We start from the raw sequence: 49441 nt of genomic DNA on the forward strand, positions 1-49441 counted from the left end.
CGGCGTCATCGCCGGCCTCGTCGCCGTACCACTCCTCCCCATCCTGACCTGACGCGCGGCGGCACCGGCGTCAGCGCCGGGTGGCCGCCACCCACTGGTCGAGTTTTGCAGCGGCCGCCCCGGAATCGATCGCCTGGGCGGCCGTCTGCATCGCCGCCGCGAAGCGTTCGACGATGCTGCGCAGCGCCTCCGACGGGTCACGGGCCAGGTCGAAGGCGACCAGGCCGGCGGCGGCGTTCAACAGCACGATGTCGCGAACAGGGCCCACGTCGCCCGCCAGCACCCGGCGCACGGTCTCGGCATTGGCGCGGGCATCCCCGCCCCGCAGGTCATCGATCGAGCTGCGCCTGATGCCGAGGTCGCGCGGGTCGAGGTCGTGCTCGGTCACCGCGCCGCGCGAGACCTCCCAGATGTGGCTATGCCCTGTTGTGGTCAGCTCGTCAAGCCCGTCGTCGCCGCGCAGCACCAGCGCGGTCGCGCCCCGGGTCTGGAACACGCCTACGAAGAGCGGTACGCGGTCGAGTTGCGCCACGCCGACGGCCGAGGCTTCGGGCCGCGCCGGATTGCACAGCGGGCCCAGGTAGTTGAACACCGTCGGAACACCGAGCTCCGACCGAACGGCACCCGCATGCCGGAAACCGGGGTGGAACTTCGCCGCGTAGGCGAAGGTGATTCCCGCCTCGGTGAGCACCGCCGCGACGCTCTCGCCGTCGAGGTCGAGGTCGAGCCCGAGGGCGGCCAGAACGTCAGACGAACCCGACAGCGAGCTCGCCGCCCGATTGCCGTGCTTCACAACGGGCACACCGGTTGCAGCCGCCACGATCGACGCCATCGTCGACACGTTCACGGTGCCGAACCGGTCACCGCCGGTGCCCACGATGTCGAGCGCGAAGGGGTCGACCGGCAGCTCGACGGCGTGATCGAGAATCGCGTCGCGAAAGCCCACGATCTCGTCGACCGTCTCGCCCTTCGACCGCAGAGCGACCAGAAAACCGGCGAGCCGGGCGTCGCTCGTGCGGCCCTCCATCACCTCGTTCATGGCCCACGTCGCCTCAGAGACAGAGAGGTCTTTCTTCTCCAGCAGAGACGAAATTATGTGAGGCCAACTCTGTTCGTAGGTCATAACAGCGATCCTAAATGGTGCGTGCCTGCGACCAGATCGAAATCGACTTCTACAGAGTGTGGCAAATGCCAAACGCCGGATAAGAAATCGGACATAATGGAACCGTGACGAGCCAATCGCTGACCCAATCCCCCACCGCACCCCTGGTGCAGCGGCCCAATGTCGTGGCCGTCGGTACGATCGTCTGGCTGGGCAGCGAAGTCATGTTCTTCGCCGGCCTGTTCGCGATCTACTTCACGCTCAGGTCGACATCGCCTGAACTGTGGAACACCGAAGCCGGTCACCTGAACGTACCGTTCGCGACCGTGAATACGCTGATCCTCGTATCGTCGTCGTTCACCTGCCAGTTCGGTGTGTTCGCGGCCGAGCGCCTGCAGGCCCGCGCCACCGGCTGGAAGCCGACGCAGTGGGGCATGGTCGAGTGGTTCTTCCTCACCTACATCCTCGGTGCGCTGTTCGTCTCCGGCCAGGTCTGGGAGTACTCCAACCTCGTTCAGGAGGGCATCACCATCAGCTCGTCGGCCTACGGGTCGGCCTTCTACCTCACGACCGGCTTCCACGCCCTCCACGTGACGGCAGGGCTGTTCACCTTCCTGCTGATGATCGGCCGGGCGTTCGCCGTGAAGAACTTCGGCCACCGCGAGGCCACCAGTGCCATCGTCGTCTCGTACTACTGGCACTTCGTCGACGTGGTGTGGATCGGCCTGTTCCTCGTCATCTACATCCTCAAATAGCGCGCCGCACCACCGTTTTTCGAACACCGTGTCACAAAAGAGAGTTGAGAGAATGGCCCGCAAACCTGCGAAAGCGAACAGACGACACCCCCTGGCCACTGTCGTTCTGATCGCCATCGGGCTTGCCTTCACCGGCGGCGGGTACGCGCTGTTCACGAGCACGGCGACGGCGAAGACCGACACGGCCTCGGCCACCGACAGCGCGTCGAGCGTCGCAGAGGGCTCGAAGCTCTTCGCCGCCAACTGCGCCACCTGCCACGGCATGAACCTCGAGGGCTCCACGGCCGGTCCGAGCCTGCTCGGCGTCGGTGCGGCATCCGTCGACTTCCAGGTCGGCACCGGCCGCATGCCGCTGGCGATGCAGGGCCCGCAGGCCATGGAGAAGCCGCCGCAGTTCACGGCCGAGCAGACCCAGGCCCTCGCCGACTACGTCGCGTCGCTGTCGCCAGGACCGGCCATTCCGACCGACGACCAGCTCACCACGACCGGCAACGCCACCAACGGCGGCGAGCTCTTCCGTATCAACTGCGCCATGTGCCACAACGTCGCAGGCGCCGGTGGCGCCCTCACCGAGGGCAAGTTCGCCCCCGCCCTGACCGACGTCGACGCCAAGTACATCTACGAGGCGATGCTGACCGGGCCGCAGAACATGCCCGTGTTCAACGACCACAACATCACGCCCGAAGACAAACGCGACATCATCACCTACCTGAAGTACCTGCAGAACAACCCCTCACCGGGCGGATTCGAGCTGGGCAACCTCGGGCCGGTCGCCGAAGGCCTCTTCATCTGGATCTTCGGTATCGGTGCCGTCGTGGCGCTGACGGTCTGGCTGACAGCAAAGTCGAACTAGCAGCTCCTGCGCACTGCACACACATTCTTGAGGCTCGAAAGGGAACACCATGGCACACGACGACAGCAGCGGTAAGGACCTAGCCGCTACCTCGTCTGGGTTGGGCACGGTAGCTGGCACCGCAGTCGAACACGCAGAGGCCGACGGTGGCCTCGCGGTCATCACCACCGACACGTTCGACAACCCCGGTCTGCCGCCGACCCGCCACCGTTCGACCGACATCGACCCGAAGAAGGCCAAGCACGCGCAGCGCGTGGTCTACACCCTCTTCTACCTGTCGATCGCGGGCAGCATCTTCGCCCTGGCGGCGTACATGGCCTTCCCGATCAACGACGATCTCACGTCGGTTCGCCTGAACACCGTCTTCCTCGGCCTCGGCATCACGCTCGCGCTGTTCGGCATCGGCCTCGGCGCGGTGCACTGGGCCAAGGCGCTCATGTCAGACGAAGAGGGCGAAGACATCCGCCACCCCGTGCGATCGGCCGCGGCCACCCGCACGGCTGCCGTGCAGATCTTCGACGAGGCGAACAAGGAGTCGGGCTTCGGCCGGCGCACCCTCATCCGCAACAGCCTCATCGGCGCCCTCGTCGCTTTCCCGCTGCCAGCGGTCATCCTGTTCCGTGGCCTCGCGCCCGAGTACAGCAACCCGGCTGCGCTGCTCGAAACCACCATGTGGAGCGCGGGCACCCGCCTCACGCTCGACCCGTCTGGCCTGCCCGTCAAGGCGGCCGACGTCACCATCGGGTCGGCGTTCCACATCATTCCGGAAGGGCTGAACGACCAGCCCGACCGCCTCGAGCAGAAGGCCAAAGCGGCCGTGCTGCTCATGCGCATCAACCCGGCCGACCTCAACGTCAGCCCGGGCCGTGAGACCTGGAACTACGACGGCATCGTCGCGTACTCCAAGATCTGCACGCACGTCGGATGCCCGGTAGCACTGTTCGAGCAGCAGACCCACCACCTGCTCTGCCCGTGCCACCAGTCCACGTTCGACGTGAACAACGAGTGCCAGGTCATCTTCGGCCCGGCCAAGCGTCCCCTGCCTCAGCTGCCGATCACGGTCGACTCCGAAGGCTACCTCGTCGCGCAGAGCGACTTCACCGAGCCCGTCGGCCCAAGCTTCTGGGAGCGATCATGAGCACCATCGAACGACCTACCACCCCTCCTGACGAGATCGCAGACCCCGCCTTCAGCGACACGCCGAAGCTCGCCGCGACGCCGTCGTCGCGCTTCACCGCCGCCGCCGCCAACTACATCGACGAGCGCACCAGCATCTCGGCCGTCGTCAAAGAGTTCGGCCGAAAGATCTTCCCCGACCACTGGTCGTTCATGCTCGGTGAGGTGGCGCTCTACAGCTTCGTCGTCATCCTGCTGACCGGCACCTTCCTGACGTTCTTCTTCCAGGCGTCGATGGCACCGGTCACCTATGCCGGCCCGTTCGTGCCCCTCAAGGGCGTCGAGATGTCGGCCGCCATGGATTCGGCGCTGAAGATCTCGTTCGAGGTTCGCGGTGGCCTGCTCATCCGGCAGATCCACCACTGGGCGGCGCTGTTGTTCATCGCTTCCATCGGCCTGCACATGCTGCGCATCTTCTTCACGGGAGCGTTCCGCAAGCCGCGCGAGCTGAACTGGACCATCGGCTTCCTGCTGTTCATCCTCGCCCTGGCCGAGGGCTTCACCGGGTACTCGCTGCCCGACGACCTGCTCTCGGGCAACGGCCTGCGCATCATCGACGGCATGGTGAAGGGTATCCCCTTCGTCGGCACCTGGATCTCGTACCTCATCTTCGGCGGCGAGTTCCCGGGCGAGCAGATCGTGGGCAGGCTCTACACCCTGCACATCCTGCTGCTGCCGGCCATCCTCGTGGCGATGATCGCGCTGCACCTCGTGTTCGTGGTCGTGCACAAGCACACCCAGTACGCCGGTGCCGGCAAGAGCAACGAGAACGTCATCGGCTACCCGGTGCTGCCGGTGTACGCGGCGAAAGCCGGCGGGTTCTTCTTCATCGTATTCGGTGTGATCGCGCTCATCGCGTCGTTCTTCACCATCAACCCGATCTGGAACTACGGCCCGTACGACCCGTCGCCGGTGTCGGCCGGCACCCAGCCCGACTGGTACATCGGCTTCGCCGACGGTGCCCTGCGACTGATTCCGCCGGGGCTCGAGTCGGTGATCTGGGGCCACACGTACTCGTGGAACATCCTGATTCCGATCGTGGTTCTGGGCCTGTTCATCTCGACGGTGGCGCTGTACCCGCTCGTCGAGGGCTGGGTGACGGGTGACAAGCGCGAGCACCACATTCTCGACCGCCCGCGCAACGCCCCGACCCGCACCGCCATCGGCGCTGCAGGCGTGACGTTCTACGCGGCTCTCTGGGCGGCGGCCAGCTCCGACCTCATCGCCACGCACTTCCAGCTGTCGATCGAAGCGGTCATCCACTCGATTCAGGCCGCCGTCATCCTCGGCCCGATCATCGCCTACTTCGTCGCCAAGCGCGTCTGCCTCGCGCTGCAGAAGAAAGACCGCGAGATCGCGCTGCACGGCTTCGAGTCGGGCCGCATCGTGCGCCTGCCCGGCGGCGAGTACATCGAGGTTCACCAGCCGGTCGACGAGTACGAGCGCTGGCGCCTGGTGACCTTCAACGAGTACAAGCCGCTGATGATCCGCCCGAACGCCAAGGGCAAGATCACCGCTCCTCAGCGGGTGCGCGCTCGCATGTCGCGCTGGTTCTTTGAAGACCGCATCGCACCGGTCACCAGGACCGAGCTCGAGCGCCAGTCGCACGACCACCACTAGGTCGCACCTGCGACACCGGATGCCCTCCCCCACTGTCGGGGAGGGCATCCGTCGTTAACGGGGCTTTAGCTGTTCTTCGCGGCAGGCACGCCACCGGCGGATGGGCCGGCGGTCTGCGGTCAACGGCGCAGCAGGCGCCTGATGGCCTGCTTCAGGCGGTGCGTCTGCGCGTCGGTGAAGTCGTTGGCCAGGTCGAACGCCTCGCGCGTCGGGTCGGCGCCTGCGGCGATCGCGCGCAGCGCCTCCTCCGCCTTCTGCTGCTGCAGTGCACTCCGCTCGTGCGGAGCGTTCTGCTGCTGCACGGGGCGCTGTTGCGGGGTCGGGTGCGGCGGCTCGTCGGTCACTCCCCCACGGTACAACGCCGAAAGGCCCTCCCCGACCGCGTAAGCAGATCAGGGAGGGCCTTCAGCGAGCCGTCAGGCGCGGTTCTACCGGGCGAAGAAGCCGCGGTAGTACTCGTACACCCAACCGACGATTGCAATCAGGATGAGGGCCACGCCGATGAAGCAGATCCAGGTGCCGACGGCGAGACCGGTGACGAAGATCGCCAATGCGCCACCGAGGATGATCGGCCACCAGCTCCACGGGCTGTAGAAGCCCATCTCGGGGTCACCATCGTCGATGTTCGACGTGAGCACGTCTTCGGGCAGCTCGCCGCCCTGGGCCGAATGAACACGGCTGAGGTAGAACGCGATGAACCCGGCCAGGATGGCGCCCAGGCCGATGCCGATGGTGCCCACCCACTCCACGTAGCCGTAGGAGATGAGCGACCAGAGAATGTAGATCGCGTCGGCCAGTAGGAAGAACCCGGAGAGAATCCAGAAGACGTTGATATTGGCGCGCACGCTTACTTCACCCTCTCGGTCTGGATGTCGTAGGTCGGGGCATCCGGAGCGTCTTTCGCCGGGCCCACACCCACCGGCACGCCGGCTTCGGGGTGGTTCAGGTCGAACGCCGGCGACTCGCTGCGGATGCGCGGGATCGAGGTGAAGTTGTGGCGCGGTGGCGGGCACGACGTCGCCCACTCGAGCGAGCGGCCGTAGCCCCACGGGTCGTTCACCGTGACGCGCGGCGCCTTGCGTGCCGTGATGTACACGTTCAGGAAGAACGGGATCATCGACGAGGCCAGCAGGAATGCGCCGACCGTAGAGATCTGGTTCATCCAGGTGAACCCGTCGTCGGGCGAGTACGTCGCGTAGCGGCGGGGCATGCCGACCACACCCAGCCAGTGCTGGATGAGGAACGTCGTGTGGAAGCCGATGAACAGCAGCCAGAAGTGCCACTGGCCGAGCTTCTCGTTGAGCATCTTGCCCGTCCACTTCGGCCACCAGAAGTAGAAGCCCGAGAACATGGCGAACACCACGGTGCCGAAGACCACGTAGTGGAAGTGGGCGACGACGAAGTACGAGTCGGAGACGTGGAAGTCGAGCGGCGGCGACGCCAGGATGACACCCGTGAGGCCACCGAAGGTGAAGGTGATGAGGAAGCCGATGGCCCACATCATGGGTGTCTCGAAGGTGACCGAGCCGCGCCACATCGTGCCGACCCAGTTGAAGATCTTCACGCCCGTGGGCACCGCGATGAGCATGGTCATCAGGGCGAAGAAGGGCAGCAGCACCGAGCCCGTGACGTACATGTGGTGGGCCCACACCGTCACCGAGAGGGCCGCGATCGAGATCGTCGCGTAGACGAGGGTCTTGTACCCGAAGATCGGCTTGCGGCTGAACACCGGCAGCACCTCGGAGATGATGCCGAAGAACGGCAGCGCGATGATGTACACCTCGGGGTGGCCGAAGAACCAGAACAGGTGCTGCCAGAGCAGCACGCCGCCGTTGGCCGCGTCATAGATGTGGCCCCCGAACACCCTGTCGACGCCGAGCGCCGAGAGCGCAGCGGCCAGAACCGGGAACGCCATGAGCACGAGGATGGAGGTGACGAGGATGTTCCAGGTGAAGATCGGCATGCGGAACATGGTCATGCCGGGGGCGCGCATCGTGATGATCGTGGTGATGAAGTTCACGGCGCCGAGAATGGTGCCGAACCCCGAGAGTACGAGCCCGAACACCCAGAGGTTGCCGCCGTCTCCCGGTGTGAACGTCGTACTCGACAACGGGGCGTAGGCGAACCAGCCGAACGAGGCCGCACCCTGCGGGGTGAGGAAGCCGCCGACAGCGATGGCCGAGCCGAAGGTGTAGAGCCAGAAGGCCAAGCCGTTCAGGCGCGGGAACGCGACATCCGGAGCACCGATCTGCAGGGGCATGAGCACGTTGGCGAAGCCCGCGAACAGCGGTGTCGCGAACATCAGGAGCATGATCGTGCCGTGCATGGTGAAGAGCTGGTTGTACTGGTCTTTCGTGGCCAGCAGCTGCTCACCCGGCTCGAACAGCTGCGCCCGGATGACGAGGGCCATCACGCCGCCGAGGCAGAAGTAGATGAACGACTCGATCAGGTACATGTACCCGATGGTCTTGTGGTCGGTGGAGGTGATCCACTTGACGAAAACGTTGCCCTTACGCTCGACCGGGGTCAGTTTGGGGGCGGTTAGTGTTGTCATCTTCGCGCCTTCTAGTTCGAGCTGCTCGTCGTGACGGATGCGGTGCTGCTGGAGTCGGCTGCCCCGTCGACGGTGTCGGCGACGGCAGCCGGCGTCTCGGCCGGAAGGGCGTCGGCGCCCTCGTTCAGCGGCGAGGTGGTGCCCGGCAGGTTCGTGTTGCGGTTGTAGTCGTCGCCCAGCTGGCCGACGTTGCCCTGGGCCTTCAGCGACGCGGTGTAGGCGTCGAAGTCGGCCTGCGAGACCACCTTGACGTTGAACAGCATGTCGGAGTGGTACTCGCCGCAGAGTTCGGCGCACTTGCCGGCATAGGTGCCGATGCGCTCAGGGGTGACGTACATGTAGTTCGTCTTGCCCGGGATCATGTCTTTCTTGTACAGGAAGTCGATGACCCAGAACGAGTGGATGACGTCGCGTGAGTGAAGCTCGATCGTGATCTTCTTGCCGACCGGCAGGTAGAGGGTCGGAATCTGACTCTCGACGAGGGCGCTGTTCGCGTCGGCGGCACCCGGCTCGGGTGTCTGCGCCTGAACGCCGGCCGTGTAGGTGTTCTGATCGACGTAGTTGAAGTCCCACGCCCACTGCTTGCCGTAGATCGAGATCGTCTGGTCGGGCTGCGCGTAGGGCTGCTCGATGTCGGCCTGGTCTTGCGCGGTGAAGGCGAAGAACCCGAGAACGAGGATGAGCGGCACGATCGTGTAGAAGATCTCGATCGGCATGTTGTAGCGCAGCTGAACCGGCAGGCCCGTCTGGCCACGGCGGCGGCGGAAGACGACCACGGCCCAGATCGTGAGGCCCCAGGTGATGACGCCTACACAGAGCAGCACGATCCATGAGGTGACCCAGAGACCGGTCACCATGCTGGTGTTCGTGGTGGTGTCGGGTTCGGCCGGCAGGAAGCCCTGCAGCTGCTCCTGCGAGCAGCCGGCGAGCAACAGACCGACGGTCACGATGACGGGAACCGCAACCCATCTAAGACGACGTTTCGAGCGCACCTGTAACCCTTCGGATGTACTGCTGGCAGATCTTGTGTCAAGTGTATTTGACGCTGCCTAGCCTACTGTGTCGAATTCAGGCTGAAAGTTTCTGCGGGTGGGGCTGTCAACCGTGTCTGGGTCTGCTAGCACATGAGAAAACCCCCCGAGATCCGCATGATTACGGGCCTCGGGGGGCAAAGCTGAGTAATTCTACCCAGCGTAGAAATTTTTTGGATCAGTGGAACGAGTCGCCGCAGGCGCAGCTGCCTGCAGCGTTCGGGTTGTCGATGGTGAAGCCCTGCTTCTGGATGGTGTCTTCGAAGTCGATCGTCGCCCCGTCGAGGTATGGAACGCTCATCTTGTCGACGATGACCTCGACGCCGTCGAAGTCGACGACACCGTCGCCGTCGAGCTGGCGCTCATCGAAGTAGAGCTGGTAGATCAGGCCCGAGCATCCGCCGGGCTGAACGGCCACGCGCAGGCGGAGGTCGTCACGACCCTCCTGCTCGAGCAGGGTGCGAACCTTGGTGGCCGCCTGGTCGGTGAGACCGACTTTGTGGGCAGGCGCTTCGACCTGAGGTGCGAGGGTGTCGCTCATGAGTGTCTCCTATCGGGTGACCTGATATACCGCAATTCTAAACCAGCAACCTGCGTGCCCGGCGATTCATTCCGGGGTTGGTTGAAAACGTCGGCACTCAGGTTGTGGTGGAACCGTTCTGCGCGAGCTCGTCGGTCGTCTGGCCGGCCAGCCGGGCCAGCAGCAGCGCCTCGGTGAGGATCGCGCGTTTGAAGACCCCGAGGTGCAGCGACTCGTTCGGGCTGTGCGCCCGGGAGTCGGGGTCTTCGACCCCCGTCACCAGAATCTGGGCCTCGGGGAAGACGCGCACGAGGTCGGAGATGAACGGAATCGACCCGCCCACGCCGGTCTCGAGCGGCTCCCTGCCCCAGCCGTCTGCCATGGCACGTTTGGCCTCGGCGACAGCCCAGCCCGAGGTGTCGACGAGGAACGGCTGCCCCGTGTTCACCTCGCTGAGCTCGAGGTGAGCGCCGAAGGGGGCGTGGGCCGTCAGATGCCTCGTGAGAGCGTCGAGGGCAGCCTGAGCATCCTGACCCGGGGCGACCCGGGAGCTGATCTTGAAGGCCACCGAGGGCAGCAGCGTGTTGGAGGCGTTCGCGACCGTCGGCGCATCGACGCCGGTCACCGTGATCGTGGGCTGCGCCCAGAGCCGCGAGAGCAGCGGGCCGTGGCCGATCGGTGCGACGCCCGGCAGTAGTGCGGCATCCGTCGAGAACGTCTCGTCGCTGGCGTCGGGCACCGCCATGTCTGACGAGGTCAGCCCGTCGACGGCGACGCTGCCGTCATCGTTCCAGAGTGTGCTGAGCAGCCGGATGCCCGCCAGCATGGCATCGGGGGCGGCTCCCCCGAACATACCGGAGTGCGACGCGTGTTCGAGGGTGGAGACGGTGAGTGTGAAGGTGGCGTTGCCGCGCAGACTGACGGTGAGGGCGGGGGTGTCGACGTTCCAGTTGTCGGAGTCGGCCACGATGATCACGTCGGCCGCCATCTGGTCGCGGTGCGTCTCGAGGAAGTCGACGAACGAGTTCGAGCCGAACTCCTCTTCGCCCTCGATGAAGATCACGAGACCGAGGTCGAGGTCGTCGCCGAAGGTGTCGGCGAGGGCCCGCACCGCCGCGACGTGCGACACGACGCCGGCCTTATCGTCGGCTGCACCGCGGCCGTAGAGCCGGTCGCCGCGCACGGTCGGCTCGAACGGCGGCGACTGCCAGTCGGCGTCGGAGCCGGGCGGCTGCACGTCGTGGTGCGCGTAGAGCAGCACGGTCGGCCGGCCGTTGCGCGCGGCGCGGGTGGCCAGCACGGCAGGCTGGCCCGACTCGCCGGTTTGGGTCTTCGCCCGCGCGACGTCGACCGAATCGAACACCCCGGTGGCCTCGAACAGGGCGGCGACGGCATCAGCACTGTCGGCCACCCGGGCGGGATCGAACGAATCCCACGACACAGAGGGAATGCGCACGAGATCGGTGAGATCGGCGATGCTGGTCGGCAGTGAGCGCTCGACAAAGCTCCGGATGCTCGCCTCCCGTTCGCCGTCAGCGTTGAGTTTGTCGGTGGGGCTGCCCTGTTGCTCGGTCATACCGGTAATCTTAAGGGGCTGACTGTACCCGCAGTCTGCGAGACTCGAGGACTCACTGTGGCTAAGCGCGATTCATCATCAACCGTCGACGAGATCGTCACGTCGGCTCCCCTCACCGAGACGGCCCCGGCCGGCAAGGGCCGCGCGACCCCCACCCGCAAAGAGCGCGAGGCCGCGAACAAAAAGCCCCTCGTGCCGAGCGACCGCAAAGAGGCGGCCCGCCAGGCGAAGAGCCAGACCCAGGTGGCACGCGAGCGTGCCCGCGTCGGCATGGCCGCCGGCGAAGAGAAGTACCTCCTCGCGCGCGACAAGGGTGTGCAGCGACGCTTCGTGCGCGACTACGTCGACGCGCGGTTCAGCGTGGGCGAGGTCATCATTCCGGTGATGTTCGGTGTCATCCTGCTCACGCTGCTGCCGAACACGAGCATCCAGACCTACCTGATGCTTGTGCTGTACGCCTTCGTGCTGGTCGTCGCGGTCGACATCTACATCATGGGCACCAAGATCAACAACCGCCTCAAGGCCAAGTACGGCTCGCTCGATCGCGGCCTGCGCTGGTACGGCGCCATGCGGGCCCTGCAGCTGCGCCCCATGCGCCTGCCCAAGCCCCAGGTCAAGCGCGGCCAGTTCCCGGCCTGACGCACGGGCCCGCCTGACCGGCCGCGGCACCTCGCCGGCGGGTCGTGGTCGGCCCGCAGCTAGCGCGCAGCCGCCGCAGTTCGGCATGAGCGCAGCACTTCGGAGCATCCGCGGCCGTTCGAGGAGGCGCAGATGCGCCAAACCCGGGCACGCACGATGTGACGACCCGGAGACGGGAGTCGCCGCAGGGTGAGGCGGCGGCAGGGGTCGCCGGACGTCAGGGGCCGGGCGACGGGAGGTCAGGCGGAGGTGCGCAGGCGCAGCAGGCCGCGGTTGATGTGGCGGGCCCAGAGGGGGCCGCGGTAGAGGAACGCCGTGTAGCCCTGCACGAGGGTGGCGCCGGCGGCCAGGCGCTCGGCGACGTCGGCGGCCGTCTCGACGCCCCCGACCGAGATGATGCAGAGTTCGGGGGGCACGACGGTGCGCAGCAGTTCGAGCACGGCGAGCGAGCGTGCCGCCAGGGGTACCCCCGAGAGCCCGCCGGCGCCGGCGGCCTCGACGGTCGCGGGCGCGGCGCGCAGGCCCTCGCGCGAGATGGTGGTGTTCGTGGCGATGATGCCGTCGAGGCCGAGCGAGACGGCGAGTTCGGCGATGCGGCGCACCTCGTCATCGGTGAGGTCGGGGGCGATCTTCACGAGCAGCGGCACGGTGCCGGCCTCTTCGCGCACGGCGACGAGCAGCGGGGCGAGCTTGTCGAGCTCCTGCAGGCCGCGGAGGCCAGGGGTGTTCGGCGACGAGACGTTGACGACGAGGTAGTCGGCGACGGGGGCGAGGGCACGGGCGCTGGTGCGGTAGTCGTCGATCGCGTCGTCGACGTCGACCACGCGGCTCTTGCCGATGTTGACTCCCACGACCGGGCGCCAGGGTGCGGTCGTCGTCTCGGCGATGCGCAGCGCGGCGGGGCCGGCTCCCCCGTTGTTGAAGCCCATGCGGTTCACGACGGCCCGGTCATCCACGAGCCTGAAGAGGCGTGGGCGCGGGTTGCCCGGCTGCGCCTTGGCCGTCAGCGTTCCGACCTCGACGTGCCCGAAACCCAGCTGGCCGAGGCCGAGAATGGCGCGACCGTCTTTGTCGAAGCCTGCGGCGACGCCGAACGGCGAGGCGAAGGTGAGACCGAGCGCCCGAACCTCGAGCGAGCGGTCGGGCGCCGTGAACCGGCGGAGGCGCTCGCCCAGCGCCGTGCGTGGCAGGGCCCGGATGACGTCGAAGGCCAGGTGGTGCGCGTCTTCGGGGTCGATGCGCGAGAGGATGTGGCGGAACAGCAGTGAATATGCCGTCACGACGCGTCGCCCGGGCGGCCCTTCGCGGCACCGGCCGCCGGAGCAGCGGAACCCCCGGCGTGGCCCTCAGCCGAACCCGCAGCACCGCCGGCCGTGCCGGCCCCGCCGTCGTCTGCGGCACCCGCGCCGTGCTCCATGCGCAACAGGGTGATGGCCGCCTCGAAGTCATCCAGCGAGTCGAACGCCTGGTAGACGCTCGCGAACCGCAGGTAGGCGACCTCGTCGAGCTCACGAAGGGGCTGCAGGATGGCTAGACCGATGTCGTTCGCCTCGATCTGCGCGGCGCCCGTCGATCGAACGGTCTCTTCGACCCGCTGGGCGAGCACGGCGAGGTCGGAGTCGGTGACCGGCCGGCCCTGGCAGGCCTTGCGCACGCCGTTCATGATCTTCTCGCGGCTGAACGGAACGACCACGCCGCTGCGCTTGATCACGTTGAGGCTCGCGGTCTCGGTGGTGCTGAAACGCCTGCCGCACTCGGGGCACTGGCGCCGGCGCCGAATGGCGACCCCGTCGTCTGAGGTGCGCGAGTCGACGACGCGGGAGTCGGGGTACCGGCAGTACGGGCAATACATGGTGAGTCGAGTTTACCGGGCAAATCTCTGCCGCACGGCGGCTGCCGACCCGCCCGGTGGATTCTCAGCGCCGGATGCGCCCGCACCCGCTTCGACGGGGCGAGAGTCTGCGCGCCGAGTGCTCAGCGCGCGAAGCGGGCGGCGCCGGGCACTCAGCGCGGTAAGCGGGCGGCGACGGCCTCGGCGTGGGCCGGGAGGTTCTCGCTCGTCGCGAGGGCATGGATGTTCGCGCTGACCGCCTCGAGCGCATCGTGGTCGTACCGGATGACCTGCTGCGGCCGCAGGAAGGTGTAGGCACCCAGCCCTGACGAGAACCTCGACTGCCCGCCGGTGGGCAGCACGTGGTTCGACCCCGCAAGGTAGTCGCCGAGGCTCACGGGCGAGTACGACCCGATGAAGATGGCCCCCGCACTGTGGATGTTCGCCAGCACCGCATCGGCATCCTGAACCTGCAGCTCGAGGTGCTCGGGGCCGTACGCATCGCTGAACCGTGCTGCCGCGACGAGGTCGTCGACGAGTACGATCGCCGACTGCTGGCCGCGCAAGGCGACGAGCACTCGCTCGCTGTGCGTCGTGCCGTTCGCGCAACCTTCAAGTTCAACTCGAACTTCATCGGCGAAGGCGGGCGACGTCGTGACCAGCACAGCAGCCGCGAGTTCATCGTGCTCGGCCTGGCTCACGAGGTCGGCGGCGACATAGGCGGCGTTCGCGGTCTCGTCGGCGATGATGAGAATCTCGGTGGGCCCCGCCTCGGAATCGATTCCGGTGCGGCCCCGCACGATGCGCTTGGCGGCGGCCACGTACACGTTGCCCGGGCCGGTGATGATCTGCACCGGCTCGAGCCCGATGTCGGCCACGCCGTAGGCGAGGGCGCCGATCGCTCCGGCGCCGCCCATGGCGTACACCTCGGTGATGCCGAGCAGACCGGCGGCGCCGAGGATGGTCGGGTGCACCGCCCCGCCGAACTCGGCCTGGGGCGGCGAGGCCAGCGCGATCGACTGCACCCCGGCGGCCTGAGCCGGCACCACGTTCATGACGACGCTCGACGGGTAGACCGCCTTGCCGCCCGGAACGTACAACCCCACACGCTCGACCGGCTGCCAGCGCTGCTCGACCACGGCACCCGGGCCGAGCTGTGTGGTCTGGGCCGGTGGAATCTGGGCGGCGGTGGCCTGCCGCACCCGGTCGATGGCCTCGTCGAGGGCGGCTCGAACGTCTGACGGCAGGGCGTCGATCGCGTCGCGGATCTCACTCTCCGGCACCCGGATGCTCGCTGCCTCACCCCCGTCGAACCGTGCCGCCTGAGAGCGCAACGCCTCCACCCCGCGCTCGCGCACGTCGTCGATGAGCTGCTGCGCGGCATCCTGGGCGACCGACACGTCGGTCACCGCCCGCGGCACGAGGTCGAGAAGCTGGGCGCGGCTCGGGGTCATGCCCCGCAGGTCTATGGTCTGGATCATGGCCCCACCAGCCTACCGGGGCAGGCCGTCGAGGCACCCGCCCTAGGTGAGGCAGGCCGGGCCGAGCAGCGACTTGAGCTCGCCGTAGAGGTCGGCCGTCACGTTGACCCGGAACGGAATCTCGAAGACACGGGCGGTCTGGCCCCTGATGAGTTTGAGCCGCACCTCGCTGTCACCCGAGTGCCTGATCAGCACGTCGTTGAGCGCCTGCACCGTGTCGGTCGTGGCACGGGCATCCGCCATCGAGATCTCAAGCGGGCCGTTGTCGCCGCCGGCCTGCCCGAGGTCGGGCGAGAACAGGCTGAACGCGTGCAGGTTGAGCCCGTCGTCACGCATCGAGACGCGGCCCCGCACCACCACGATCGAATCGTTGGTGAGTGCGGGCGAGAACTCCTGGTAGGCCTTGCCCATGAACATGGCCGTCACCTCGCCGCCGAAGTCTTCGACCACGATCGAGCCGTACTGGTTGCCCGAGTTGCGGGCGACGCGGTGCTGCACGTTCGTGATGAGCCCCGCGACCGTGACGGTCTCGCCGTCGGCGATGTGCTCGCTGGTCAGCAGCTCGCTGATCGACACCGAGGCGTGTTTCGCGAGCGGTATCTCGAGCCCGGCGAGCGGATGATCGGAGACGTAGAGCCCGAGCATGTCGCGCTCGAAGGCGAGCTTGTCGCGCTTGGACCACTCGGGCCGCTCGGGCACCTGCCGGTTGTCTTGCGGGGCGTCCCAGAGGGAGTCGAAGTCGAATCCGACCTGGCCATTCGCCTCGGCGCGCTTCTCGCTCACGGCCGCCTCGACGGCGCCCTCGTGGATCTCGACGAGCGCGCGCCGGGTGTCGCCGAGCGAGTCGAACGCTCCCGCCTTGATGAGCGACTCGACTGTGCGCTTGTTCGCCGCCTGCAGCGGGATCTTCTGCAGGAAGTCGTGGAACGAGGTGAACCGCCCCTTCTCCTCGCGCGCCTGGCGGATGCCCTCCACCACGTTCGAGCCCACGTTGCGCACCGCGCCCAGCCCGAACCGGATGTCGTCGCCCACGGCGGCGAAGAATCCGATCGATTCGTTCACGTCGGGCGGCAGCACGGTGATGTTCATGCGGCGGCACTCGTTGAGGTAGATGGCCGACTTGTCTTTCGAGTCGCCCACGCTGGTGAGCAGGGCGGCCATGTACTCGGCCGGGTAGTGCGCCTTGAGGTAGGCGGTCCAGTACGAGATGACGCCGTAGGCGACCGAGTGCGCCTTGTTGAAGGCGTAGTCGGAGAAGGGCAGCAGAATGTCCCACAGGGTCTTGACGGCTGCCTCGGAGTAGCCGTTCGCGTGCATGCCGGCCGAGAAGCCCTCGTACTGCTTGTCGAGCTCGCTCTTCTTCTTCTTGCCCATCGCGCGGCGCAGCAGGTCGGCCTGGGCGAGCGTGAAGCCGCCGAGCTTCTGTGCGATCGACATGACCTGCTCCTGGTACACGATCAGGCCGTAGGTCTGGCCGAGCACCTCGCGCAGCGGCTCTTCGAGTTCGGGGTGGATGGGCGTGACCTGCTGCAGGCCGTTCTTGCGAAGCGCATAGTTCGTGTGCGAGTCGGCGCCCATGGGCCCCGGCCGATAGAGGGCCAGGATGGCCGAGATGTCTTCGAAGTTGTCGGGCTTCATCAGGCGCAGCAGCGACCGCATCGGGCCGCCGTCGAGCTGGAAGACGCCGAGCGTGTCGCCGCGGGCGAGCAGCTCGTACGCGGGCGCGTCGTCGAGCTCGAGTTCTTCGAGCACGGGCCGGAAGCCGCGGTTGGACTGGATGTTGTCGAGCGCGTCGTCGATGATCGTGAGGTTGCGCAACCCCAGGAAGTCCATCTTGATGAGCCCGAGCGACTCACAGGCCGGGTAGTCGAACTGGGTCACGATCTGACCGTCTTGTTCGCGCTTCATGATGGGGATGATGTCGATCAGCGGGTCGCTCGACATGATCACGCCTGCGGCGTGCACGCCCCACTGGCGCTTCAGGTTCTCGATGCCGACGGCCGTGTCGAAGACGGTGCGTGCCTCGGGGTCGGTCTCGATGACCGCCCGCACGTCTCCCGCTTCTTTGTAACGCGGATGATCGCGGTCGAAGATGCCCGAGAGCGGGATGTCTTTGCCCATGATGGGCGGCGGCATCGCCTTGGTGAGCTTCTCGCCCATGCCGAACGGAAAGCCCAGCACCCGGGAGGAGTCTTTGAGGGCCTGCTTCGCCTTGATGGTGCCGTACGTCACGATCTGGGCGACGCGTTCGTCGCCGTACTTCGAGGTGACGTACTTGATGACCTCGCCGCGGCGCCGGTCGTCGAAGTCGACGTCGAAGTCGGGCATCGAGACGCGGTCGGGGTTCAGGAACCGTTCGAAGATGAGGCCGTGGCGCAGCGGGTCGAGGTCGGTGATGCGCATCGCGTAGGCGGCCATCGAGCCTGCGCCCGAACCACGGCCGGGACCGACCCGGATGCCGTTGTTCTTCGACCAGTTGATGAAGTCGGCGACCACCAGGAAGTAGCCGGGAAAGCCCATCTGCACGATGACGCCGACCTCGTAGTCGGCGCGGGCACGCACCTCGGGCGAGATGCCGTTCGGGTACCGCTCGACGAGGCCCTTCTCGACTTCTTTGATGAACCAGGTGTCTTCGGTCTCGCCCGCCGGCACGGGGTAACGCGGCATGTAGTTCGCCGCCGTGTCGAACTTCACCTCGCACCGCTCGGCGATCAGGAGCGTATTGTCGCAGGCCTCCGGGTGATCGCGGAAGATCTGCCGCATCTCGGCGGCGGTCTTGAGGTAGAACTCGTCGGCGTCGAACTTGAAGCGGTTCGGGTCGCTCAGCGTCGACCCCGACTGCACGCAGAGCAGAGCCGCGTGGCTGGTCGCGTCGTGCGCGTGCGTGTAATGCAGGTCGTTCGTGGCGACCAGCGGCAGGTCGAGGTCTTTCGCCAGGCGCAGCAGGTCGCCCATGATCTGGCGCTCGATGCCGAGCCCGTGGTCCATGACCTCGGCGAAGTAGTTCTCCTTGCCGAAGATGTCACGGTAGTCGGCGGCCGCTTTCACGGCCTCGTCGTACTGGCCGAGACGCAACCTCGTCTGAACTTCGCCCGACGGGCATCCGGTCGTCGCGATGAGGCCGTTCGAGTATTGGGCGAGCAGTTCGCGGTCCATGCGCGGCTTGAAGTAGTAGCCCTCGAGCGAGGCGCGGGACGACAGGCGGAACAGGTTGTGCATGCCGGCGGTGTTCTCGCTCAGCAGCGTCATGTGGGTGTAGGCCCCCGAGCCCGATACGTCGTCGCGGCCCGAGTTCGGCCCGCCCCAGCGCACGCGGGTCTTGTCGCCGCGGTGGGTGCCCGGCGTGATGTAGGCCTCGGTGCCGATGATGGGCTTGATGCCGGCGTCGGTGGCCGTCTTCCAGAAGTCGAAGGCGCCGAAGACGTTGCCGTGGTCGGTGACCGCCACAGCGGGCATCCCCTGTTCGACGGCGGCCTCGATCAGGGGTTTGACGCGTGCCGCACCGTCGAGCATCGAGTACTCGCTGTGCACGTGCAGGTGAACGAACGAATCGGCTGTATTCGCGGGTGCCAAGAATGCTCCGACTTGCTAGAAGGGTGGATCACAAGTTTACCCGCCGACCGCCGACATCGTCGGTCGTGTCGCCCCGATCTCAGTCTTCGCGCAACACGTCGAGAGCGTGCTGCAGGTCGGCCGGGTAGGTCGACTCGAATGACACGTACTCACGAGACTGCGGATGCACGAAACCGAGCCTCAGCGCGTGCAGCCACTGCCGCGACAGCCCCAGCCGGGCCGAGATCTGCGGATCGGCGCCGTACATCGCGTCGCCCACGCACGGGTGGCGCTGTGCGGCCATGTGCACGCGGATCTGGTGCGTGCGGCCCGTCTCGAGGTGGATCTCGAGCAGCGACGCGCTCGGAAACGCCTCGATGGTCTCGTAGTGCGTCACGCTCGGTTTGCCCGAGGCGACGACGGCGAACTTCCAGTCGGAGCGGGGGTGCCGCCCGATCGGCGCATCGATGGTGCCGGCCAGCGGGTCGGGGTGGCCCTGCACCACAGCGTGGTAGATCTTGTCGACCTCGCGGTCGTGGAACAGGCGTTTGAGCCAGGTGTAGGCCTCTTCGCTCTTCGCCACCACCATCAGCCCGCTCGTGCCGGCGTCGAGGCGGTGCACGATGCCCGCGCGCTCGGCGGCGCCCGAGGTCGAGATGCGAAAGCCGGCGGCGGCGAGTGCGCCGAGCACCGTCGGGCCCGTCCAGCCGACCGACGGATGCGCGGCCACCCCCACGGGCTTGTCGACGACGACGATGTCGTCATCGTCGTAGATGATCGTGAGATCGTCGACGGGCGTGTCGACGATGCGCAGTTCTTCGCGCGGCGCCCAGCTCACCTCGAGCCACGTGTCGCGGCGCAGGCGGTCTGACTTGCCCACGACCCGGCCGTCGACCACGACACCGCCGGCGTCGACCACCTCGGCGGCGAAGGTGCGTGAGAAGCCGAGCAGCTTGGCGAGCCCGGCGTCGACGCGATCGCCATCGAGGCCGTCGGGTACGGGCAGCTGACGGTACTCCATCGACTACTGCTCGTCTTTCTCAGGCGAGGAGACGACCTCGACCGGTTGCTCGTCGTCGGCCGTCGACGCATCTGCCGCACGCCTGCCGTCGAGGCCGATGCCGCGGATGGTCAGGATGAGGAAGAGCACCATCGCCGCGCAGATCGCGGTGTCGGCGAGATTGAAGATGGCGGGCAGCAACGGGATCTTGATGAAGTCGACCACGTGACCGACACCGAAACCGGGTTCGCGGAACAGCCGGTCGGTGAGGTTGCCGAGCACTCCCCCGAGCAGCAGGCCGAACACGACGGCCCAGCCGATCGACCGGATGCGGCGGGCGAACCACACGATGAAGAACAGCACCGCGAGGGCGAGCACCGAGAAGATCCAGGTGTAGGCACTGCCGATGGAGAAGGCGGCGCCCGAGTTGGTGACGTAGAAGAACTGCAGCAGATCGCCCAGAACGGCCACGTACTGATTCAGCGGCAGGTGGGTGACGACCAGGTACTTCGCGATCTGGTCGATCGCATAGACCGCTACCGCAACAACCACAAGAACGATCAGCGCGCGAGCGCTGATCGTTCGAGGCGGTGTTGCAGGAGGGGTGGCGTCAGGCTCCAAAACCTTGCAGGCTCGAGGTCTGAGCTGCGCCTTCCGAACTCTCGACGTTGGTCGAGTCGAGCCCGGCCAGCTGGTCTTCGATGTACTTGCGCAGGGTCTGGCGGTACTCCTTCTCGAACGAGCGCAGCTCGTCGATGCGGTGTTCGATGCCGGCCTTCTCCTGGTTGAGCTTCGCCAGCTCGGTGCGCTGCTTTGCTTCGGCCTCGGCGACGAGACGGTCTGCGGTGGCCTGGCCCTCGGCGATGAGTTCGGCGCGCTTGTCGGCGCCCTCCTTCACGTGCTCGTCGTGCAGCTTACGGGCGAGCTGCAGCAGGCTCGTCGTGCTCGAGGCGTCTTCGCTGTAGGCGTCGGCGGCCGGGGCGGCGGGCGCAGCGGCCGGGGCGGCGGGCGCAGCAGCGACGGGCTCGGGGGTCTCCTCGACGACCTCGACGGCGACGGTCTCCTCTGACACGGCGGGCTCGGGCGCCTCGTCGGCCGCTTCGTTGCTGGCCGCAGCGGCGCTCGGCACGATGCCGGCGCGGAGTTCTTCGTTCTCAGAGATCAGGCGACGGAGTTCGACGACGACCTCGTCGAGGAAGTCGTCGACCTCGTCTTGGTCGTAACCTGCGCGGAACTGGGTCTGCGAGAAGCGCTTGTTAACCACTTCTTCTGGAGTTAACGGCATGTTCTTCCACCTTTATAGCTAGTGACTGTTGAGGGAACGTGTTCGGCGTTTCTTAGAACTACGATACATGGGTCAGGCGATGACGCACGCTGGCGGGAGTCATGATCAGGCAATGACGCACGCTGGCGGGAGTCATCATCAGGCGATGACTCGGATGTAACTCGTCACCGAGAGCAGGATGATGACGAGCAGCATCACGATGCTCCAGCCGAAGTCGAAGGCAACCGGCCCGACACGGAGCGGCGGAATCACCCGCCGAAAGAACTTGATCGGCGGATCGGTGACCGTGTAGGTCACCTCGGCGAGCACCAGCACGGCACCCTGCGGGCGCCAGCCGCGTTGAAAACTGCGAACCAGGTCGAGGATGAACCGACCCCACATGACAAAGAAGTACAGCAGGAGGGCGAAGTACGCGACAGTTGCTAAGACGGCGACGAGGGAACTCACCCGTCAATTATGACTGGACGAAGAACGAAGCCTCTGCACGTGGGTCTGCCGCAGCCTCACCCGACACCGAAACATGGGCGGGCGACAGCAAAAAGACCTTGCTGGTGACGCGTTCGATCTTGCCGTAGAGGCCCTGCGAGAGGCCGCCGGCGAAGTCGATGAGGCGGCGCGCGTCGGCATCCGTCATCTGCGAGAGGTTGATGATGACGGGGATGCCGTCGCGAAAGCTCTCGGCGATGATCTGCGCGTCTTTGTACTGCTTGGGGTGAACCGTGAGGATTTCATTCATTTCGAGCGGCGCCGCATTCTTCTGTGTCGTGGTTCGACGGAGGGGGGTCACAGGGGCACGGTTGCCGTGCTGCTGCGGGGCGGCAGCCTGTGCGACCGGAGCCACGGGAGCCTGCTGGGCCTGCGGGTGGGCGACGTGCGCCACCGGCTGCTCGGGGGCGTCTTCGTACTCGAGCTCTTCGTCTGCGAGCCCCAGGTAGACCATCGTCTTGCGTAATGGATTGGCCATGGAATTCCTCCGGTGTGGTGTGCTGGTTGCCTGGTTAGAGATTAACGTCGCACCGGTCTGTTTCCCGTGATTGCCGAGCCGATTCGTAGGTGTGTCGCACCCTCGGCGATGGCTTCGGCGAAGTCGTTCGACATGCCGGCCGAGATGGCGGATGCCCGGGGCGCGGTCTGCCGAACTTCCATCGACACCCGGCGCAGGCGCTCGAAGGCCGCGCGGGGCTCGCCGTCGTTCGGCGCGACGGCCATGACCCCGAGCAACTGCAGCCCGGGCAACCCCTCGATGTGCGCGGCGAGGGGTTCGGCATCCGCCGGCGCCACTCCCCCGCGGTCGGGATCGTCGGTGAGGTTCACCTGCACGAAGCAGTCGATGACCGCGCCCGCCTGAACGCGCTCTGACGTGGCGACGAGGTCGGCGAGCTGGGCACGGTCGATCGAGTGGATGACCGAGGCATAGGCGGCGACCTGGCGAGCCTTCTTGCTCTGCAGCTGGCCGATGAAGTGCCAGGTCAGGTCGAGGTCGGCGAGTTCGTCGACCTTCTCGCGGGCCTCCTGGTGCCGGCTCTCACCGACGTCAGTAAGGCCGAGTGCGGCGAGCTCGCGCAGCAGGCTGGCGGGGTGGAACTTCGTGACGGCGATGAGGGTGAGGTCGTCTGCGCTGCGGCCGGCCGCCCTCGCGGCCTCGTCGATGCGTTCACGAACTGCCATGAGGCGGTCGGCAACACCCGCTGGTTGAGTAGCCCGCGCAGCGGGCGTATCGAAACCCTCGGTCATGACGCCGGGTTTCGATACGCGGCTGCGCCGCTACTCAACCAGCGAGCGGCTGCGCCGCTACTCAACCAGCGAGCAGCAGCACGAGCGGCTGCGCCGCTACTCGAGCAGCGAGCCACAGCACGAACAGTGCGCCTGTACGCGACCGCGCGTCACTTCAGGAAGTCGGGAACGTCGAGGTCGCTGTCGTCGTCGTCAGACGCAGGGTCGAGCTGCGCGGTTCCGGTGATCGAGTTGTGTTCGACCGGCTGTGACCAGGCGGCGGCCGCCGGCTCGTCGACACGGTCGCGACGCAACGGGGCCGACGGGGCAGCGGGTGCGCCGGTGCCGGCGAACAGGTCGCTGGCGTCGTTCGGAATCGTGCCGAAGGCGCGCTTGGCCTCGGCTGCCGTGGTGGCGTCGCCGCTGTCGAAGCCGGCCGCGATGACGGTGACGCGAACCTCGTCGCCGAGGGTGTCGTCGATCACGGCACCGAAGATGATGTTGGCTTCGGGATGCACGGCATCCTGTACCAGCTTCGCAGCGTCGTTGATCTCGAAGATGCCGAGGTTCGACCCGCCCTGGATGCTCAGCAGAACGCCGTGCGCACCCTCGATGCTCGCCTCGAGCAGCGGGGAGGCGACGGCCAGCTCGGCCGCCTTGACGGCGCGGTCGGCGCCGCGCGACGATCCGATGCCCATGAGCGCGGAACCTGCGCCCTGCATGACGCTCTTCACGTCGGCGAAGTCGAGGTTGATCAGGCCGGGGGTGGTGATCAGGTCGGTGATGCCCTGAACACCGGCGAGCAGCACCTGGTCGGCCGTCGAGAATGCCTCGAGCATGCTGATGCCGCGGTCGCTGATCTCGAGCAGGCGATCGTTCGGAACGACGATGAGGGTGTCGACCTCGTTCTTGAGGATCGCGACGCCGTCTTCGGCCTGCGACATGCGCCGCTTGCCCTCGAAGCCGAACGGCTTCGTGACGACACCGATGGTGAGGGCGCCGATCGACTTCGCGATGCGGGCGACGACGGGGGCGCCACCGGTTCCGGTGCCACCACCCTCACCTGCCGTGACGAAGACCATGTCGGCGCCGGCCAGGGCCTCTTCGATCTCTTCGGCGTGGTCTTCGGCGGCGCGGCGACCCACCTCGGGGTCGGCGCCCGCGCCGAGGCCCCGGGTGAGTTCACGACCCACGTCGAGCTTGACGTCGGCGTCGCTCATGAGCAGCGCCTGGGCGTCGGTGTTGATGGCGATGAATTCGACCCCGCGCAGGCCGAGTTCGATCATCCGGTTGACGGCGTTGACTCCACCGCCACCGATGCCGACCACCTTGATCACTGCGAGGTAGTTCTGGTTTGATGTCACGTCCGGCCTCCGGTAAGCCTCTATCTCACGCAAGGTCTAAACCTCAAGTTGAGAGTTAATGTTATGCTGAGTATGTATTTCCTTGACACGAACCTACGGTCGATGGCGCGCGCATCGTGGCTATCGTTCTGGCGTGTCGCGTTCTGGCCGCACAACTTGCCATTCGATAGTGCGGGTCAGGAGACGATGGGGGTCTCGGGGCTCGAGACGTCGTAGGTGAGCTGGGCATCCTGGTCTTGGGTGCCGATGAGCTTGTCGAGCACCTTCGCCTTCAGGGCGCTGTCGTCGACGCTGCCCCAGACGACCTTCTGGCCCACACCGCCCAGCACGAGTGTGACCGAGTCGGGGGTGGCGGCGCTCACCGAGTCGACCTTCGCGAGCAGCTCGGGGGGCAGCACCCGCAGCACCGAGGCGGCCGCGGCGAAGCCGGCACTGCCGACGGGGCCGCCGGCGAGGTCGATGAGCGGGTAACCGTCGGGGCGCGTGTCGGAGTGCGAGATGACCACGCCGGCAGGGTCGACGAGGTCGAAGCCGGCTCCGGATGCGCTGGCCACCGAGCCGACCGGCTGGCGCTCGACGATGCGCACGACGAGGGTGTTGGGCAGCTGCGACTCTGTGGCATAGCTCTGGATGAGCGTGAAACCCGCGAGGTCGCGATTGATCGCGCCGTAGTCGACGAGCGCCAGCGGTTTGCCGAGCTGGTCGGAGAGCGCCGATTCGACCTGGCTCGCGTCGATGCGCGAGGTGCCCTCGATGTCGACGGTTCGCACGGCGAACAGCGGTGAGTAGGCGGTGAAGACGACCACCAGGACGAGGGCGACGAGGATGCCCGCCGACACGAGCCAGGCGATGCGGCGCCGCCGCGCGCGCTCGGTGAAGCGGCGCGCCTCGGAGCGCTCGTAGCGCCGCCGCTTGCGCTCGGCGGTGCGCATGTTCTTGCGGGCGAGCGCCTCGTCGCTGCGCGGCCGGCTCGCCTTAGAGGTGGGCGCGGCCACCGTCGAGGGCGCCGGCGCGGTCGATCTCCCAGGCACGGCCACCGTCGCGGCGGCGGGGGGCGCTGGGTTCGCGGTCGCGGAGGCGACCGTCGACTGCCTGGAGGTCGCGTTCGCAGGGGCCGTCTTCGCACGGGCCGACTTCGCACGGGCCGACTTCGTGGAGGCCGACTTCGTGGAGGCCGACTTCGTGGAGGTCGTCTCGGTAGGGGTCGACTGCGCAGAGGCCGCCGGTGGCTTCGCCGGCGTGGTCTTCGGGGTGGCGGCGGTGGCGGCCTTCGTGCCCGACGCGGGGTCGGCGGGGGCGTCACGACGCAGCGGGCGCACCGATCTCGGCGGCGTCTGCCTGGCCGGGGTGTCGGGCTCGGGGGGCGGCGGGGGCGGGAATCCGTTGGGGCGCTTCATCGGCCTCGGCTCACGCACCGCTACCCGACGGCGGGCCAAGGGTGGCCGACGACGACTCGCCCACCGCGGGCGCAGGGCCCTGGGTGGTCGGCGCCTGCTCGCCCGCCTGCGACGACTCGCCAACCGCGGGCGCCGGGCCCGGGGTGGCCGGCGCCCGCTCACCCGCCGACGACTGCTCGCCCGCCGGCGACGACTCGCCCGACGTCGACGCAGCCAGGGCGTCGAGCAGCTGCGGCACGAGCAGGTTCACGTCGCCGCAGCCGAGGGTGATCACGAAGTCGCCGGGGCGGGCGATCGAGGCCGTGAAGTCGGCGGCCCGCTGCCAGTCGTCGATGTAGGCCACCTTCGACGAGTCGGCGAAGCGCGACGACACCAGCTCGCCCGTGACACCGGGCACCGGGTCTTCGCGGGCGCCACACACGTCGAGCACCACGGTGAAGTCGGCCGTGCGCTCGAGGGTCTCGGCGAAGTCGCCCGCGAGCAGCTGGGTGCGGCTGTAGAGGTGCGGCTGGTGAACCGCGATGATGCGGCCGTCGCCCACTACGGTGCGTGCGGCGGTGAGTGCGGCATCCACCTCGGTGGGGTGGTGCGCGTAGTCGTCGTAGACGCTGACGCCGCGAACGGTGTCGTGCAGTTCGAAGCGGCGGCCGGTGCCGTCGAAGGATCCGAGCGCGGCCAGGCTGGCGGCCGGGTCGAACCCCGTGCCGACCAGCACCGCGAACGCCCCCGCAGCGTTGATGGCGTTGTGGATGCCCGGCACTCGCAGCCGCCCCGAGTAGCTCTGCCCGAGGTGGTCGATCACGAACGACACGGGGCCGTCGGCCACGATCGAGTGCACCCGCACGTCGGCATCGGCGGCCTCGCCGAAGGTCAGCACGCGAGAGGCCGACAGCCGCGACGAGACGCGCAGCGCCCCGGCATCGTCGGAGGAGATGACGACGAGCTCTGACGCCTCGTCGGCGAAGGTGACGAAGGCGTCTTCGACCGCCTCGGTCGAGCCGTAGTGGTCGAGGTGGTCGGGGTCGACGTTCGTGATGAGCGCCACGGCGGTGTCGTAGTGCAGGAACGACCCGTCGGACTCGTCGGCCTCGAGCACGAACAGTTCGCCCTCACCCCACGCCGAGCTCGTGCCGAGCGACGAGATGACGCCGCCGTTCACGAAGCTCGGGTCGGCGCCCAGCTCGAGCAGTGCCGTCACGATCATTCCGGTCGATGTGGTCTTGCCGTGCGCGCCCGCCACGGCGACGAGCCGGCGACGCCCGGCGAGCCAGGCGAGCGCCTGCGAGCGGTGCAGAACGGGCAGCCCCGTCTGTCGGGCGAGCACGAGCTCAGGATTGTCGGGCCAGAGTGCACTCGTGACGACGACGGTGTCAGCGGCGCCGAGGTGCGCGGCGTCGTGGCCGACGTACACGGTTGCGCCGAGGTCGCGCAGCTTCTGCGCGGTCTTCGAGTCGGTGCGGTCGGAGCCGGTGACCGTCAGACCGGCCTGGAGGAACAGGCGCGCGATACCGCTCATGCCGGCCCCGCCGATGCCGATGAAGTGCACCGCACCGAGCTCCGTCGGTATCTCGAGGCTGAGGTCGGGCTTGATCACGATGACGCACTTTCGTTCGGAAGAGGGGCTGGTCGACGGCTGCCGCACCGACCCTCCTGGCCGGCGCACCGCCTCGACTGCAGAGTCAACGTTACGCTCACGCGAGGGCTTCCCCGATCAGGTCGGCGGTGCGCGCCGACCCGTCACGCACGCCGACCGTCGCCGCCGCGGCGGCCATTCGGGCCACCCGCGGGCGGTCGGCGAGCAGGGGCAGCAGTGTCGCCGACACCCAGGCCGGCGTGAAGTCGGAGTCGTTCACCAGCACCGCACCGCCCGCCCCGACGATGTCGCGGGCATTGAAGCGCTGCTCGCCGTTTCCGACGGCGTACGGCACCAGCGCCGACGGCACACCCAGCGCCGCGAGTTCGGAGACCGTCGCCGCTCCGGCGCGCGACACGGCGAAGTCGGCGACGGCGAGGGCGAGTTCCATGCGGTCGCAGTAGCGGAGCATCCGGTACCCCTCGATGCCGGGGTCGACCAGGCTCGAGCGGCCGCCGACGATGTGCAGCACCTGGTAGCCTGCGTCGACGATGGCCCGTACCGACTCGAACACCGTGCTGTTGATGCGCTCGGCGCCGAGCGATCCGCCCGTGACGAGCAGGGTCGGCCGGTCGGGCGAGAGGTCGAAGAACGGGTACGCCTCGGCGCGGGCAGCGGCGAGGTCGAGGTGCTCGATCTCGCTGCGCAGCGGCATGCCGGCGACGTACGCATGCGGCAGCGGCGTGCCACGAAAGGCCACCGCGACGAACGGGGTGAATCGCGCTCCCAGACGGTTGGCGAGGCCGGGCTTGGCGTTGGCCTCGTGGATGACCAGCGGCACCCGCGCGCGCCGGGCAGCCAGATACGCCGGTGCGGCCGCGTAGCCGCCGAACCCCACCACGACATCGACGTGCCGCTCGACGATCAGCTTCGCCAGGCCCGAGATGACCCGCGCGAGCCCCGGGGCGAACGTCACCGCCGCGCGGTTCGGCCGGCGCGGAAACGGCAGCTTCGCGATCGTGACGAGCTCGTAACCGCGCTCGGGAACCAGCCGCGCCTCGAGCCCGGTGGCGGTGCCGACCACGATGATCTCGGCGTCGGGCTGCCGGCGGCGCAGCTCGTCGGCGGTCGCGAGCAGCGGATTGACGTGGCCGGCGGTTCCACCGCCGGCCAGCAGGTACGTCGTCATCGAACGGTTCTTCTGGGGGTCGGGGTGGGAGTGCGCTGGGTGCGCGGAACCGCGGTGCGGCCGGCGGCCGGCGCAGCGGCGGCGCGACCGGCGGCGGCCCGACGGGCGGCGGCGCTGGGCGCGGCGTTCGCCGGAGCATCCACCGCCGGCCTGCCCTGCGACCGGGCGATCGACAGCACCACACCGATGGCGATGAGCGTGGTCAGCAGCGCCGAGCCGCCCGACGAGATCAGCGGCAGCGGAACGCCGAGCACCGGGATCACCCCGATCACCACGGCGATGTTGACGAACGCCTGGCTCATGATCCAGACCATCACCGAGCCGGCGACGACCTTCGAGAACAGGTCGGCACTGGCGCGCACGATACGCAGGAACGCGATGGCCAGGGCCACGAAGAGGCCGATCACCACGAGGGCGCCGATCAGGCCGAGCTCCTCGCCGATGATCGCGAAGATGAAGTCGTTGTCGGCCGCAGGCAGCCACGACCACTTGGCCTTCGAGTTGCCGAGCCCCACACCGAAGATGCCGCCGGCGGCGAGGGCGAACATGCCGTGCTGGGTCTGCCAGCACTCCCCCGACGTGTCGGTGCACTGCGACCCCAGGAACGACCCGATGCGGGCGGTGCGGCTGGCGCTCGAGAAGGCGATGACGACGATCGCGCTGGCGCCGATGATCAGCGGCAGCAGAATCATGCGCAGTCGCACCCCGGCGAAGAACAGCGCGCCGAAGATGAGGGCCGCCATGATCATCACGGTGCCGAGGTCGCCGCCGAGCATGACGAGCAGCACGGCGCCGCCGGCCACCGGCAGGATTGGAATGGCGAGGTGGCCCCAGAGGTGCAGGTAGCGCTGCTTCTTGGCCATGATGACGCCGAGCCAGATGACGAGGCCCAGCTTGATGATCTCTGACGGCTGGATGTTGAACCCGGCCACGTACATCCAGTTGAGGTTGCCGCCGACCTCGATGCCGAGGGGTGTGTAGAGCACGAGCAGCTGCAGTACCACGCCGAGGGCCAGGGCGACCCAGCCCCACCGCTTCCAGAAGGCGATGGGCAGGCGCGAGATCACCAGCATCAGCGGAATGCCGATGAGGGCGAACAGCCCCTGCCGCCAGAAGATGCCGAAGAAGCCCTGCTGCGCGGTGTACGAGTCGACCGATGACGACGACAGCACCATCACGAGCCCGAAGATCACGAGAAAGAGGGTGGTGCCGAGCAGCAGGTAGTAGTTGCTCGATTCAGACTCGAAGGCCCGGCCGACCGAGATGCGGGCCGTTCTGACCCCTGAGGCGAGCGGCGTCTCGGGGCGCATCGTGTTGGTCAGCTGCCCCCACCTCCAAGATGATCGCGAACGGCCTGGGCGAACCGTCGGCCACGGTCTGCGTAGTCGACGAACTGGTCCATCGACGCCGCCGCCGGGGCGAGCAGCACCACGTCGCCCGGTTGGGCGACGTCGGCCGCCAACCGCACCGCGGCCGACATGACTTCTTCAGTCTCGGTCTCGTCGACCTCGAACACGGGAACCCCGGGCGCGTGTCGCTGGAATGCAGTGCGCAAGTCGCTGCGGTCGACGCCGATGAGAATCGCGGCGCGCAGACGGGATGCCCGGCCCTTCACCAGCACATCGATGTCGACGCCCTTCAGCAGCCCACCGGCCACCCACACGACCGACTCGTAGGCGCCGAGCGATGCGTCGGCCGCGTGCGCGTTCGTCGCCTTCGAGTCGTCGACCCAGCTCACGCCGCCCTGCACCGCGACGAGCTCGATGCGGTGGTGGTCGAGTTCGAACCGTTCGAGCGACCGCCTGATCGCCTCGATCGGCACGCCGTAACTGCGGGCGAGCGCCGTAGCGGCGAGGATGTTCGACACGACGTGCGGGGCGGCGAGGTCGCGCAGCGCCAGGTCGGTGACCGTCGTGATCTCGAGGGCGGCGATGCGCCGCTCTTCGGTGAAAGCCCGGTCGCAGAGGATGCCGTCGACGATGCCGAAGTCGCTCGGCCCAGGAACCCCGAGCCCGAATCCGATGGCTCGCGCTCCGTCGATGACCTCGGCCTCTTCGACCATGCGCATGGTGCGGGCGTCGCTCTTGTTGTAGACGCAGGCGACCTTTGTGTTCGTGTAGACGCGGGCCTTGGCCGCGATGTACGCGTCGAGCGAGCCGTGCCAGTCGAGGTGGTCTTCGGCGACGTTCAGGCACACCGAGGCGTACGGCGACATGCTCGACGTCGAGTGCAGCTGGTAGCTCGACAGCTCGACCACCAGCACGTCGAAGCCGGCGGGATCACGGATGGCGTCGAGGATCGGAATGCCGATGTTGCCGCACGGCGCGGCCCGGAAGCCGCCGTCGACCAGCATGGTCGCCGTCAGCTGAACGGTGGTCGTCTTGCCGTTGGTGCCGGTCACGGCGATCCACTCGGCGGGCTCGCCGACCTTGTCGCGCAGGCGCCACGCCAGCTCGACGTCGCCCCAGACGGGAATGCCCTGCCCGGCCGCCCAGACGAGCACCGGATGATCGGGGTGGAACCCGGGCGAGACGACCAGCACCTCGGGGTTCAGCTCGACGAGTTCGGGTGGTGCGGCATCCAGAACCGGGTCGAGCACCAGCCCGGCACCGATCACCTCGACGAGCTGCACCTGCGCGTCTTCGGCGTGCTGGGCGACGACGAGCACGGTCGCGCCGAGCTCGACGAGAGTGTCGGCGACCGAGAACCCGGTCTTGCCGAGGCCGAGCACGCCGACACGCAGACCCGCCCAGTCGGAGTGCCAGCTGGTGAGGTCAGAGAGCCGATCGGTCACGTTCGGAAGGCCTTTCGTGGGGGGTTTCGATGCGCGCTTCGCGCTACTCAACCAGCGCTGATTGAGTAGCTCCGAAGGAGCGTATCGAAATCGAACCGAATCACGCTTGCAGAATCCATTCGAGGTAGAAGGCGCCCACACCCGCTGCCACGCAGAGGCCGGCGATGATCCAGAAGCGCACCACGATGGTGACCTCGGCCCAGCCCTTCACCTCGAAGTGGTGGTGCAGAGGGCTGGCGCGCCAGATGCGTTTGCCGCCGGTGAGCCTGAAATAGGTGAGCTGAACGACCACCTGGCCGGCCACGATCACGAAGATGCCGCCGATGAGGATGAGCAGCAGCTCGGTGCGGCTCTCGATGGCCAGGGCGGCCAGGGCGCCGCCGATGGCGAGCGAACCGGTGTCGCCGAGAAAGATCTTGGCAGGGTTCGTGTTCCACCACAGAAAGCCGATCAGCGCGCCGGCGACGGCGGCCGCGATGACGGCGAGATCGAGCGGCTGGTCGACGTTGTAGCACTTGAACGCGACATCCGGGTCGAGGGTCGCACTCTGGCACGACTGGTTCGACTGCCAGAAGCCGATGATCACGAACGAGCCGATGGCCAGAATGGCTGAGCCGGGCGCCAGGCCGTCGAGCCCGTCGGTGAGATTCACCGCGTTCGACGTGGCCATGACGATGAGGATGATCCAGACCAGGAAGGCGACGAACCCGGCGATCAGCACCCAGCCGACCCCGCCGAGGAAGTCGAAGTTCAGGTCGCGCACCACCGAGATGTGCGTCGACACCGGCGTCAGCCCGACGTTGTTCGGAAACTGGATGGCCAGCAGCGCGTACGTGCCGCCGAAGAAGATCTGCCCGGCGAGCTTGGCCTTCGGCCCGAGCCCCAGGTTGCGCTTCTTACGGGTCTTGATGAAGTCGTCGATGAACCCCACGAGACCGAGGCCCACCATGAGGTAGAGCACCAGCAGCACCGAGACCGATGGCGGGTTCTGGGTGATGAGCAGCGCCACGAAGTACCCGAAGAGCACCGCCAGAATGATGACGATGCCACCCATCGTGGGCGTGCCGCGCTTCACCTGGTGCGTGCTCGGACCGTCGATGTTGATGTACTGGCCCCAGGCGAGCCGCTTGAACAACCGGATGAACACCGGCGTCATGAACAGGCTGAAGAGCATCGACAGCCCGCCAGCGGTAATCAGTGTGATCATGCGAAGTGCTCCCCCAGCCTGTCGCCCAGAAAGCGCAGGCCGGCCGAGTTCGACGACTTCACCAGCACCACGTCACCCGGGCGCAGCTCGCTTTCGAGCACAGCATAGGCCTGGTCGGCGTCGTCGAAGAACACAGACTCGCCGTCCCATGATCCTTCGTGGGTGGCGGCCAGGTGCAGGGCGCGCGCGCCCTCGCCCACGACGAAGAGCCGCTCGATGCCGAGCCGCACGATGGTGCGGCCGATGCGGTCGTGCTCCTCGAGCGAGAACTCGCCCAGCTCGCTCATCTCGCCGAGAACGGCGACGCGCCGGATGCCCTCGCCCGAGATCTGGGCGAGGGTCTTCAACCCGGCGAGCATCGAGTCGGGGCTGGCGTTGTAGGCGTCGTTGATGATCGTGACGCCCTGGCTGCCCGCGAGCACCTCCATGCGCCAGTGCTCGGCACGGGTCACCGACTGCAGCGCCGAGACGATCTCGCCGATCGGCACACCCAGGGTGTGTGCGACGGCAGCCGCGGCGAGGGCGTTCATCACGTGGTGCTCGCCGAGCACACTGAAGTTCACGGTCTGCGAGCGGCCGTCGGGCAGGGTGAGGGTGAAGGTCGTGCCCGTCGGCGTGCTGCGCAGATCGGATGCCCGCACATCCGCCCGCGTGTCGAGCCCGAACCACAGCACGTTCGCCCTGGTCTTCTCTGCCATGCCGGCCACGCGGTAGTCGTCGATGTTCAGCACGGCGACGTCGGTCGGCAGCAGGTCGGTGACCATCTCGGTCTTGGTCGCCAGCGTCTTCTCGATGCCGCCGAACTCGCCCGCGTGGGCGAGACCGACCATCAGCACGACACCGATGTCGGGTCGGGCCATGCGCACGAGGCGCGCGATCTCGCCGGGCTTCGACGCCCCCATCTCGGCGACGAGAAACTCGGTGTCGGGTTCGAGCTTCAGCATGGTGAGCGGGGCGCCCACCTCGTTGTTGAACGAATCGCGCGGGGCGATGGTCTCGCCGCGGCGCTCGAGAATCGTGCGCAGCAGGTTCTTCGTGGTGGTCTTGCCGTTCGAACCGGTGATTCCCACGACCTTCAGCAGGCCGAGCTCACGGATGCGGCGCACGACCTCGGTGGCGAGGTCGCCCAGCGCCTGCACCGAGTTCGCCACGACGATCTGCGGAACCGTGAGGTTGTCGAACACCCGCTCGACGATCACGAGCTCCGCCCCGCTCTCGATGGCGGCCGGAACGTAGAGGTGCCCATCGCTGAACTCGCCGGGCTTCGCAACGAAAATACCGCCGGGCACGATCTCGCGCGAGTCGGTGTCGACGGTGCCGCTAACGATCGTCGACTCGGAGACGCCCTCCTGCACGGCGTGGTCGCCGAGCACCAGGGTGCCACCGGTGATGCGGGCCACCTCGTCGAGTGTGAGATCAAGCATGTGAGTCCTGCATCGTCTAGAGCCATCCGAATTCGTGCAGCGCGTGGCGCGCGTCGTCTCTGGCCGAATAGGGAAGGTGTTCCCCGCCGACCTCGTGGTAGTCCTCGTGCCCCGGCCCGGCATACAGAATCACATCGTCGGCCGTCGCCAGGCCGAGCGCCGTGCGGAAGGCCGTGCGCGGGTCGGCGACCTCGTGCACCTCGCGCCCGGGCACGGCGGCCCGTGCTGCGTCGACGAGCACCCTGCGAATCGCCGCCGGGTCTTCGGTTCGCGGGTGGAAGTCGGTGATCACGACCACGTCGGAGAGCCGGGCGGCGATCTGCCCCATCTCTTCGCGTTTGCTGGGGTCGCGGTCGCCGTCGGCACCGAACAGCATGATGATGCGGCCGTCGGTCACCCGGCGCAGCGAGTCGAGAGTGCTCGTGAACGCGTCGGGGCTGTGGCCGTAGTCGATGAACACGGCCGGGCCCGAGTTCTCGATGCGCTCGGCGCGACCCGGAATGTAGACCCGGATTCCGCCGTCGCGGTCGAGAACGTTCTTGATGGCCGAGAGCTCGATGCCCGACTCGACGAGCATCACGATCGCCAACGCGGCATTCTCGGCCATGTGCCGACCGAGCACCGGAATCGAGGTCGTGAGGCTCTGGTCGTCGGGGCCGCTGAGAATGAAGCGCGTCTCGTCGATCGTCTCGCGCAGCAGCGCGGCGTACCAGTCGGCGGGGCGCCCCGGGTAGGTCGAGAGGGTGACGACCGGAATCGCCGCTCGTCTGGCCAGCCGCACACCCCACTCGCCGTCGTTGATGACGACGCCGCGGCGCGCACGCTCGGGCGTGAACAGCGGCACCTTCGCCTCGAAGTAGGCCTGCATGGTGCCGTAGTCGTCGAGGTGGTCGTGCGTGAGATTCGTGAACCCGACGACGTCGAACACGATTCCGTCGACACGGTGGCGGGTGAGCGCCTGCGCCGACACTTCGATGACGACCGCCTCGGCCTTCGCCTCCGCCATGCGGGCGAGCAGGCCGTGCACCTCGGTGGCCTCGGGCGTGGTCAGGGCGCTGGTCATGGCGAGGTCGCCGATGCGGCGCTCGGCGGTCGTGCTGATGCCGGCGAGGATGCCCAGCTGCCGCAGAATCGCCTCGAGGATGTACGAGACGCTGGTCTTGCCGTTGGTTCCGGTGACGCCGAAGAGCGTGGGCGGGTACTCGGCCGTGCCGTAGACCCAGGCCGAAAGGGCACCGAGGGAGGCTCGGGGGTCGGGGGTGACCAGCACGGGCAGGCCGCTTCGGGCCGCGAGGGCCTGGCCCCGGGCATCCGTCACGATGGCGACGGCGCCCTTGGCCCTGGCGTCACCCGCGAACTGCGCACCGTGCGCGTGCACCCCGGCGAGACCCACGTAGAGGTCGCCCGGCTGCACCTGCTTCGACGACAGGGTGATGCCCGTCACCACGAGGCCCCCGAGCGCAGACCGCTCTCCGGTCACGTCGAGGTCGAAGTGCGAGACCAGGTCGGTCACTGATCGGGCGGTCGGGTGCGAAGGCCGAAGAGCATTCAGTTGACCTGAACTCGTCACCTGGCTCCTTGTGTTTCGTGTCGTGCTCGGCGTGCTCGCTGTGCGATCAATAGGTGGTGGGCAGGTCGACGGCCGGGGTGGTCGAAGGCAGTACCCGGTACTTCTGCAGCACCTGCGCCATGATCTTCTGGAACACGGGAGCTGCGGCCGAACCGTCCTCAATCGTAACGGGCTTCATGAGGTTGACCGAAACGACGTACTGCGGCGCCTCGGCCGGGGCGAGGCCGGCGACCGACGTCAGATACCCGCCGCCGTAGGCGCCCTCGCCGTTGCTGACCTCTGCGGTACCCGTCTTGGCGGCGATGTTGTAGCCAGGAATCTTCAGCAGGCTGGCCGCGTAGCCCCCCTCGACGACGCTCTGCATCATGTTGACGGTCTGCTGTGCGGCGTCGGCCGAGATGACCTGTTCGCCCTGGGTCGACGGAACCTCGGTCGTGCTGCCGTCGGCCTGCTTGCAGCCGGAGACGAGCTGCACGGGCATCCTGACGCCCCCGTTGCCGAGGGTCTGGTAGATGCTCGCGACCTGGGCGGCGGTGGTCGTGATGCCCTGGCCGAACGAGCTGTTGTAGAGGGTCTGTTCGTCCCAGGCGTTCGGGTCGCCGAGGATGCCCTCGGATTCGCCGGGAAAGTCGACCTCGGTCTTCTCGCCGAGGTGGAACTTCTTCATGTAGTCGTAGCGCTGCTGGGTCGTCAGCATCGCGGAGAGAATCGAGATGCCGACGTTCGACGACTGCTGGATGACGCCGGTCAGGGTCCAGGGTTCGGGGTCGTGCACCTCGGAGTCGGTGATGACCGCTCCCCCGGGTGACTTGTACTTGTACGGCGTCAGCACCTGGGAGGCCGGCGTGGCCTTGCCTGCGTCGATCAGCGCAGCGGCCGACTCCGACTTGAACGTCGAACCGGGCTCGAAGGGATCGCTGAACGCGATCGCGCCCCAGTAGTTGGGGTCGGTGGCGTCGAGGTTGTTCGGGTCTGCCGTCGGGTACTGGGCGACGGTGAGCAGTTTGCCGGTCTTGACCTCTTCGACGACGACGCTGCCCCACTCGGCGCCGGTGGCGATGACCTGCTGCGCCAGCACCTGCTGCGAGAAGTACTGCAGGTCACTGTCGATCGTGGTCTCGACGGTTCCCCCGTCGACGGGCTGCTTGTCGACGACGAGGGTGTTCGGAATGGCGACGCCGTCGGCGCCCTTCTCGTAGGTCTGCTCGCCGTCAGAGCCGGCGAGGCACTGGTTCTGGCCGGCCTCGAGCCCGCCCGTTCCGGTGACGGCGCCGGTGCTGTCGGTGCCCATGTAGCCCACCAGGTTGCCGGCCACGCTGCCGTTCGGGTAGACGCGCTGCGGGTCGGTCTCGTAGTAGAGCCACGGTATCTGCAGCGCCTTGATGGCGTTGTACTGGTCGAGCGTCACGTCTTTGATGATGAGCGCATACGACGAGCTGGGGTCTGCGGTCAGCAGGCCGTACACGACGTCGGCGGTCTGCCCGGTGATGGCGGCGATCTCGGCGGCGGCCTGCACGGGTGTCACGTCGGCCTCGGCCGCCCCGGTCGTCGGGTCGAGTGGAGTGAAATCCGCCACATCGACGGGCGACGCGGTGACGGTGTACCTGATCACGGTGGTGGCCAGCACGACCCCGTTCGCGTCGACGATGTCGCCGCGCGGGCCGTAGATCGACTGCGGCACAGAGAGGGTGTCATAGGCCTGTTGGTTCAGCGAGTCGGCCTGCACCACCTGGATGTCGACCAGCCGAACGACCAGCACGGCCACGATGGCCGTGATCACGAGAATGGAGACCGCTATGCGGTTTCGCGTCGATCGGGCGGAAGTCACGAATACAGGTCCTCGCGGTGCGTGTTCAGTCGGTGGATCGGTGCCGCCGGCGGCGTCAGGGGCATCGGCCCTGCGAGCGTCGGCTCAGTGCGTGGTCGGCGACGGGAGGTCACCCGACCACGCTACTGTCGGGGTGCTGCCGGCGGCCGCAGGCGCGCTCGGCGTGGTGGCAGCCTGAGTGCCCGCTGTGGCCGCGGGGGCGGTGGCCGGCGGGGTGGCGCCCGCTGCTGTCGCTGCTGCCGACGCCGCGGCCGCTGCTGCCGACGCCGCGGCCGCCGCGGTCACCGCGTTCGGCACGAGCGACGACTGGCCGCCCGTGAAGGTGCCAGCGCCGGCGCTCGCGGCCTTGGGCGTGCCCAGCACCGCGCCGTCGGAGAGCCGCAGGTACACAGGGTTGGCGCTGCTGACCATGCCGAGCGTCTCCGCGCTGGCGGCCAGGTTCTGCGGCGACGACAGACCGTCGAGCTTCTCCTGCAGCGAGGCGTTGGTGCGGTCGAGGTCTTTCTGCTGCGACTGCAGCGACTCGATCTGGTAGGCGCCGTTCGAGAGCCCGACGCTCAGCAGCAGCTGCGTCACGACGATCGCGAGCACGCCCACGATGACGACCGCGGCGTACGCCAGCTTCGGCTTGCGGCGGCGCAGCACCAGGTTCGACGCAAGGGTGAGGCGAGACCGGATGCCCGAGCCGCCGCCCGCCGACGGCAGATCGTCGAACGGGTCGCCGTACGGGTCTGACGCGAACGGGTCTGCGGCAGTGCTCTGCCGGCCGGCGGGGTACCGCGAAGGGGCGACGCTCGTCATGCTGCTCTCACTCGTTCGGCCGCGCGCAGTCGCACGGGGGTCGACCTGGGGTTGGAGGCCTTCTCGTCATCGGTGGCGAGTTCGGCGCCGCGAACGAGCAGGCGCAGTTTCGCCTGGTGTTCGGGGAGTTCGACGGGCAGGCCCGGCGGGGTGGTGGAGGTGGTGGCTGCGTGCAGGGCCCGCTTCACGATGCGATCTTCGAGCGACTGGTACGAGAGCACGACCATGCGGCCGCCCAGGGCGAGCACATCGATGGCAGCAGGAATCGCGCGCTCGAGTGCGACGAGCTCCTGGTTCACCTCGATGCGCAGCGCCTGGAAGACCCGCTTGGCCGGGTGCCCCTGGCGGGAGATGGCGGCGGGGGTCGCCTTCTGCAGCAGGTCGACGAACTGGGCCGAGCTGGTGAGCCGATTCTCGACCCGCTTCTCGACGATGCGGCGGGCATAGCGCGCGGCGAGACGCTCTTCGCCGTACTCCCAGAAGATGCGGCGCAGTTCTGCCTCGCTGTAGTCGGCGAGCACGGTCTCGGCCGTCAGCTCTGCCGTGCTGTCCATGCGCATGTCGAGCGGGGCGTCTTTCGAGTAGGCGAAGCCGCGCGAGGCTTGGTCGAGCTGCATCGACGAGACGCCCAGATCGAAGAGGATGCCCTGCACCTCTGTGTAGCCGAGGCCCTGCAGGGCATCCTGAATCTCGTCGTAGACGCAGTGCACGAGCCTGGCGCGCTCACCGAAGGGTGCCAGCCGCTCGCCGGCGAGTCGGAGAGCCTCGGGGTCACGGTCGAGACCGACGACGGTGAGGTTCGGAAAGCGGGTGAGCAGCGCCTCGGTGTGGCCGCCGAGACCGAGGGTGGCGTCGACGAGCACGGCACCGGGTTCGCCGATGGCGGGGGCGAGCAGCTCGATGGTGCGGTCGAGCATGACGGGTACGTGGATCTTGGTGACGTCCATAGGGAGTCGGGCTGCGATCTGTCTTCCCTGATCCCCATCCATTCCTGACCTGGCACCGGGGAAGTGTGTCAGGGCCGAACGGCTGGGAGTCACAGAAGACGATCGCTAGAACAGCCCGGGAATCACCTCCTCCTCGGTGTCGGCGAACGCGGCTTCCTGCTCGGCGAGGTAGGTCTCCCAGGCCTTGGCATCCCAGATCTCGGCCCGGCTGCCCGCGCCGATGACGACGAGCTCGCGCTCGAGGCCGGCGTAGCTGCGAAGTGGTGCCGGCACAGTGACCCGGTGCTGGCTGTCGGGGTTCTCCGCGCTCGCGCCAGACAAGAAGACGCGGAGGTAGTCACGCGCCTGCTTGCTGGTCACGGGTGCTTGGCGGATCTTTTCGTGCAGGGATTCGAACTCCCGCGCGCTGAAGACGTAGATGCAGTGCTCCTGCCCGCGTGTCATGACGACACCGTTGGCGAGCTCGTCGCGGAACTTGGCGGGGAGGATGATGCGCCCCTTGTCGTCGAGCTTGGGGGCATAGGTGCCAAGAAACATGGTGCCTCCCCCTCATTTCCGGCCAGACTGTGGGTGCTCCTCCACTTTACTCCACTTTGCCCCACTTAACAACGACTTCCCTCCACCTCTCCCCCACCGCCTCCCTTTCGGGCACAAAAAAAGACCGGCCCGAAGGCCGGTCTTCTTCTCGTGAAAGGGCTTGGAGCTACTCGCTCTTGTCGTTGCGGTCATCCCAGCGGTCGTTCAACCTGTCCATCAAGCCGGGCTTCGCCGCCTGCGGCGACCCCTTCGACGAACGCGGGCGTGAACGGCCCCCGATGAGCTTCGCGGGTCGCAGGGCGACCAGCACGCCGGTGAACATCACGACGAAACCCAGGATTCCCACGATGGGTGCGTGCAGCAGCACACCGACGATCACAACAGCGAGACCGACGATGGCGAGCAGCACACCGAGAACGAGGGAACCGTAATTCAATCGACCCCTGCCACCGCCGACGGCCGACACGAAATCGGCGTCGTTGTGGTAGAGACTGCGCTCCATCTCATCGAGGAGCTTTTGCTCTTGCTCCGAAAGCGGCATCTTCTTCACCTCAGGCTCGGGATCGACGGTGATCGCACCTGATGAAGGGCTGCGCCACTGAACGACCATCTCACGGCAAATCTTACTGCGCACTCTGTAGCTAGGCTAGGCGCGTGACCGAAAGCACACACCTGACGAAGCTCATCGATTCTCGAATCATGAACTTCATCACAGACCGTGAACCCATTCTCGTCGCAATCGCGCCCGAATTGGCCACTTTCGCCGATTTCTCTCGTGATCTTCTCAGCGGGGGCAAGCGCTTTCGGGCACAGTTCGGCTATTGGGGCTGGCGCAGCGTCGCCGACCTCGATCTGCACGCCGATTCCGCCGCCGAGGCGGGCTCGCCGGCGGCCGCCGAGAACGAATTCGCCGCCCTCGTCGAGCTCTGCACCGGGCTCGAATTCTTCCACGCCGCCGCGCTCGTGCACGACGACATCATCGACAAGTCCGACACCCGGCGCGGCCTTCCCGCTGCCCACCGCCGGTTCGAGTCGCTGCACCACGACAGCGGCTACACCGGCGACGCCGAAGACTACGGCCGGGCGAGCGCGCTGCTGATGGGCGACCTGCTGCTGGCGTTCAGCGAAGAGCTCGTGGGGCAGGCACTGCAGCTGCTCGACGGCGGGGCCGCGGGGAGTGCCCGGCGGGCATCCGTCGCCACCCGCCTCGAGTTCAACCGCATGCGCACCGAGGTGACGCTCGGCCAGTACCTCGACATTCTCGACGAGAACGCCTGGCCCGTGGTGCCCGAGAACGAACTGCTCGCCCGCGCCGAACGGGTGATCGTCTACAAGTCGGCGAAGTACAGCGTCGAGGCTCCCCTCGTGCTCGGCGCCCGGCTGCACGGGGCGACCGATGCCGCCGTCGACTCGCTGCGGGCCTTCGGGCTGCCGCTCGGCATCGCCTTCCAGTTGCGGGATGACCTGCTGGGCGTGTTCGGCGATGCGCAGAAGACCGGCAAACCCTCTGGCGACGACCTGCGCGAGGGCAAGCGCACCGTTCTCGTGGCGCTCACCCGGCAGACGCTCTCGCCCGGAGCCAAGCGGCTCTTCGACGAGCTGCTCGGCGACCCCGGGCTCGGGCCCGAGCAGATCTCGATGCTGCAGGCCACCATCTCAGACAGTGGCGCGGCCGACCGGGTCGAGCAGCTGATCGCCCAGCACTCCGACGATGCGCTGCACGCGCTGTCGGTGGCGCCGCTCGCCGAGCCGGCGAAACTGCAGCTGGCCGCCCTGGCCACCCGCATCACCCAGCGCGACGCCTGAGCGTTCGGCCGCCGGCGGCGAATCGAGCACTGCGCTCGGGCCGGCCTTGAGACGAACGCGTTCGCCCGCCGGGGCAGACGAAGCAATAAGACTTGAGACGAACGCGTTCGCCCGCCGGGTGCGGGCGAAGCAATGAGATCAGAGCAGCGCCTGGGCGATCCGCCGCACCTCGGCCTTGCGCCCGGCGAGCAGCGCGTCGATGGGCGCCGCGTCGAGCGACGACTCGGGTTCGAGCAGCCACTGCATGATCTCGTCGTCGGAGAAGCCGATGTCGCCGAGCAGGATGATCGTGCCCTTCAGTTCGCTGAGGGGCTGGTCGCCCGCGAGAAAGACGTCGGGAACAGACAACACGCCGTCGCGCCGCACTGCCACGAGCGAGCGGTCTTCGATCAGCTTGCGCACCTTGCCGGGCGTGATGCCCAGCCGGTCAGACAGATCGGGAATGGTCAGCCAGGTTCTGGCAGATGTTGTGTCACTCACACCACAAGACTGCCATGCTGAGCCGGGTCGGTCATACCCCGAGACGATTCCGGCCCGCGGTGCGACAATGCACGGGCGACCGCGGGTCTCGATTCGGTAGCGCTGTGCGATCGTACGGTGTCGATACAGGGATTGAGAGAGTTCGCCTTTTAGACTACGGGCGTGACCAGCGCGCCCACCGACCCCATGCTCGACCGTCTCGTCGACGGCCGATACCAGGTCGTGTCACGCATCGCCCGGGGCGGCATGGCCACCGTGTACGTCGCCAACGATCTGCGGCTCGACCGGCGCGTGGCCATCAAGATCATGCACGGCCACCTCGCCGACGACGAGGCGTTTCGCGACCGCTTCGTGCAGGAGGCCCGCTCGGCGGCCCGGCTCTCGCACCCGAACGTGGTCAGCGTGTTCGACCAGGGCCAGGAGGGCGAGACCGCCTACCTCGTCATGGAGTACCTGCCCGGCATGACGCTGCGCGACCTGCTGAAAGACTACGGCCGCCTCACCACCGAGCAGACGCTCGACATCATGGAGGCGGTGCTCGGCGGCCTCGCCGCCGCGCACAAGGCGGGCATCGTGCATCGCGACGTGAAACCCGAGAACGTTCTGCTGGCCGACGACGGCCGCATCAAGATCGGCGACTTCGGCCTCGCCCGGGCGGCCACCGCGAACACGGCCACCGGCAAGGCGCTGCTCGGCACGATCGCCTACCTCTCGCCCGAGCTGCTCACGCGCGGCGTGGCCGATGCCCGCAGCGACATCTACGCCTCGGGAATCATGATGTACGAGATGCTCGTCGGCGAGCAGCCCTACCGCGGCGAGCAGCCGATGCAGATCGCCTTCCAGCACGCCAACGAGACGGTGCCCGCGCCGAGCCTGAAGAACCCGCAGATCTCGCCCGAGGTCGACGCGCTCGTCATCTGGGCCACCTCGCGCAACCCCGACGAGCGCCCGCACGACGCGCGGGTGCTGCTCGAAGAGCTGCTCGAGACCGAGACGGCAGAGGCGGCATCCGTAGCGGCGCCCGCAGCACTGCTGCGCACCTCGGTGCTGCCCCGGCTCGGGGCGACCGGCCGTGTCTCCGGTGTGGGCGGTGCGGGTGGCGGCGGTGCGGTTGCCGGCGGTGCGGTTGCCGGCGGTGCGGCCATCGCCGAGTCTGCCCGGTCGACGACGGATGACCTGGGTGACGGCTTCGACACCGAACTGGTGAACGCCGAGACCGTCGTGCTGCGGCCGAAGAAGCCGCGCCGGTTCGGCCGCGCCGGTGCTGTCGCCGGTATCGTCGGCGGCGCTGTCGCCGGTGGCGCCGCGGGTGCCGCGGGTACCGCGGGCGCGACGGCATTCGCCGGGAGTGCCCCTGCGGCCGCCCCTGCTGTTTTTGCGGCTGCGGCCGCCCCTGCCGTTCCCGCGCCTGCGGGCTTCGCCGCCGCCTCGGTGATCGAGGCTCCCCCGGCCGAGCGGGCGCGCTCCGCCGGGCTGTCGACGGCCAGCGGCTACACCACGACCGCAGCACCGTCTCTGCCCCGGCCGACGACCGCGGTCGACACCCTGGCCGCCCGTGGCCGGCGCCGGCGCAAGCGCGGCTGGTGGATCGTCGCCCTCGTTCTGGTGCTGGTCGCCGCGGGCGGCGGAACCGGCTGGTACTTCAGCTCGGGCCCCGGCGGCCAGGTGACTCTTCCGGCGGTTGCGGCGGGGGCCGATCCGGCTGCGGTCGCCGCCCAGCTCACGGCGCTCGGCCTCACCACGACCTCGGCCACGGCGAACTCGCCCACCGTGCCGCCGGGTGCGGTCATCGACACCGACCCGGCCGGCGGGTCATCCGTTCTCAACGGGTCGAGCGTGGCCATCGTCACCTCGATCGGGCCGGCCCAGCTGCCCGTACCCACCTTCGCCGGGTTGTCGGAGGCCGACGCGAACGCGGCCGCGACCACCGCCCAGTTCACCGTGGCGCCGGGCTCGACCCAGTTCTCGTCAGACGTGGCCCAGGGCGTCGTGATCACGGCGTTCGGAGCCGACAACCAGCCGCTCGGCGCCACCTACGGCGACCAGCAGCCGGTGCACTTTCTCGTGTCGCTGGGCGCCGTGCCCAACGTCGACGGAATGTCGGCCGATGACGCGAACGCCGCCCTCGTGGCGGTCGGACTGGTGTCGAGCGTGAGTTCGACCGACTACAGCGACTCGGTCGCGTCGGGCGACGTCATCTCGCACGCCGTGCCGGCCGACCCCGTGCTGACCGGCGCGACCATCACACTGCAGGTGTCGAAGGGCCCGGAGCCCACCGTTCCCGACGTGTCGGGCCAGTCGTGGAGCAAGGCGAAGGCCGCGTTGCAGGCGGCAGGATTCACCCTCGCCTACAACCAGCTCGCCGACCTGGCGCCCGACGCGTTCAGCGTCAGCGGCACCGACCCGGCGCCCGGCACCCGCGCCCCCGGCGGCACCAAGGTCGCCGTCAGCTTCGCCGGCTTCTGACCCGGCTCAGAGGCGGGCGTTGCGCAGTTCTTCGGCGACCAGGAAGGCCAGCTCAAGCGACTGCATATGGTTGAGGCGCGGGTCGCAGAGCGACTCGTAGCGGGTCTCGAGGGTGTGCTCGTCGATGTGCTCCGAACCGCCGAGGCACTCGGTGACGTCGTCGCCGGTGAGCTCGACGTGAATGCCGCCCGGATGCGTTCCCGCCGCCCGATGAGCCTCGAAGAAGCCCTTGACCTCGTCGACCACGTCGTCGAAACGACGGGTCTTGTAGCCGTTCGGCGTGGTGAGTCCGTTGCCGTGCATCGGGTCGGTGACCCAGAGCGGAGTGGCGTCGCTCGACTTGATCGCCTCGAGCAGGGGTGGCAGGGCATCCCGGATCTTGCCCGCACCCATCCGCGTGATGAAGGTCAGCCGGCCGGGCTCACGATTCGGGTCGAGCTTGTCGATGAGCCGCAGCATGTCGTCACCGCTGGTCGACGGGCCGAGCTTCACGCCGATGGGGTTGCGCACCCGCGATAGGAAGTCGACGTGTGCGCCGTCGAGGTCACGCGTGCGCTCGCCGATCCACTGGAAGTGGCTCGACGTGTTGTACGGCGTACCGGTGCGTGAGTCGATGCGGGTCATCGGGCGTTCGTAGTCGAACAGCAGCGCTTCGTGCGCGGTGTAGAACTCGGTGCGCTTCAACGCCTCGAAGTCGGCGCCGCAGGCGATCATGAACCGGATGGCCCGGTCGATCTCGCGGGCTAGGTCTTCGTAACGCGCGTTGGCCGGGTTCGACGTGAAGCCCTTGTTCCACTGGTGCACCTCGCGCAGGTCGGCGAACCCGCCCTGCGTGAAGGCACGGATGAGGTTCAGCGTCGACGCTGAGGTGTGGTAGCCGGCGACCAGTCGCGCAGGATCGGCTGCACGCGACTCGGGCGTGAAGTCGTAGCCGTTCACGATGTCGCCGCGGTACGCGGGCAGCGTGACGCCGTTGCGCGTCTCGGTGTCGCTCGACCGGGGCTTGGCGAACTGCCCGGCCATGCGGCCCATCTTGATGACGGGCATCGAGGCGCCGTAGGTCAGCACGACGGCCATCTGCAGCACCGTCTTGATGCGGTTGCGAATCTGGTCGGCGGTGGCTCCGGCGAAGGTCTCGGCGCAGTCGCCGCCCTGCAGCAGGAAGGCGTGGCCCGAGGCGGCGTCGGCCAGGCGCGAGCGAAGGGTGTCGACCTCGCCGGCGAAGACGAGGGGTGGCAGCACAGAGAGCTGCGCCGAGGCCGCCTCGACCGCTGAGCGGTCGGGCCACTGCGGCTGCTGCTTGGCCACCAGAGTGCGCCAATAGTCCAGACCGTCGATCACACTAGGCTCGGCCTCGATGACACGTTCGGATAGATCTATCACAGCAACACTTTTTCGTCGGGTTCTGATGGGTGGGTTCTGGTCGTGCGGGTTCGAAGCGGTCGTCAGCGAGCGACGGGCGCGCGCTTCTCTTTGACCGAAGTCGCATAGACATCGGAGTATTCCTGACCACTGATGCGATGCAGCTCATACATGATCTCATCGGTGATCGACCGCAGCACGTACCGGTCAGACTCCATGCCCTCGAACCTAGAGAAATCTAGCGGCTCGCCGAAGACGATGCCAACCCGGCGGATTCTGATCGGCTGCCCGACGCTCATCACCTTGTCGGTGTCGATCATGGCGACGGGGATGATCGGCACCCCCGCCTCGAGCGCCATGCGTGCGATGCCCGTGCGACCCCGGTACAGCTTCGCGTCGGGGCTGCGCGTGCCCTCGGGGTAGATGCCGAGCAGGTCGCCCTTGCCGAGCACCTCGAGCCCCGTGTTCAGCGATGCCTCAGAGGCCTTGCCGCCCGAACGGTCGATGGGCAGCTGGCCGGTCGCGGTGAAGAACAGCCGAACCAGGGCACCCTTGATGCCCTTGCCTGTGAAGTACTCGCTCTTGGCCAGAAAGGCGATGCGGCGGTGCATCATCAGAGGGAGGAAGACCGAGTCGGCGAACGACAGGTGATTGCTGGCCAGAATGGCGCCACCCGCCTTCGGGATGTTTTCGGCGCCACGAACCCACGGCCGGAACAGGGTTTTTACGATCGGCCCCGCGACCAGGTATTTCATGAACCAATAAAACATCGTCGTCTTTCTGCAGTGAAGTCGATTGTACTGGGTACGGCAGAGGGCCGGTTTCGATACGCGCCGCTGCGCGACGCTACTCAACCAGCGCCGGTTGAGTAGCGGGGCGCGCAGCGCGCCGCGTATCGAAACCCGCGCCGCACGAGTACCCGCGGCCGCCCTAGACCGACTCTGCATAGATGCGTGCAAGGTCGGCGGCACCGACCACTCCCGCATCGTTGACCAGCTCGGCGATGCGGAACTCGGGTTCGGGGTGGAACCCGCGGGCGGGCAGCACGTCGAGGTACGCGGCCCTGATGGGGTCGAGCAGCAGGTCGCCGGCCTGCGCCACTCCCCCGCCGATCACGAACAGCTGCGGGTCGAGCACCGCCCCGAGGCTGGCGGCCGCCTGGCCGAGCCAGTGGCCGAGCGTGCGCAGGGCGAGCAGTGCGCCGGGATCGCCGGCCTGGATGAGGTCGCTGACGTCGAGCCCGGTGAGCGTTCCGACGCGGCCACGAACCTCGGCCAGGCCGATGCCGATTCCGCCCGCATCGGCGAGCTCGTTGGCGGTGCGCAACAGGGCCCGGCCCGAACCGTACTGCTCGATGCATCCCCTCGCCCCGCAGCCGCAGGGCAGGCCGTCGGGCACGACGCGCATGTGGCCGAGTTCGGCGGCCGCCCCGAAGCCGCCGCGGAAGAGCTTGTCGCCCGACACGATCGCGCCGCCGACGCCCGTTCCGATCGTCAGGATCACCATGTCGCTGACCAGCCGCCCCGCTCCGAACCGGAATTCGGCCCAGCCCGCCGCGTTCGCGTCGTTCTCGATGATGATGTGTTTGTGCAGGCGCTGCTCGAGCTTCTCGCGAAACGGCTCGTTGCGCCAGTTGATGTTGGGGGCGTAGTAGACGATCGACTGCGATGCGTCGATGAAGCCCGCGGCGGCGACGCCGACGGCCGTGACCTCGGTGCCCTCAGAGAGTCGCTCGACCATGGCGACGACCGCGTCTTCGATGAGCTGCGGATTGCTGGCCGACGTCGGCTGGCGATCTGAGCGCAGAATGTTGCCCAGCTCGTCGACGAGCGCGCCCGCGATTTTGGTTCCGCCAATGTCGATTCCGATGGCTTGCACAGTTCATCATTACGCACCCGCGGCCCGGCGTCGAATCTGATTGGGAATGCACGCGCCGAGAGAGCCTCAACACCGGCCCGGGTAGACTTGGCGGCACGTAATCGAAGGAGTTGCCGTGGACATGTTCGTCGCCCCTGCGGTTGTAGAGGCCGATCCCGAGGCAAATACGACCGATCTGCTCATCAAGCGCGTCGAGCTCGCCCCGAACGAGCCGCTGTTCGCTCTGCCGGCGAAAGACGGCGGCTGGAACGACGTGACCGCCGCCGAGTTCCTGGCCGAAGTGCGCGCCCTGGCGAAGGGCCTGATCGCCGCCGGCATCGAGCCCGGCGACAAGATCGGCCTGATGTGCCGCACCCGCTACGAGTGGACCCTGATCGACTTCGCCACCTGGTTCGCCGGTGCCGTTCTCGTGCCCGTCTACGAGACCTCCTCGCCGTCGCAGGTGCAGTGGAGTCTCAGCGACTCGCAGGCGACCGCCGTGATTCTCGAGACTCCCGACCACTTCGCGCGCTTCGACGAGGTGCACCCCGACCTCCCGCTCATCGAGAAAGTGTGGCAGATCGACCTCGGCGATCTGAACAAACTGGTGGCCGGCGGCGTGGCGGTCACAGACGACGAGGTCGAACGCCGTCGCACGCTCGCCAAGGGCACCGACCTCGCCACGCTCATCTACACGTCGGGCACGATGGGCAAGCCGAAGGGCTGCATCCTGACGCACTCGAACTTCGTGGAGCTCTCACGCAATGCCGCGGTGAAGCTCAGCGACGTGGTGCACCCGGGCGCATCCACTCTGCTCTTCATCACGACCGCCCATGTGTTCGCCCGGTTCATCGCCATCATCTGCGTGCACGCGGGAGTCAAGGTGGGGCACCAGGCCGACACGAAGCAGCTGCTGCCGGCCCTCGGCTCGTTTCGGCCGACCTTTCTGCTGGCGGTGCCGCGCGTGTTCGAGAAGGTCTACAACTCGAGTGAGCAGAAGGCCGAGGGCGACGGCCGCGGCAAGATCTTCCGGGCGGCGGCCGCTGTGGCGATCGCGCACTCCGAGTCACTGGATGCCGGGCACACGCCGCTCGGCCTGAAGCTCAAGTTCGCGCTGTACGACCGCCTGGTCTACTCGAAGCTGCGGGCCGCGCTGGGCGGGCGCACGAAGTACGCCGTGTCGGGCTCGGCCCCGCTCGGACACCGCCTGGGGCACTTCTACCGCAGCCTCGGCATCACGATTCTCGAGGGCTACGGGCTCACCGAGACCACGGCGCCGGCCACGGTGAACCTCGTCGACCAGTTCAAGATCGACACCGTCGGTCCGCCGCTGCCCGGGGTGGGCATCCGCATCGCCGACGACGGCGAGATCCAGGTGTCGGGCGTCAACGTGTTCGCCGGGTACTGGAACAACGAGAAGGCTACCGCCGAGGCGATGGACGGCGAGTGGTTCAAGACGGGCGACCTGGGGTCGCTCGACGCCGACGGCTTCCTGACCATCACCGGCCGCAAGAAGGAGATCATCGTGACGGCCGGCGGCAAGAACGTGGCGCCCGCCGTGCTCGAAGACCCCATTCGCGCGAACCCGCTGGTGGGCCAGGTGATCGTGGTAGGTGATCAGAAGCCGTTCATCTCGGCGCTGGTCACGCTCGACACCGAGATGCTGCCGGTGTGGCTCGGCAACAACGGCCAGAAGTCAGACCTCACGCTCGACGAGGCGTCACAGAACCCGGCCGTGCTCGCCGAGATTCAGAAGGCGGTGGATGCCGCGAACAAGCTGGTCTCGCGCGCCGAGTCGATTCGCAAGTTCGTGGTGCTGCCGGTCGACCTCACCGAGGAGTCGGGCCACCTCACGCCGAAGCTCACCATCAAGCGCGCCGTGATCGTGAAGGACTACGCCGACACGATCGACCGCATGTACACGTCGGCCCCCGCAACAGAGTCGATCTCGCTGCAGCACTGACGGGCGCGGGGGTTGCGGTACGCGGCGCTTCGCGTCGCTACGCCGGTTGAGTAGCGCGCAGCGCGTATCGAAACCTGCACACGTCGGGGTTTCGATACGCGACGCTCCGCGCCGCTACTCAACCAGCGCCCCCGCCGCCGCGCCGCCGGTTGAGTAGCGCGCAGCGCGTATCGAAACCTGCACACGTC

At 67.7% G+C, this 49441-nt stretch carries 42 protein-coding genes and 2 pseudogenes; 9 read left to right on the forward strand and 35 right to left on the reverse strand.

Annotated features, from left to right (window positions below):
* Positions 1-70: 70 nt before the first annotated feature.
* Entirely contained in the window at positions 71-1123 is a 1053-nt protein-coding gene (trpD, locus tag V3W46_RS11535; protein WP_331783265.1) for an anthranilate phosphoribosyltransferase, read from the reverse strand.
* 104 nt (positions 1124-1227) lie between these two features.
* On the opposite strand from trpD, the gene ctaE reads away from it, so the two are divergent.
* From ctaE to qcrB, 4 genes are read left to right on the forward strand one after another with little or no spacing between them, the layout of a single operon-like run.
* Positions 1228-1857: an aa3-type cytochrome oxidase subunit III gene (gene ctaE, locus V3W46_RS11540; protein WP_331783266.1), complete on the forward strand. Its 630-nt coding sequence runs from the start codon at positions 1228-1230 to the stop codon at positions 1855-1857.
* Between the two features lie 52 nt (positions 1858-1909).
* Positions 1910-2710 carry a cytochrome bc1 complex diheme cytochrome c subunit gene (gene qcrC, locus V3W46_RS11545; RefSeq protein WP_331783267.1) on the forward strand — a complete coding sequence of 267 codons (801 nt, stop codon included), beginning with the start codon at positions 1910-1912 and terminating at the stop codon, positions 2708-2710.
* 49 nt (positions 2711-2759) lie between these two features.
* Positions 2760-3848, forward strand: a complete 1089-nt coding sequence (gene qcrA, locus V3W46_RS11550; RefSeq protein WP_331783268.1) for a cytochrome bc1 complex Rieske iron-sulfur subunit — start codon at positions 2760-2762, stop codon at positions 3846-3848.
* Positions 3845-5506, forward strand: coding sequence for a cytochrome bc1 complex cytochrome b subunit (qcrB, locus tag V3W46_RS11555; RefSeq protein ID WP_331783269.1), 1662 nt, complete (start codon positions 3845-3847; stop codon positions 5504-5506). The genes qcrA and qcrB overlap by 4 nt, the downstream gene beginning before the upstream one ends.
* A 119-nt stretch (positions 5507-5625) precedes the next feature.
* Here qcrB and V3W46_RS11560 read toward each other — a convergent pair whose 3' ends face one another.
* From V3W46_RS11560 to V3W46_RS11585, 6 genes are all read right to left on the reverse strand, one after another.
* Positions 5626-5850, reverse strand: coding sequence for a hypothetical protein (locus tag V3W46_RS11560; RefSeq protein ID WP_331783270.1), 225 nt, complete (start codon positions 5848-5850; stop codon positions 5626-5628).
* A gap of 84 nt (positions 5851-5934) precedes the next feature.
* The gene (locus V3W46_RS11565) at positions 5935-6351 is read right to left on the reverse strand and encodes a cytochrome c oxidase subunit 4 (RefSeq protein WP_331783271.1); all 417 of its coding nucleotides are present in this window, start codon (positions 6349-6351) and stop codon (positions 5935-5937) included.
* Between the two features lie 2 nt (positions 6352-6353).
* A complete protein-coding gene (gene ctaD / locus V3W46_RS11570; protein ID WP_331783272.1) occupies positions 6354-8060 on the reverse strand; it encodes an aa3-type cytochrome oxidase subunit I in 1707 nt (568 codons plus the stop codon).
* Positions 8061-8071: 11 nt separating this feature from the next.
* Positions 8072-9052, reverse strand: coding sequence for an aa3-type cytochrome oxidase subunit II (gene ctaC / locus V3W46_RS11575; RefSeq protein ID WP_331783273.1), 981 nt, complete (start codon positions 9050-9052; stop codon positions 8072-8074).
* Between the two features lie 217 nt (positions 9053-9269).
* A complete protein-coding gene (erpA, locus tag V3W46_RS11580) occupies positions 9270-9632 on the reverse strand; it encodes an iron-sulfur cluster insertion protein ErpA (protein ID WP_331783274.1) in 363 nt (120 codons plus the stop codon).
* Between the two features lie 97 nt (positions 9633-9729).
* Complete coding sequence (locus V3W46_RS11585; protein WP_331783275.1) at positions 9730-11187, reverse strand: dipeptidase; 1458 nt, start codon at positions 11185-11187, stop codon at positions 9730-9732.
* A 57-nt stretch (positions 11188-11244) separates the two neighbouring features.
* Between V3W46_RS11585 and V3W46_RS11590 the strand changes: the two genes are divergently transcribed.
* A complete protein-coding gene (locus V3W46_RS11590) occupies positions 11245-11826 on the forward strand; it encodes a DUF3043 domain-containing protein (RefSeq protein WP_331783276.1) in 582 nt (193 codons plus the stop codon).
* A 239-nt stretch (positions 11827-12065) separates the two neighbouring features.
* Here V3W46_RS11590 and V3W46_RS11595 read toward each other — a convergent pair whose 3' ends face one another.
* The 12 genes from V3W46_RS11595 to V3W46_RS19650 all read right to left on the reverse strand — a co-directional run bounded on the left by V3W46_RS11595 (position 12066) and on the right by V3W46_RS19650 (position 24984).
* Entirely contained in the window at positions 12066-13106 is a 1041-nt protein-coding gene (locus tag V3W46_RS11595; protein WP_331783277.1) for a quinone-dependent dihydroorotate dehydrogenase, read from the reverse strand.
* Positions 13103-13678, reverse strand: coding sequence for a transcriptional regulator NrdR (gene nrdR, locus V3W46_RS11600; RefSeq protein ID WP_331783278.1), 576 nt, complete (start codon positions 13676-13678; stop codon positions 13103-13105). Before nrdR ends, V3W46_RS11595 begins: the two co-directional genes overlap by 4 nt.
* Before the next feature lie 152 nt (positions 13679-13830).
* Complete coding sequence (hisD, locus tag V3W46_RS11605; protein ID WP_331783279.1) at positions 13831-15138, reverse strand: histidinol dehydrogenase; 1308 nt, start codon at positions 15136-15138, stop codon at positions 13831-13833.
* A 42-nt stretch (positions 15139-15180) separates the two neighbouring features.
* On the reverse strand, positions 15181-18651 hold the full coding sequence (dnaE, locus tag V3W46_RS11610) for a DNA polymerase III subunit alpha (protein ID WP_443069975.1): 3471 nt from the start codon (positions 18649-18651) through the stop codon (positions 15181-15183).
* Between the two features lie 139 nt (positions 18652-18790).
* Positions 18791-19711, reverse strand: coding sequence for an RluA family pseudouridine synthase (locus V3W46_RS11615; protein WP_331783281.1), 921 nt, complete (start codon positions 19709-19711; stop codon positions 18791-18793).
* Between the two features lie 3 nt (positions 19712-19714).
* A complete protein-coding gene (gene lspA / locus V3W46_RS11620; RefSeq protein WP_331783282.1) occupies positions 19715-20311 on the reverse strand; it encodes a signal peptidase II in 597 nt (198 codons plus the stop codon).
* Positions 20301-20975: a DivIVA domain-containing protein gene (locus tag V3W46_RS11625; RefSeq protein ID WP_331783283.1), complete on the reverse strand. Its 675-nt coding sequence runs from the start codon at positions 20973-20975 to the stop codon at positions 20301-20303. The genes lspA and V3W46_RS11625 overlap by 11 nt, the downstream gene beginning before the upstream one ends.
* 138 nt (positions 20976-21113) lie before the next feature.
* Positions 21114-21422: a YggT family protein gene (locus V3W46_RS11630; RefSeq protein ID WP_331783284.1), complete on the reverse strand. Its 309-nt coding sequence runs from the start codon at positions 21420-21422 to the stop codon at positions 21114-21116.
* A 7-nt stretch (positions 21423-21429) separates the two neighbouring features.
* Positions 21430-21939, reverse strand: a complete 510-nt coding sequence (locus V3W46_RS11635) for a cell division protein SepF (RefSeq protein WP_331783285.1) — start codon at positions 21937-21939, stop codon at positions 21430-21432.
* Positions 21940-21980: 41 nt separating this feature from the next.
* Positions 21981-22643, reverse strand: coding sequence for a YggS family pyridoxal phosphate-dependent enzyme (locus V3W46_RS11640; RefSeq protein WP_331783286.1), 663 nt, complete (start codon positions 22641-22643; stop codon positions 21981-21983).
* Between the two features lie 215 nt (positions 22644-22858).
* On the reverse strand, positions 22859-24052 hold the full coding sequence (gene ftsZ / locus V3W46_RS11645) for a cell division protein FtsZ (protein ID WP_331783287.1): 1194 nt from the start codon (positions 24050-24052) through the stop codon (positions 22859-22861).
* Positions 24053-24228: 176 nt separating this feature from the next.
* Positions 24229-24984 carry an FtsQ-type POTRA domain-containing protein gene (locus V3W46_RS19650; RefSeq protein WP_443069976.1) on the reverse strand — a complete coding sequence of 252 codons (756 nt, stop codon included), beginning with the start codon at positions 24982-24984 and terminating at the stop codon, positions 24229-24231.
* Between V3W46_RS19650 and V3W46_RS19655 the strand changes: the two are divergent.
* A pseudogene (locus V3W46_RS19655) lies at positions 24983-25198 on the forward strand (hypothetical protein); the annotation flags it as partial. The gene V3W46_RS19650 and the pseudogene V3W46_RS19655 sit on opposite strands and share 2 nt — an antisense overlap.
* Positions 25199-25630: 432 nt before the next feature.
* Here the strand turns inward: V3W46_RS19655 and murC are convergent.
* The 12 genes and pseudogenes from murC to V3W46_RS11710 form a co-directional block, all read right to left on the reverse strand.
* A pseudogene (gene murC / locus V3W46_RS11655) lies at positions 25631-27043 on the reverse strand (UDP-N-acetylmuramate--L-alanine ligase); the annotation flags it as partial.
* 97 nt (positions 27044-27140) lie between these two features.
* Positions 27141-28211, reverse strand: coding sequence for a UDP-N-acetylglucosamine--N-acetylmuramyl-(pentapeptide) pyrophosphoryl-undecaprenol N-acetylglucosamine transferase (locus tag V3W46_RS11660; RefSeq protein ID WP_331783289.1), 1071 nt, complete (start codon positions 28209-28211; stop codon positions 27141-27143).
* On the reverse strand, positions 28208-29521 hold the full coding sequence (gene ftsW / locus V3W46_RS11665) for a putative lipid II flippase FtsW (RefSeq protein WP_331783290.1): 1314 nt from the start codon (positions 29519-29521) through the stop codon (positions 28208-28210). The genes V3W46_RS11660 and ftsW overlap by 4 nt, the downstream gene beginning before the upstream one ends.
* A gap of 8 nt (positions 29522-29529) precedes the next feature.
* On the reverse strand, positions 29530-31005 hold the full coding sequence (murD, locus tag V3W46_RS11670; RefSeq protein WP_331783291.1) for a UDP-N-acetylmuramoyl-L-alanine--D-glutamate ligase: 1476 nt from the start codon (positions 31003-31005) through the stop codon (positions 29530-29532).
* A gap of 100 nt (positions 31006-31105) precedes the next feature.
* Positions 31106-32212: a phospho-N-acetylmuramoyl-pentapeptide-transferase gene (mraY, locus tag V3W46_RS11675; protein WP_331783292.1), complete on the reverse strand. Its 1107-nt coding sequence runs from the start codon at positions 32210-32212 to the stop codon at positions 31106-31108.
* Positions 32209-33636, reverse strand: coding sequence for a UDP-N-acetylmuramoyl-tripeptide--D-alanyl-D-alanine ligase (locus V3W46_RS11680; RefSeq protein ID WP_331783293.1), 1428 nt, complete (start codon positions 33634-33636; stop codon positions 32209-32211). Before V3W46_RS11680 ends, mraY begins: the two co-directional genes overlap by 4 nt.
* A 16-nt stretch (positions 33637-33652) precedes the next feature.
* Positions 33653-35149, reverse strand: a complete 1497-nt coding sequence (locus V3W46_RS11685) for a Mur ligase family protein (RefSeq protein WP_331783294.1) — start codon at positions 35147-35149, stop codon at positions 33653-33655.
* 103 nt (positions 35150-35252) lie between these two features.
* A complete protein-coding gene (locus V3W46_RS11690) occupies positions 35253-37034 on the reverse strand; it encodes a peptidoglycan D,D-transpeptidase FtsI family protein (protein WP_331783295.1) in 1782 nt (593 codons plus the stop codon).
* Between the two features lie 84 nt (positions 37035-37118).
* A complete protein-coding gene (locus tag V3W46_RS11695; protein ID WP_331783296.1) occupies positions 37119-37835 on the reverse strand; it encodes a hypothetical protein in 717 nt (238 codons plus the stop codon).
* Positions 37832-38782, reverse strand: coding sequence for a 16S rRNA (cytosine(1402)-N(4))-methyltransferase RsmH (gene rsmH / locus V3W46_RS11700; protein WP_331783297.1), 951 nt, complete (start codon positions 38780-38782; stop codon positions 37832-37834). Before rsmH ends, V3W46_RS11695 begins: the two co-directional genes overlap by 4 nt.
* Positions 38783-38887: 105 nt before the next feature.
* On the reverse strand, positions 38888-39319 hold the full coding sequence (gene mraZ, locus V3W46_RS11705) for a division/cell wall cluster transcriptional repressor MraZ (protein ID WP_331783298.1): 432 nt from the start codon (positions 39317-39319) through the stop codon (positions 38888-38890).
* 166 nt (positions 39320-39485) lie between these two features.
* A complete protein-coding gene (locus tag V3W46_RS11710) occupies positions 39486-39929 on the reverse strand; it encodes a DUF3040 domain-containing protein (protein ID WP_331783299.1) in 444 nt (147 codons plus the stop codon).
* Between the two features lie 44 nt (positions 39930-39973).
* On the opposite strand from V3W46_RS11710, the gene V3W46_RS11715 reads away from it, so the two are divergent.
* Complete coding sequence (locus tag V3W46_RS11715) at positions 39974-41125, forward strand: polyprenyl synthetase family protein (RefSeq protein WP_331783300.1); 1152 nt, start codon at positions 39974-39976, stop codon at positions 41123-41125.
* Positions 41126-41263: 138 nt separating this feature from the next.
* Here the strand turns inward: V3W46_RS11715 and V3W46_RS11720 are convergent, their stop codons facing one another.
* The gene (locus V3W46_RS11720; protein WP_331783301.1) at positions 41264-41605 is read right to left on the reverse strand and encodes an Rv2175c family DNA-binding protein; all 342 of its coding nucleotides are present in this window, start codon (positions 41603-41605) and stop codon (positions 41264-41266) included.
* Positions 41606-41767: 162 nt separating this feature from the next.
* Between V3W46_RS11720 and V3W46_RS11725 the strand changes: the two genes are divergently transcribed.
* Positions 41768-44071, forward strand: coding sequence for a protein kinase domain-containing protein (locus V3W46_RS11725; protein ID WP_331783302.1), 2304 nt, complete (start codon positions 41768-41770; stop codon positions 44069-44071).
* Positions 44072-44077: 6 nt separating this feature from the next.
* On the opposite strand, the gene V3W46_RS11730 is transcribed toward V3W46_RS11725, so the two are convergent.
* The 3 genes from V3W46_RS11730 to V3W46_RS11740 form a co-directional block, all read right to left on the reverse strand.
* A complete protein-coding gene (locus V3W46_RS11730) occupies positions 44078-45412 on the reverse strand; it encodes a class II 3-deoxy-7-phosphoheptulonate synthase (protein ID WP_331783303.1) in 1335 nt (444 codons plus the stop codon).
* A gap of 104 nt (positions 45413-45516) precedes the next feature.
* Positions 45517-46203, reverse strand: a complete 687-nt coding sequence (locus V3W46_RS11735) for a lysophospholipid acyltransferase family protein (protein ID WP_331783304.1) — start codon at positions 46201-46203, stop codon at positions 45517-45519.
* Positions 46204-46363: 160 nt separating this feature from the next.
* On the reverse strand, positions 46364-47311 hold the full coding sequence (locus tag V3W46_RS11740; RefSeq protein ID WP_331783305.1) for an ROK family glucokinase: 948 nt from the start codon (positions 47309-47311) through the stop codon (positions 46364-46366).
* A gap of 121 nt (positions 47312-47432) precedes the next feature.
* Here V3W46_RS11740 and V3W46_RS11745 point away from each other — a divergent pair, with 121 nt between their 5' ends.
* Positions 47433-49253: an AMP-dependent synthetase/ligase gene (locus V3W46_RS11745; protein WP_331783306.1), complete on the forward strand. Its 1821-nt coding sequence runs from the start codon at positions 47433-47435 to the stop codon at positions 49251-49253.
* Positions 49254-49441 lie beyond the last annotated feature (188 nt).

The sequence above is a fragment of the Subtercola sp. YIM 133946 genome (genome assembly GCF_036553535.1).
Taxonomy (GTDB): Bacteria; Actinomycetota; Actinomycetes; order Actinomycetales; family Microbacteriaceae; genus Subtercola.

Bases quoted from the DNA above. Each gene is read 5' to 3' on its own strand.
- qcrC (WP_331783267.1), top strand. From the start codon at position 1,910: ATGGCCCGCAAACCTGCGAAAGCGAACAGACGACACCCCCTGGCCACT.
- V3W46_RS11745 (WP_331783306.1), top strand. From the start codon at position 47,433: ATGTTCGTCGCCCCTGCGGTTGTAGAGGCCGATCCCGAGGCAAATACG.
- V3W46_RS11640 (WP_331783286.1), bottom strand. From the start codon at position 22,643: ATGGCAGTTCGTGAACGCATCGACGAGGCCGCGAGGGCGGCCGGCCGC.
- nrdR (WP_331783278.1), bottom strand. From the start codon at position 13,678: ATGTATTGCCCGTACTGCCGGTACCCCGACTCCCGCGTCGTCGACTCG.
- mraZ (WP_331783298.1), bottom strand. From the start codon at position 39,319: ATGTTTCTTGGCACCTATGCCCCCAAGCTCGACGACAAGGGGCGCATC.
- mraY (WP_331783292.1), bottom strand. From the start codon at position 32,212: ATGATCACACTGATTACCGCTGGCGGGCTGTCGATGCTCTTCAGCCTG.
- V3W46_RS11735 (WP_331783304.1), bottom strand. From the start codon at position 46,203: ATGTTTTATTGGTTCATGAAATACCTGGTCGCGGGGCCGATCGTAAAA.
- V3W46_RS11585 (WP_331783275.1), bottom strand. From the start codon at position 11,187: ATGACCGAGCAACAGGGCAGCCCCACCGACAAACTCAACGCTGACGGC.
- V3W46_RS19650 (WP_443069976.1), bottom strand. From the start codon at position 24,984: ATGCGCACCGCCGAGCGCAAGCGGCGGCGCTACGAGCGCTCCGAGGCG.
- ctaD (WP_331783272.1), bottom strand. From the start codon at position 8,060: ATGACAACACTAACCGCCCCCAAACTGACCCCGGTCGAGCGTAAGGGC.
- V3W46_RS11615 (WP_331783281.1), bottom strand. From the start codon at position 19,711: ATGGAGTACCGTCAGCTGCCCGTACCCGACGGCCTCGATGGCGATCGC.
- qcrA (WP_331783268.1), top strand. From the start codon at position 2,760: ATGGCACACGACGACAGCAGCGGTAAGGACCTAGCCGCTACCTCGTCT.
- V3W46_RS11680 (WP_331783293.1), bottom strand. From the start codon at position 33,636: ATGCTTGATCTCACACTCGACGAGGTGGCCCGCATCACCGGTGGCACC.
- rsmH (WP_331783297.1), bottom strand. From the start codon at position 38,782: ATGGACGTCACCAAGATCCACGTACCCGTCATGCTCGACCGCACCATC.
- dnaE (WP_443069975.1), bottom strand. From the start codon at position 18,651: ATGCTCGACGGTGCGGCACGCGTCAAACCCCTGATCGAGGCCGCCGTC.
- V3W46_RS11625 (WP_331783283.1), bottom strand. From the start codon at position 20,975: ATGCCGTTAACTCCAGAAGAAGTGGTTAACAAGCGCTTCTCGCAGACC.
- V3W46_RS11710 (WP_331783299.1), bottom strand. From the start codon at position 39,929: ATGGTCGTTCAGTGGCGCAGCCCTTCATCAGGTGCGATCACCGTCGAT.
- erpA (WP_331783274.1), bottom strand. From the start codon at position 9,632: ATGAGCGACACCCTCGCACCTCAGGTCGAAGCGCCTGCCCACAAAGTC.
- V3W46_RS11635 (WP_331783285.1), bottom strand. From the start codon at position 21,939: ATGGCCAATCCATTACGCAAGACGATGGTCTACCTGGGGCTCGCAGAC.
- trpD (WP_331783265.1), bottom strand. From the start codon at position 1,123: ATGACCTACGAACAGAGTTGGCCTCACATAATTTCGTCTCTGCTGGAG.
- V3W46_RS11660 (WP_331783289.1), bottom strand. From the start codon at position 28,211: ATGACGACGTACCTGCTGGCCGGCGGTGGAACCGCCGGCCACGTCAAT.
- V3W46_RS11695 (WP_331783296.1), bottom strand. From the start codon at position 37,835: ATGACGAGCGTCGCCCCTTCGCGGTACCCCGCCGGCCGGCAGAGCACT.
- ftsW (WP_331783290.1), bottom strand. From the start codon at position 29,521: ATGCGCCCCGAGACGCCGCTCGCCTCAGGGGTCAGAACGGCCCGCATC.
- hisD (WP_331783279.1), bottom strand. From the start codon at position 15,138: ATGATCCAGACCATAGACCTGCGGGGCATGACCCCGAGCCGCGCCCAG.
- qcrB (WP_331783269.1), top strand. From the start codon at position 3,845: ATGAGCACCATCGAACGACCTACCACCCCTCCTGACGAGATCGCAGAC.